This is a genomic window from Enterovibrio sp. QJM3NY_24 (assembly GCF_057786035.1).
Genome location: NZ_CM173520.1, coordinates 1,094,377 through 1,152,047 on the forward strand (window position 1 = coordinate 1,094,377; position 57,671 = coordinate 1,152,047).

At 47.3% G+C, this 57,671-nt stretch carries 42 protein-coding genes and 1 pseudogene (1 of these 43 running past the window's edge); 27 read left to right on the forward strand and 16 right to left on the reverse strand.

What is annotated here, in order from left to right:
- Positions 1-103 precede the first annotated feature (103 nt).
- On the reverse strand, positions 104-559 hold the full coding sequence (locus AC3CIC_RS21075; protein ID WP_488516110.1) for a hypothetical protein: 456 nt from the start codon (positions 557-559) through the stop codon (positions 104-106).
- A 266-nt stretch (positions 560-825) separates the two neighbouring features.
- Here AC3CIC_RS21075 and AC3CIC_RS21080 point away from each other — a divergent pair, with 266 nt between their 5' ends.
- From AC3CIC_RS21080 to AC3CIC_RS21090, 3 genes are all read left to right on the forward strand, one after another.
- Positions 826-1,155, forward strand: a complete 330-nt coding sequence (locus AC3CIC_RS21080; protein ID WP_488516111.1) for a hypothetical protein — start codon at positions 826-828, stop codon at positions 1,153-1,155.
- A 213-nt stretch (positions 1,156-1,368) separates the two neighbouring features.
- On the forward strand, positions 1,369-1,878 hold the full coding sequence (locus AC3CIC_RS21085) for a CreA family protein (protein WP_016959898.1): 510 nt from the start codon (positions 1,369-1,371) through the stop codon (positions 1,876-1,878).
- 101 nt (positions 1,879-1,979) lie between these two features.
- Positions 1,980-2,555 carry a DUF1415 domain-containing protein gene (locus tag AC3CIC_RS21090; protein WP_488516112.1) on the forward strand — a complete coding sequence of 192 codons (576 nt, stop codon included), beginning with the start codon at positions 1,980-1,982 and terminating at the stop codon, positions 2,553-2,555.
- Between the two features lie 12 nt (positions 2,556-2,567).
- On the opposite strand, the gene AC3CIC_RS21095 is transcribed toward AC3CIC_RS21090, so the two are convergent.
- Positions 2,568-3,233: a fumarylacetoacetate hydrolase family protein gene (locus AC3CIC_RS21095; RefSeq protein WP_488516113.1), complete on the reverse strand. Its 666-nt coding sequence runs from the start codon at positions 3,231-3,233 to the stop codon at positions 2,568-2,570.
- A 304-nt stretch (positions 3,234-3,537) separates the two neighbouring features.
- On the opposite strand from AC3CIC_RS21095, the gene AC3CIC_RS21100 reads away from it, so the two are divergent.
- From AC3CIC_RS21100 to yieH, 3 genes are all read left to right on the forward strand, one after another.
- Positions 3,538-3,906, forward strand: a complete 369-nt coding sequence (locus AC3CIC_RS21100) for a DUF3302 domain-containing protein (RefSeq protein WP_016959901.1) — start codon at positions 3,538-3,540, stop codon at positions 3,904-3,906.
- On the forward strand, positions 3,906-5,036 hold the full coding sequence (locus AC3CIC_RS21105) for an HlyD family secretion protein (RefSeq protein WP_488516114.1): 1,131 nt from the start codon (positions 3,906-3,908) through the stop codon (positions 5,034-5,036). Before AC3CIC_RS21100 ends, AC3CIC_RS21105 begins: the two co-directional genes overlap by 1 nt.
- A 253-nt stretch (positions 5,037-5,289) precedes the next feature.
- Positions 5,290-5,982, forward strand: a complete 693-nt coding sequence (gene yieH, locus AC3CIC_RS21110; RefSeq protein WP_488516115.1) for a 6-phosphogluconate phosphatase — start codon at positions 5,290-5,292, stop codon at positions 5,980-5,982.
- A 15-nt stretch (positions 5,983-5,997) separates the two neighbouring features.
- Here yieH and AC3CIC_RS21115 read toward each other — a convergent pair whose 3' ends face one another.
- The 5 genes from AC3CIC_RS21115 to AC3CIC_RS21135 all read right to left on the reverse strand — a co-directional run bounded on the left by AC3CIC_RS21115 (position 5,998) and on the right by AC3CIC_RS21135 (position 17,266).
- Positions 5,998-10,623 carry a hypothetical protein gene (locus AC3CIC_RS21115; RefSeq protein WP_488516116.1) on the reverse strand — a complete coding sequence of 1,542 codons (4,626 nt, stop codon included), beginning with the start codon at positions 10,621-10,623 and terminating at the stop codon, positions 5,998-6,000.
- A 273-nt stretch (positions 10,624-10,896) separates the two neighbouring features.
- Positions 10,897-12,393 (reverse strand): sodium/proline symporter PutP, encoded by a 1,497-nt coding sequence (gene putP, locus AC3CIC_RS21120; RefSeq protein ID WP_488516117.1) that lies wholly within the window; start codon positions 12,391-12,393, stop codon positions 10,897-10,899.
- Positions 12,394-12,447: 54 nt separating this feature from the next.
- Positions 12,448-13,158 carry a delta 1-pyrroline-5-carboxylate dehydrogenase gene (locus AC3CIC_RS21125; RefSeq protein WP_488516118.1) on the reverse strand — a complete coding sequence of 237 codons (711 nt, stop codon included), beginning with the start codon at positions 13,156-13,158 and terminating at the stop codon, positions 12,448-12,450.
- A gap of 23 nt (positions 13,159-13,181) precedes the next feature.
- Positions 13,182-16,289: a bifunctional proline dehydrogenase/L-glutamate gamma-semialdehyde dehydrogenase PutA gene (putA, locus tag AC3CIC_RS21130; protein ID WP_488516119.1), complete on the reverse strand. Its 3,108-nt coding sequence runs from the start codon at positions 16,287-16,289 to the stop codon at positions 13,182-13,184.
- 203 nt (positions 16,290-16,492) lie between these two features.
- Positions 16,493-17,266: an AraC family transcriptional regulator gene (locus AC3CIC_RS21135; protein WP_016959908.1), complete on the reverse strand. Its 774-nt coding sequence runs from the start codon at positions 17,264-17,266 to the stop codon at positions 16,493-16,495.
- Positions 17,267-17,927: 661 nt separating this feature from the next.
- Between AC3CIC_RS21135 and AC3CIC_RS21140 the strand changes: the two genes are divergently transcribed.
- Complete coding sequence (locus tag AC3CIC_RS21140; protein WP_488516120.1) at positions 17,928-19,766, forward strand: SUMF1/EgtB/PvdO family nonheme iron enzyme; 1,839 nt, start codon at positions 17,928-17,930, stop codon at positions 19,764-19,766.
- A 485-nt stretch (positions 19,767-20,251) separates the two neighbouring features.
- The gene (locus tag AC3CIC_RS21145) at positions 20,252-20,959 is read left to right on the forward strand and encodes a helix-turn-helix transcriptional regulator (protein WP_488516121.1); all 708 of its coding nucleotides are present in this window, start codon (positions 20,252-20,254) and stop codon (positions 20,957-20,959) included.
- A 102-nt stretch (positions 20,960-21,061) separates the two neighbouring features.
- Here AC3CIC_RS21145 and pdxH read toward each other — a convergent pair whose 3' ends face one another.
- Complete coding sequence (gene pdxH, locus AC3CIC_RS21150) at positions 21,062-21,700, reverse strand: pyridoxamine 5'-phosphate oxidase (RefSeq protein WP_488516122.1); 639 nt, start codon at positions 21,698-21,700, stop codon at positions 21,062-21,064.
- 155 nt (positions 21,701-21,855) lie between these two features.
- Here pdxH and AC3CIC_RS21155 point away from each other — a divergent pair, with 155 nt between their 5' ends.
- The 8 genes from AC3CIC_RS21155 (at position 21,856) to AC3CIC_RS21190 (ending at position 33,255) form a co-directional block, all read left to right on the forward strand.
- Positions 21,856-23,664, forward strand: coding sequence for a sensor histidine kinase (locus AC3CIC_RS21155; protein WP_488516123.1), 1,809 nt, complete (start codon positions 21,856-21,858; stop codon positions 23,662-23,664).
- On the forward strand, positions 23,661-24,968 hold the full coding sequence (locus tag AC3CIC_RS21160; RefSeq protein ID WP_488516124.1) for a sigma-54-dependent transcriptional regulator: 1,308 nt from the start codon (positions 23,661-23,663) through the stop codon (positions 24,966-24,968). The genes AC3CIC_RS21155 and AC3CIC_RS21160 overlap by 4 nt, the downstream gene beginning before the upstream one ends.
- A 182-nt stretch (positions 24,969-25,150) precedes the next feature.
- Entirely contained in the window at positions 25,151-26,551 is a 1,401-nt protein-coding gene (locus tag AC3CIC_RS21165; protein WP_488516125.1) for an HlyD family type I secretion periplasmic adaptor subunit, read from the forward strand.
- Positions 26,552-26,605: 54 nt separating this feature from the next.
- Positions 26,606-27,925: a TolC family outer membrane protein gene (locus AC3CIC_RS21170; RefSeq protein WP_017003069.1), complete on the forward strand. Its 1,320-nt coding sequence runs from the start codon at positions 26,606-26,608 to the stop codon at positions 27,923-27,925.
- Between the two features lie 3 nt (positions 27,926-27,928).
- Positions 27,929-28,522: an OmpA family protein gene (locus AC3CIC_RS21175; RefSeq protein WP_488516126.1), complete on the forward strand. Its 594-nt coding sequence runs from the start codon at positions 27,929-27,931 to the stop codon at positions 28,520-28,522.
- 16 nt (positions 28,523-28,538) lie between these two features.
- Positions 28,539-29,207, forward strand: a complete 669-nt coding sequence (locus tag AC3CIC_RS21180; protein WP_017003071.1) for a transglutaminase-like cysteine peptidase — start codon at positions 28,539-28,541, stop codon at positions 29,205-29,207.
- Between the two features lie 6 nt (positions 29,208-29,213).
- Positions 29,214-31,145, forward strand: a complete 1,932-nt coding sequence (locus AC3CIC_RS21185; protein WP_017006805.1) for a bifunctional diguanylate cyclase/phosphodiesterase — start codon at positions 29,214-29,216, stop codon at positions 31,143-31,145.
- Positions 31,138-33,255, forward strand: a complete 2,118-nt coding sequence (locus AC3CIC_RS21190; protein WP_488516127.1) for a type I secretion system permease/ATPase — start codon at positions 31,138-31,140, stop codon at positions 33,253-33,255. Before AC3CIC_RS21185 ends, AC3CIC_RS21190 begins: the two co-directional genes overlap by 8 nt.
- A 113-nt stretch (positions 33,256-33,368) precedes the next feature.
- Here AC3CIC_RS21190 and AC3CIC_RS21195 read toward each other — a convergent pair whose 3' ends face one another.
- The 6 genes from AC3CIC_RS21195 to AC3CIC_RS21220 form a co-directional block, all read right to left on the reverse strand.
- Positions 33,369-35,027 (reverse strand): flagellar assembly protein A, encoded by a 1,659-nt coding sequence (locus AC3CIC_RS21195; protein WP_488516128.1) that lies wholly within the window; start codon positions 35,025-35,027, stop codon positions 33,369-33,371.
- A 299-nt stretch (positions 35,028-35,326) separates the two neighbouring features.
- The gene (locus tag AC3CIC_RS21200) at positions 35,327-35,716 is read right to left on the reverse strand and encodes a PilZ domain-containing protein (RefSeq protein WP_488516129.1); all 390 of its coding nucleotides are present in this window, start codon (positions 35,714-35,716) and stop codon (positions 35,327-35,329) included.
- Between the two features lie 144 nt (positions 35,717-35,860).
- Complete coding sequence (locus tag AC3CIC_RS21205; protein WP_488516130.1) at positions 35,861-36,610, reverse strand: PHP domain-containing protein; 750 nt, start codon at positions 36,608-36,610, stop codon at positions 35,861-35,863.
- 15 nt (positions 36,611-36,625) lie between these two features.
- Positions 36,626-38,725 carry a tRNA(Met) cytidine acetyltransferase TmcA gene (locus AC3CIC_RS21210; RefSeq protein ID WP_488516131.1) on the reverse strand — a complete coding sequence of 700 codons (2,100 nt, stop codon included), beginning with the start codon at positions 38,723-38,725 and terminating at the stop codon, positions 36,626-36,628.
- A gap of 71 nt (positions 38,726-38,796) precedes the next feature.
- Positions 38,797-39,765: a ParB/RepB/Spo0J family partition protein gene (locus AC3CIC_RS21215; RefSeq protein WP_016959924.1), complete on the reverse strand. Its 969-nt coding sequence runs from the start codon at positions 39,763-39,765 to the stop codon at positions 38,797-38,799.
- Positions 39,766-39,769: 4 nt separating this feature from the next.
- Positions 39,770-40,978, reverse strand: coding sequence for an AAA family ATPase (locus AC3CIC_RS21220; RefSeq protein WP_016959925.1), 1,209 nt, complete (start codon positions 40,976-40,978; stop codon positions 39,770-39,772).
- A 1,375-nt stretch (positions 40,979-42,353) separates the two neighbouring features.
- Here AC3CIC_RS21220 and AC3CIC_RS21225 point away from each other — a divergent pair.
- The 7 genes from AC3CIC_RS21225 to AC3CIC_RS21255 all read left to right on the forward strand — a co-directional run bounded on the left by AC3CIC_RS21225 (position 42,354) and on the right by AC3CIC_RS21255 (position 51,007).
- Positions 42,354-44,336 (forward strand): replication initiator protein RctB domain-containing protein, encoded by a 1,983-nt coding sequence (locus AC3CIC_RS21225; protein WP_016959926.1) that lies wholly within the window; start codon positions 42,354-42,356, stop codon positions 44,334-44,336.
- Between the two features lie 413 nt (positions 44,337-44,749).
- Complete coding sequence (locus AC3CIC_RS21230; RefSeq protein WP_488516132.1) at positions 44,750-45,118, forward strand: hypothetical protein; 369 nt, start codon at positions 44,750-44,752, stop codon at positions 45,116-45,118.
- A 29-nt stretch (positions 45,119-45,147) separates the two neighbouring features.
- Positions 45,148-46,410: an ABC transporter substrate-binding protein gene (locus tag AC3CIC_RS21235; RefSeq protein WP_488516133.1), complete on the forward strand. Its 1,263-nt coding sequence runs from the start codon at positions 45,148-45,150 to the stop codon at positions 46,408-46,410.
- Positions 46,411-46,471: 61 nt separating this feature from the next.
- Positions 46,472-47,392 (forward strand): carbohydrate ABC transporter permease, encoded by a 921-nt coding sequence (locus AC3CIC_RS21240; protein ID WP_488516134.1) that lies wholly within the window; start codon positions 46,472-46,474, stop codon positions 47,390-47,392.
- 1 nt (position 47,393) lies between these two features.
- Positions 47,394-48,224 carry a carbohydrate ABC transporter permease gene (locus AC3CIC_RS21245; RefSeq protein ID WP_488516135.1) on the forward strand — a complete coding sequence of 277 codons (831 nt, stop codon included), beginning with the start codon at positions 47,394-47,396 and terminating at the stop codon, positions 48,222-48,224.
- A gap of 8 nt (positions 48,225-48,232) precedes the next feature.
- A complete protein-coding gene (locus AC3CIC_RS21250; protein WP_488516136.1) occupies positions 48,233-49,864 on the forward strand; it encodes an alpha-glucosidase in 1,632 nt (543 codons plus the stop codon).
- A 9-nt stretch (positions 49,865-49,873) separates the two neighbouring features.
- Positions 49,874-51,007: an ABC transporter ATP-binding protein gene (locus AC3CIC_RS21255; RefSeq protein WP_016959933.1), complete on the forward strand. Its 1,134-nt coding sequence runs from the start codon at positions 49,874-49,876 to the stop codon at positions 51,005-51,007.
- A gap of 90 nt (positions 51,008-51,097) precedes the next feature.
- On the opposite strand, the gene AC3CIC_RS21260 is transcribed toward AC3CIC_RS21255, so the two are convergent.
- A complete protein-coding gene (locus tag AC3CIC_RS21260) occupies positions 51,098-52,639 on the reverse strand; it encodes a glutamate synthase-related protein (RefSeq protein ID WP_488516137.1) in 1,542 nt (513 codons plus the stop codon).
- A gap of 144 nt (positions 52,640-52,783) precedes the next feature.
- A pseudogene (locus AC3CIC_RS21265) lies at positions 52,784-54,325 on the reverse strand (alpha-amylase family glycosyl hydrolase); the annotation flags it as partial.
- Between the two features lie 88 nt (positions 54,326-54,413).
- Between AC3CIC_RS21265 and AC3CIC_RS21270 the strand changes: the two are divergent.
- From AC3CIC_RS21270 to torA, 4 genes are all read left to right on the forward strand, one after another.
- Positions 54,414-55,331, forward strand: coding sequence for an IS5 family transposase (locus AC3CIC_RS21270; RefSeq protein ID WP_488515890.1), 918 nt, complete (start codon positions 54,414-54,416; stop codon positions 55,329-55,331).
- A gap of 653 nt (positions 55,332-55,984) precedes the next feature.
- Positions 55,985-56,164 carry a trimethylamine N-oxide reductase system protein TorE gene (gene torE, locus AC3CIC_RS21275; RefSeq protein WP_017003078.1) on the forward strand — a complete coding sequence of 60 codons (180 nt, stop codon included), beginning with the start codon at positions 55,985-55,987 and terminating at the stop codon, positions 56,162-56,164.
- A gap of 108 nt (positions 56,165-56,272) precedes the next feature.
- A complete protein-coding gene (gene torC / locus AC3CIC_RS21280; protein WP_016959937.1) occupies positions 56,273-57,451 on the forward strand; it encodes a pentaheme c-type cytochrome TorC in 1,179 nt (392 codons plus the stop codon).
- A gap of 13 nt (positions 57,452-57,464) precedes the next feature.
- Positions 57,465-57,671, forward strand: partial view of a trimethylamine-N-oxide reductase TorA gene (gene torA / locus AC3CIC_RS21285; protein WP_488516138.1) — the 5' portion only. The gene runs 2,271 nt beyond the window's last position; the window shows 207 of its 2,478 coding nt (coding positions 1-207); it begins with the start codon at positions 57,465-57,467; its stop codon lies off the right edge, out of view.

Consider the following 57,671-nt stretch of genomic DNA (forward strand, 5'->3'; position numbering starts at 1 on the left):
AATCCTTTCAATGATGGACTTTTCTTAATGATAAAACGCAAAAGGCCAGCATGTGCTGGCCTTCAAATTGGATCAGGTTCGGCTTAATTTCAGGTAATGAGGACTAGGCGCCTTTCGCCACGGGCATAACCTGTGCAAGCTTGAGGTAGGAATGTAACTCGTTGTTTTTATATTCGATGGCTGAGTGAATATTCACTGATTTATTCGCAATCACACGGCTACGATACTTATTGCTGCCTTTGGTGATTTCTATATCAAGTACACCTTGTTCTAGCTTCCAACAACCCGTGGTCGGGAGTCTATTGAAAAGCGTATGTTCTTCCAATGAACCATCAGCATGTAATAACAGCTCGGTGATGTAACCGGCACTACACGATTTTATCCAACGCTGACCGCGCACTTCGGAGGTAGAAAATGAACGCTTACTGGCCATCCAATCAAAAAGGGCAATCGCATCAACGTCTGACACATCTGGCAGTTGCTCTGTATCCAGCATGGCTGCGGTGCCTGACTCACGCATAAAGAGTTGTAGATATGAACTGTTCACTTGTTTTTGCATCTGCTACGCCGCTGTCGTTCCTTGAAAAAGAAGAAGATACCGCCAAACCTCTGTTTGCTTCATCTCCCTTTTTGCAGGAATGTTAACCCACACCGATATCAGCGCACATTTTCTTCAACCTGACGGCAAATATCGCGGAAACCGCTTAGTAACCATTCAACGCACACAACCTTGTTCTGTATCAATAATCAATCACTCGTCCCACTGGAGAGGCAGCCCAGTGTGAACTATCTTTAATCATGACATCACCTCAAGAGGCAACACGGATGCGCTATCTCTTTGTAAAAGCATTAGTTATTGGACTGTTAGCCACACCCACCGTTTTCGCCGAAGAGCAAGAATCTTTCGGGGAAGTGGTCACAGAAAAAAACGAGTCGATCTGCAAAAAAAAATTCACCCAAGAATTATTTACCCAGCAGCGAATTTTTAGCTCTACGCGCAATGGCGCTGACAACCGTCGTATCGCAGAACGAAAAATCGAAGCCGGGCGTGAGAAGTACAACCTCACCGCCAGCTATTGTGATGCCTACAACGAGCTAAAATCGTTCAACCCTGAAAACTTAGATCGTAAGCCTGGTGATGCTCAGTTCAACTGATCGCCTGTATTATTGAGTGATCTTCGCGTAAAACAACAGTGCCGCTTTTTAACGCTCAAAGTACACGTGTGAATGCACCGTAACTTCGCAGCCAAGACCAGCGTAATATGTGACCAATAGATGGCATGGCAAGTCGTTGTTAGACAAACGAGGCTTGCCACTGTTAGAGTGAGTCAGCGTCTTTTTTAACAACGATTAGCAGGTTACCTCGCAATGCGACCCAACTTTTTCTCTCTAGCTTCACTTTCAACTTATTCGCGCCCTCTTGTTGCCGCTTCTCTGCTTGCACTGACCGTCACAGGTTGTTCCGACAATGAGGTGGGAGACGTGAGCTTGGGTTTGTTCACCACCAAAGACATCAAAATTCAAATATTCAGTGACCCTGAAGTCTCCGGTGTCACTTGCCATATCAGTCACGTGAAAGCCGACCTGGATTTTTCAGACCCGTCAGACATGGGCATTTCTTGTCGTCAAACAGGTGAAATCACCGAAGAGATGATTGAAAACGTCGATAGATCAAAGTCAGGCGAGGTTGTCTTTACCGCATCGAAAAGCATTCTGTTTAAATCGATGAAGATTCGTCGAATTTTTGATTCTGATAATCAAACTCTGATGTACCTCTCTTATTCCACCAAAGAGACACAAGGCAGCCACAAGCACAGCCTGTCTACCGTGCCACTTTGGGGCACCAAGGCGTGGAAAGCCCCTGTTACGACTAATTAATCAGCAAACAAGGGTGATTTGCACTGTAAATTACCCTTGTTCGTAGGCATTTCACCAGACCCTCGCTACTATACTCCCTCGCATTCAAAGGGGGATTTCCCATGACGACGCAATGGTCTGTTCTAGACATCGAACAACAAACCACAGAATGGTTAGAGAAGGTCGTCATTGGCCTCAATCTTTGCCCTTTTGCCGCTAAACCACAGCGTAACAAGCAAATAAAAATTGAAGTGTGTGAAGGCACAGATGATCAAACAGTGATGGATTGTCTGCTGGCGGAATTATCGTTGTTAGACAGCAGTGAAGTGGCGGACTTGGAAACAACCTTGGTCGTCACACCCCATCTCTTTCAAAACTTTGATGACTACAACCAGTTCTTGGATGTGGCAGACATGCTGATTGATCAATTTGGCTGGCGTGGCATCTATCAAATCGCCAGTTTTCACCCTGACTATTGCTTTGCTGATGTCGAGCCTGAAGACGACAGCAACTTGACCAATCGGTCGCCATTCCCTGTGTTTCATCTGATCCGCGAAGCGAGTATCGAGAAGGCATTCAAGTATTACGGTGGAAATGCGGAAGACATTCCACAAATCAACATCGACCGCGTTTGCGGGCTTTCCGACTCAGAGAAAAAAGCCCTGTTTCCGTATTTGTTCAGGGCTCCATCGGTTTAGCGCACGAGCTATTTAAGGCGCCGCCACACAGCGAAAATTCGCGAGAGTGTCACCCGACAATGACAACGCCAGCTCGTCGCCCGCATGCAGTTGGCCAACACCTTTTGGCGTCCCTGTCAGCACAATGTCCCCCGGCAATAGGGTGAAGTATTGAGTAAGGTGACAAATCAAAGCGATCACAGGCGTTATCATTAATTGTGTATCGCCTCGCTGACGCGCCTCGCCATTAATATCCAACCCATACTTGGTCGACGCTAGATCCATTTGGTGATTCGCCACAAACGGGGATTGCACGCAACTGCCATCAAACGCTTTCGCAATCTCCCACGGCAACCCTTTTTCTTTTAGCGCGCTTTGCGCTTCTCGTCGCGTCAGGTCGAGTGCAACACCTAAACCCATAATCGCTTCTCGCACCTCGGCTTCCGTTGCATGAGTTAACGGCTGTCCAATCAGCACGGACAGCTCTGCTTCGTAATGTATAGGGGCTAGGGTCTCTTTGAGCACCAGAGAAGAAGACGAGCCTACCAGCGCTGTGGAGGGTTTGATAAACAACACGGGCTCATCAGGGATTGGGTTGTTCAGCTCTTGGGCATGTTCAACGTAATTCCGGCCAATACAAACCACTTTTCCGGCCGGTAACGCAATGCCTTTGCCGTCTATCCATGTGTGCGAATACATCCCTTCTCCTTTTATTGAAAACATACACCTAAGCCACCTCAAGATGCTTTGATACAACACCTAGCATTGAAGTCTCAGTGTACTCGATTCCACACACAAGCAAACAATCCCACGCCTTCAAACAAAAATGGCGAATGACTGTCATCGCTGCTTGTCGGTTCAAATTATTGGACATACAAACAATGAGACGGAATGAAAATTCTTATACACTGACAATGCCTTATCCGTGCCCACATCTATTCATGTATTCAAATGTAGGCAAACAGGTAGGTTTATATCAATATCAAAATTTTAAGGATGAAAAATGAACCTTGATTACATCGCGCTGGCGCTGCTGATTTTTGTCGCGCTGGTCATCTTCTATGGCGTGATAGTGATTCATGACATTCCCTATGAAATCGCTAAAAAGCGCAATCACCCTCATCAGGACGCGATTCATCATGCCGGATGGGTCAGCTTGTTCACCTTACACGTCCTCTGGCCTTTTTTGTGGATATGGGCAACGCTGTGGCAACACGACAGAGGTTGGGGCATGAGTACGCTTGAGCACAATCAAGAGTCGATACAGGAGGAGTTAAACGCACTCAAGAAAAGAGTGCAAGAGTTGGAAAAACAACCTTCATCAACGCCTCCATCACAAGACGACCTAGCGCCGAAAAAGGGAGAAATCTAATGGATTTACTGCTTATTCTCACCTATACCGCGCTATGTATCGCTATTTTCAAAATATTTCGTATTCCTTTAAACAAGTGGACAGTGCCTACCGCTGTATTAGGTGGCGTGGTGCTCATTGGCTCATTGATTTTGCTAATGAACTATAACCACCCTCACACATCGCTAGGTGGCAATGTGTATGTCACTACCCCTATCATTCCCAATGTACGCGGACAAGTGGTGGAAGTACCGGTACAACCCAACCAGCCTTTAAAGCAAGGTGACGTGCTATTCAAGATTGATCCAACGCGATTTAACTCACGCGTGATTGACGCTCAAGCAGCACTCACCGCAGCTAAACAATCTGCTCTGGGTTTGGAAGCCTCATATCAAACGGCTAAAGCCAATACCTTGCGAGCAGTCGCAGAACGCGATCGCACCAAATTGGAATTTGAGCGTTACCAAAAAGGGGCAAAAAAAGGCGCATTCACCAAGTCTGACGTTGACAACAAACGACAATTTTATCTTGCTGCACAAGCCTTGTTAGCCGCTGCTGAAGCAGAAGAAAGTCGCCAGCTTATTGCGTTAGAATCTGTTATTGATGGTGTGAACACGCAGGTTGCACAAGCGCTGGCGAGCTTGGAACAAGCTCAATTTGATCTCGACAGCACTGTGGTTCGCGCGCCAACTGACGGCTTAGTGACCCAAGTGACGTTGCGCCCTGGCATGATGGCAGTACCTATGCCTTTGCGTCCTGTTATGACGTTCGTGAATGAAGAAAAAGAACGCTTTGTGGGTGCATTTAGACAAAACAGTTTGCTCCGTTTGAAGACAGGCTTTGAGGCGGAATTTATTTTCCGTGCTTTGCCGGGCAAAACATTCAGCGGAGAAGTCGTTGAAGTCATACCCGCTATTGGAGAAGGACAAGTTCAAGCGCAGGGTGCACTGCTTGGTGATGCCATGTTCAATAAGCAGGGCAGAGCTTTGGTGGTACTTCAAATCAACGATGATATGAGCGAGTACAACCTTCCGTTTGGCACCAACGTTGAAATTGCCGTTTATTCTGACAGCTTCCACCATGTCTCCATCATGCGTAAAATTCTTATCCGCATGAAGAGCTGGCAGAACTACCTATACCTCGACCACTAACACTCACGACACACATTTTCCTTGTTAGATCCTCGGCTTCCTGAGCCGAGGATCGCCTTTTCCCGTCCCACTTCCAACACATTGACTCACTTACAATAAAACCCGATCTGGCGTTGATTTTTCCCTCGATTGACGACCAATGACAAGACCTAGTTGGCAATTTACTAAATAGCACTTGTCGAATTTCTTAGTCAGGTCAAGGCTTACGGTATGCCCGATTGTTCAACCCAGTAAACAGGTTAACTAAAATCGAATGAATCTTTTTGACTACGATACCCCTTTGTCTTGCGTTATTTTCGACTGTGACGGTACGCTGGTAGACAGTGAAGTCCTCAGTCAAATGGCCATGGTCGATGTATTCGCTCACTACGATATCGTGCTTGATTTACAAGAATGTTTAGATAATTTCCAAGGTGGGAAACTCGCTGATATTTTGCTGCAGACCTGTGAGCGATATGGGCTATTAATCTCTTTAGACGAGCTAGAGCCGTTGTATCGGGAAAAGTGCGAATCTTTGTTTAAAACACACCTCACTCCAATTGATGGCGTGCCTGATTTACTCAACATGCTTGAAGAAGCCGGAGTCGATATGTGCGTGGCATCCAATGGCCCCGTAGAAAAAATGGAAATGTCGCTCGGCATGACAGGGCTACTGTCGCACTTTACAGGTCGGCTATTCAGCGCTTTTGATGCTAACAGCTGGAAACCTGCACCCGATTTACTTCACTATGCAGCGATGAATATGGCGGCTCCCACTGACCAATGTTTATTTGTGGATGATACAATTTTGGGGGTACAAGCAGGGGTAAATGCAGGTATGCGAACGGTGTATCTGAATGAGGGTAAGAAGATGCAAATTGATCACCCGTTAGTAACATGTGTAAGCTCTATCAAAGAGCTCAAATCTCTCATGGCGAATCTTCCCCTGTCTAATAGCTGGGCTTAGCTGGCGTATCTGAAACTATTGATGCGTGATCAGCAGTCCATCTTCTAACATTCGACCCAAGATTTCTGAACCCGATCCTGACGCAATACCCAGTACATCCTGGCTCAACTCTGTGAGCGATTTGTCATTAAACACAATAACTTGATCGGTGTTCTCACCGTCGCTCGCCACTGATAGTGTCGCTTTACCATTTTCGTCACTTAGAGATACCAAGTAATCATCAATGTTATCTGCATTTGCACCTTCGAGGAGATCAGACAAATCCAATTTATCAAACGCAACATCAAAGTCGGCAATCACGTCTGTCGTAAACGTGTCGGCATCGCCTTTAAGAAACGCAAATACATCTGCGCCCGTCCCGCCTGTTAGTGAATCGCTGCCCTTGCCACCCACAATCAGATCATCACCTAAGCCAGCATCAATGACATCAATACCCGCGCCACCGTAAATATGATCAGCACCCGCGTCGCCGCTGATGGTATCGTCCCCTTGATGACCCGCTAACAAATTCGCGTTGTTGTCACCCGTCAACTCAGTGGTATTGACAAGGTCGCTCAAATCTTCATTGGTGTTGTCTGCAAGGCGGATATCCAGCGTGCTTTCAAAATGCAGACCGCTGCTATCATTCACTAATTCATAGCTAAACGATTCCAGTACGTCGTTTTCAGTGACATCTGTCATCAATTGATAGCTGAAGTCTCCTTTTTTATGAGTGCCTTCATCTTCACCATAAATGGTCAGCGATCCATAGGGTGTTTCAATCAGCATGATGCCTTCTGTAGCGTTATAGATCGCTCCGTCAAAACTGACCGCAGACAGAGACCAATCGCCTGTAAGCTGATCATTATTAACCAGATTTCCTTCGGCAATATGCGCACCACTGACTTCACCACTGAGCCCAGCGGTCTGAACGGTTGCAACCAAACTGGTGGCGTCGTCAAAGCTTATCGTCAGCGTGGCTTGATCTAGGTTTGAATCGCTATCAACAACCGTGTAAATGAAAGCTTCATCCGTAAGGGACAGGGTTTCTAACGATCCATAAAGCGCTTCCACTAGCACATCGGTATTGTCTATCACTAAGTAGCGAAACGAGGTATTTTCTGTCGCCTCGATAGTCACATCGCTTCCGGTGTAGGTTGAAGACCCCTTACCCACTTGCTCGCCATCAGCGCCATACAAGTAGTAATCGAAGGTGTCGTCGGTATTGAGTCCACTCAGGGTCAAGATAGTCTGGTCAATTTCATCACGAAACCCATACACTAATGCGGCGTAATCTCCACCAGCAACAGCACCTTCAAAGGTAAAGTTGTCGGTATCCAAATCATCTATATCGATGTCTTTTAAAATCAGTTTGCCAGTGTCGAGCGTGATATGGGTATCATCACCGACTTGCTCCATCACGAGTTCATCGAATGTGTCGATTGAGGTGGCATTCTTGATGATGATGCTGTCGTTACTGGTTTTGAAACCATTCACAGTGTCAGTGCCGGATTCAAACACCACCACATCAGGTCCATTGCCCAATGTTAGCGTGTCGTCACCTTCGCCACCGACAAGACGGTCTCCACCTCTGCCGCCGTCCAGAGTATCGTTCCCCGCATCACCATAAAGCACATCTTTGCCATTGCCACCGGAGAGAGTGTCGTTACCTTCTCCGCCATGCAACTCATCAACCCCGTTACCGCCTTCGATGTTATCGTTGCCACCATATCCGTAGAGAACGTCATCACCATTACCGCCATCAATCACATCGTCGCTGGTGTTGGCTGGAGCAGGATTGTCATCATGGATTTCTTGGTTTAAGAGGGTGTCCAAATCTAGCCCTGCAGCGGCATTGCCATCAAGGAAGATGTTTTGGTCTAAGCCGGAGCCATAGAAAGTCACGCCATTTGAGCTATCAAATGCCGCGGTAAGCTCGCTCGCATAGAATTGAGTTTGAATGGATGAGATATAGGTGTAGTTGCCGTCGTCCGTCATGGTGAAAGAACCAGACTCAGTCGCAATTGTCACACTGCCTTCCGACAGCACGTAATCATCACCCAGATAGCTTACCTGCGTCACGGTAACACCATCGTGCACAGTATCGCTGCCATCGCCATTTAGCCCTGAGATCACATTGCCAGTAACAGTACCTAGTGCTGTAATCTCATCTTGGTCATCTGCCGCCACAATATCTTCAATACGTGTCACGGACACAGTGGCAGACGCTTCTGTGGTCGTTGTACCATCGTTTGCTGTCACAGAGAAAGACATTGATGTAAGTAAGGGGTCTGCACTGTCGCTGTTAATCGCAGCAACGCCTGTCGCAGTAAGCAACACTTGCGTGCCACTCAACACAAAGTAATTGCTATCGTTGTTAATGAGCGTAATCGATAGCTCATCTTCATCCGCATCAGAGACGGTGAAGGCCGCCACCACATCGTTTTTTGACACGGACTCTTCGGTCAGATCGTTCACCGTGAGGCTAATCACAGGGGCATTGTCGTTGACGCGATTCACTGTTACATCGGCGTCCACGCTGGTTTGACGGTCACCATCATCTGCCGTCACACTGAAACTGATGCTGTTCAACTCTGCCACATCATCATTGATGGCGGCGACGCCATCAGCAGTCAATCGAACTTCATCCCCAACGATTTCCAGCCAATCAGCATTGGCAGTCGTCAGGCTGTATTCCAGCGAATCTGAATCTAGATCTGATGCAACAATCGTTGCCAGCACTTGGCCTTCACTGACAGATTCTTCCATCGCGTCGGAGACATTCAACGTGATGGTTGGGTCGTTGTCGTTGACCCGATCAATGCTCACTGATTCTGTCGCTACCACGGAATAAGTGCCGTCAGACGCTTGTACTGATAACGACATCGCCGTGAGAGGATCTACGCCATCTTGATTGATAGCAGCAACGCCTGTCTCAGTTAAATACACTTCGTTGCCGGTTAGAACGAAGTAGTCACTTTCGTTATTTGCCAACGTAAGGGTTATTGGGTCATTATCTGCATCGGTCGCTGTCACCGTGGCGACTAACGTCGATTCCGACACGTCTTCTTCCAGCAGTGAATTCACCGATATTGATACATTAGGTAAGTTGTCATTGGCGCGACCAACCAAAATCGTATCTGCGGCGGTGGTCTGATTTTCACCATCCGAAGCGGTGACAGATATCGACAAGCTGCGAATATCCAGCTCATCATCTTGAATCGCGTTTACACCTGCTTCTGTCAGCTGAACATTGCTACCGGAAATGACAAAGTAGCCGCTGTCATTATTCAACAGTGAGAACGTCAAATCGCCGCCATCGGCATCTGATGCCGTAAACGTCGCGATCGTTTGACCGACTGATACACTATCTTCCGTCACATCGCTCGCAATCACAGATATGTCAGGAGAGCTGTCGTTCACGCGCGTTACCACCACAAGATCGGAAGCACTGGTCTGAAAGTCTCCGTCACTCACCGTAATATTGACGGCAATCGCCTCGATAGACAAAGCGTCGTTATTAATGGCAGCAACACCTTCCGCAGTCAGCGTCACGTTACCGTCCTGTATTGACAGATAGCCGTTATCATTGTCAGTGAGGGTAAAGGTGAGAGTATTTCCATCTGCGTCATTGGCCGTGTAGGTTGCCAATACCATGCCTTCGGTGACCGCTTCTTCCGTCACATTGACTGCGTCCACAGTGAGAGTAGGCACGTTATCGTTCACTTTATTCACGGTAATCGTACCGCTTATTTGTTCAACCAAATCACCATCGCTGGCTTCAACGACGATTTCCAACGCATCAAGTCCGAGCGCATCATCATTGATGGCGTCCACCCCGATTTGCGTTAGAACGACCTGCCCGTCTTCAATGCGGAAATAACCGGCTTCATTGTTAAGCAAGTTAACCGTAACAGCATCATTATTGGCATCCGTCGCCGTGATTGTTGCAACTGACTGCCCTTCAGATACCGACTCTTCAGTGACGTTATTCAATTCGAGCGTCACTGCGGGTGCATTATTTCCAGAGTCAGAATCTGAAGGATCAGTGGGTTCTGATGACGGAGATGGCTCTGGGTTTGTGGGCACAGGCGTTGGGGACGCAGAGGTGGTAATGTCTGGCGTTGTAGTGGAAGCAGTAGACTCTTCGTTTGCCTCGCTTTGATTCAGACGATCAAGAAAAAATCGTTGTAAGGTAGACAAAGAGCCTAGTTGCTGCGTCGTGAAGTTGTTAATAGACAGGGGCTCGACGCTTTGGTTCTCCTCCCCTTTAGCCTCTTGCAATAGCTCTCCCAAACCAGGGCGGCCACTGCCTGCAGCTTGCACGATCACATTGCCAGCGCCAAAAAACACGGACGAACTGCTTTGCTCTCCCGCTGCAGGATCCGCGCCTTCTGTTGGGTCATCACCTTCTTCGACACCACGCTTCAGGGCATTTACATCGTTGTCAGACTCTGGGGGTGGTTCGAAAAGAAAGCCGCTATTTGGGCCAAGTCGTATCTCACGGTCGCCGTTTTCTTTTATCACGGCACCGCCATTTTCGGTCACAAGCACTTCATCGGGCTTCAACTCTGCATATTGCTCTGCCGCCCTCACACTTCCATCTGCGGCAAAGATCAGTGCATTGCCTTCAAGTTGTGTAATGATTAATTTGCTTGCCATATCAACGCCCTCAGCCTTTTCTTAACTCACGGGTTAAACGGTGCAACAAAAAAATAGGTCGCTAGACGCATTTGCCCATTAGTAACTGTAGCCCATGAATCTCGCTTTTGAGTTATCTGTTAATAATTCAATACTCATGCTAGGCATGAGAAAAGTATGAGTAAATCAATCCACTCACACTAACCCTATGATTGAAATAAAAAAGGGGATGCTTTCGCATCCCCCCTTTTCTGCTTCATGAATTCTTTTTGAAGAATTCAATTCAATGTTGAGTTATGGCAGTGTCTTTAAGCTCTGTTCATAATCATCAAATGTTTGCATGACTGTATCCGCTGCACCGCCTGTCATTTTGCTTATCGAGATAATGGCAACAGAAGCAAAAATAAATCCAGGTACGATTTCGTAGATATCGAAAATTCCGCCCGAGATTTGTTTCCAAACAACCACAGTCACGCCACCGACGATAACTCCAGCGAGTGCGCCGTTGCGGTTCATATCTTTCCAGAACAAGCTCAACAGCAGCGCAGGACCAAAGGCTGCACCAAATCCTGCCCACGCGTATGACACTAAGCCAAGCACCGAACTTTCTGGGTTCATCGCCAGCGCCAATGCCACAACAGAAAGACCAATCACGGCGAAACGACCCACCATGACGACTTCTTTCGTGGATGCTTGCGGACGGAATACTTGTTTGTAGAAGTCTTCTGCCAATGCCGAAGAGGAAACTAACAATTGTGAATCTGCCGTACTCATCACCGCAGCCAAGATAGCCGCTAAAAGAATACCGGCGATCACAGGGTGGAATGCCGCATTCACCAGATACATGAAAATGGTTTCGCCGTCAGCCAGTTCACCGCCTAGGTGTTGGTCAACATACAAGATTCCCACAAGACCGATCAGCACAGCACCCACCATAGAGATGGCACTCCAAACCACTGCGATATGACGCGCTGTCGTGATGTCTTTGTTGGTACGGGTAGCCTGAAAACGCGCCAAAATATGTGGTTGTCCGAAGTAACCCAGCCCCCACGCAACCAAAGAGATGATTGCAATCGCAGACAGCGGCTCACCGTTAATGTCATTCCAAAGCGTTAGCAATTCTGGATTTTTCGCTTCCAATGCCCCAGGCAGGTCAGTAAACGCACCGTCCATGGTCGCAATTGGCACAATCATCAGGGCCGCAGCCATCAACAAGCCCTGAACCAGATCGGTCCACGATACCGCCAAGAAACCACCGAACAAGGTGTAAGACACCACGCACACGGTGCCAACAACAACTGCGGTACTGTAATCAAGGCCGAACACGGTTTCAAACAGCTTGCCACCAGCAACCAGACCAGAGCTGGTATAGAAAAGGAAGAACAGCAAAATGAAGAACGCGGAAATGGTTTGCAGTAACTTGGATTTGTCTTCAAAGCGGCGCGACAAAAACTCTGGAATGGTCAGCGCATTATCAACTTCAATACTGTAGGTGCGAAGTCGCTTGGCGCATATCAGCCAGTTTAAGTAAGTGCCTGCTAACAAACCCGCCGCCAGCCACAAGGATTCGATGCCAGCGGCATAAGCATAACCCGGTAAACCAAGCAGCAACCAACCACTCATGTCAGATGCGCCGGCAGAAATAGCCGCAGGCCAAGGGCCCAGCGATCGACCACCAAGGAAGTAATCTTCCGAGCTGGATGTACGTTTGTAGGCATAAATGCCAATGCCAAGCATAAGAACCAAGTACACGATAAACGTGGCGCTGATTGCAACGCTGTTTTCAATCATTCTATTTCCCTCAATGCGCGGGCGCCAAAATGAGACGCCCAATTTTTGTTGGTTTTAATGTTCACCACTGCCGAGTTCTAACAAGGTGGCATTGCCCCCTACAGCAGTGATATTTATGGTTCGCGTTCGCTCTGTAATAAAGCGAAGCAAATAGGTTGGCGAGGCCACGATAGGCAGCAGGTCGGCATTGTTCTCAGCGACAAATTGGACCAACACACCGTCTCGGGCAGCCAAGGTTCGGTTCATTTCAATCAAAAGTGCATCACTGGCCACGGCGGCCACCCCACAAAGAGGTGCGTCCGCTAAGGCGCTGTCAACGTGATTGAAATCGATCGTGGGCACGAGTCGGTCAGATACGCTTGTTTTGACCAAGTCAGCCAGCAGGGCGTCTGTGTCGTGACGCAATGCAGCAGGTACAGCCACCAACGCACAGTTTCCTGCAACCAAGGTTGCCGTCAGCTGTCCGGCAAGTGCAGTCAGTGACAAGCTGTCGTCACCCGTGATCAGGAATAAGCCTCGACCTGCGGTATACAGTTCATTGGTTTCCCCTGTCGGGCCTGGCATATCGTGTACTGGCTCTAACAAAGCTTCGGCGTGTTGCAAATGAAAACGAATCATTTGTGCGGCGGTTTCAAAAACATCTCCACGCTGTTCTACATTGTCAGCCCAAGCAGTCAGTAACACTCGACGAGCTGCCACACCCATGCCATTCCACTCTTCCCAGACCGCTAGACTCTGTGCCGCCAAGCGCGTTGTTTCTGTCATATTCTGTATTCCTTGAACCTTGCTCATGCCACAACCTCCTCTTTGGTGAAGCGGTAGAGATAGTGCGGACCACCCGCTTTCGGACCCGTGCCTGATAGGCCTTGTCCACCAAAGGGTTGCACGCCAACCACCGCGCCAACTTGATCACGGTTGATGTAGCAGTTACCCACTTTTGCGCGTGATTCAATATGCCGATAGGTGTTTTCGTTGCGGCTGTGAACACCCAGCGTCAACCCAAATCCTGCATGATTAATGTCATCAATCACACGATCAAGATGATCAGCGTGATAACGCACCACATGGAGAATCGGGCCAAAGTGCTCTTGAGTCAGCTGCGTAATACTGTTGATTTCAAAGGCCACGGGAGCAATGTAAGTGCCTATTCGCGTTTCACTGCCCATCGGCGCTTTAGCGATGAAGTTGCTGGTTTTAAATAGCTCATTAACGTGATTTTGCAGCTTTTGCTGCGCTAATTCGTCAATCACTGGACCGACATCGGTGGAATGCAGATAAGGTAAACCTACCCGCATTTCTGCCATCGCGCCCTTAATCAAACCAATCACGCGATCAGCGACGTCTTGTTGGACATACAACACACGAAGGGCGGAACAACGCTGCCCTGCAGAAGCAAATGCTGAACGAATCACATCTCGTGTCACCTGCTCTGGCAATGCAGTGCTGTCCACGATCATGGCATTTTGCCCGCCCGTCTCTGCGATAAATGGCACCGGAAGCGCGTGACGAGAAGCCAGTGTTTGGTTAATGCGCTGCGCGGTTGGCGTTGAGCCCGTGAAAGCAACCCCCGCAATACGATCATCACCCGTCAATGCACTACCTACCACAGCGCCACTGCCCGGAAGCAGGTGGATCACGCCTTTCGGTATGCCCGTTTCCAGCAGTAATTCAATGGTGCGGAACGCAGTCAACGACGTTTGCTCTGCGGGCTTAGCCACGACGGTATTCCCCGTTACCAAGGCCGCTGAAATTTGACCGATAAATATGGCTAGCGGAAAGTTCCAAGGGCTAATGCAGGTAAAAACACCTCGGCCTTCACGACGAAGTATCGCCGTCTTGCCATCAAAGCGCGTAAAGGTTTGCAGATCGCTTATCACTTGCTCGGCTTGCACTGGGTAGTAACGGAGAAAATCGACCGCTTCGCGCACTTCATCAATGCTGTCATGAATGGTTTTACCCGCTTCACGGTGACAAAGCGCGACCAACTCGCCCAAGTTCTCTTCCAGCTTGTCCGCAAGCAGAAGTAGGTACTTGCCTCTTTCTGCCGTCGGCAAGGTACGCCAAGCTTCTGTGTTGTCAGCAGCAACAGAAAGTGCAGTATCAACATCATGGGCATTCGCCCAACGAATAACGCCGACGTCAATGCGATGATCATAAGGCGCGACCACGTGGTGCTCACCGCCTAACAAGCGTTCGCCGTTGATAATAGGGCCTGCCTGCCATTGCGTGGCCATGAAGCGTTGAACACTGGCATCAAACGTTTGCCATTCGCTTTCAATGTCGATGGCTACGCCTTGTGAATTTTTTCGCGATTCACCGAAAATCTCATTTGGCATAGGAATACGTGGGTTATGAAGCGTTGGGCGTGATGCCAGCATGTCGACAGGATGCGACGTCAAGTCACTGACTGGGCAACGTGCATCGACCAAACGGTGAACAAACGAACTGTTAGCGCCATTTTCGAGCAAGCGACGAACGAGATACGGCAGAAGGTCTTTGTGACTGCCTACAGGTGCGTAGATACGGACAGATTGGCCAAACATGGCGTGTGCATGGGCATAAAGCGCATCGCCCATGCCATGAAGACGCTGGAATTCATAATCATCATGGCAAGCCATGGCATGAATCGCTGCAACGGTTTGGGCGTTATGGCTAGCAAATTGCGGGAAAATTAGGCCACTAACGTGCTTAGACAGGAGAAAACGAGCACAAGCAAGATACGCAACATCCGTACCCTCTTTGCGTGTGTAGACCGGATAGCCCGGTAAGCCGTTTTGCTGTGACAGCTTAATTTCGCTGTCCCAATACGCCCCTTTGACCAAGCGCATCGGGATCTTGGTGTTGTTTTCGCGAGCTAGAGCGGCAAGCCAAACGATGACAGGGAGAGCACGTTTTGAGTACGCCTGAACAACCAGGCCAAACTGCCCCCACCCTTTGATGTCTTCATGGGTGAACAGCTTTTCGAACAGTTTTAGCGACAGCTCAAGGCGATCCGCTTCTTCTGCATCAATCGTGATCGCAACATTTAGTTCACGTGCTCGTTTGAGCAACCCCAGCACAGTGTCAAACATCTCGCTCAGAACGCGATCTTCATTGGCCACTTCATAACGCGGGTGGAGCGCAGAGAGTTTAATCGAAACCGATGGCGTCGGTGCGCCACCCACTTGAAGATGCTTTGCGACTGTTTCAATCGCCTGCATGTAGTCATTCAGATATTTCTGCGCATCTTGCGTGGTCAGCGCAGCTTCGCCCAACATGTCAAAAGAGTATGAGAAGCCCTTTTGACGCAGTGGCTTGCCATTATCCAGCGCTTCATTGATGTTACGACCCAGCACAAACTGGTGTCCCATCACTTTCATTGCTTGATGCATAGCCTGGCGGATCACAGGCTCAGACATCTTGTTCACAAAGCGGTTTATCACCTTACTGGGACCGCCTTCCTCGCGTTCATCCAAATTGACGACTTTCCCCGTCAACATCAGACCCCACGTTGAGGCATTAACAAATAACGAGTCAGAGCCTTTAAGGTGAGCCTTCCAATCCGCCACGCCTAACTTGTCACGGATCAATGCATCTGCGGTTTTCTTATCCGGTACTCGCATCAAGGCTTCGGCCAAACACATCAGCAAAATGCCTTCTCGAGTGTCCAGACTGTATTCTAGGAGCAGCGCATCAATCATCTGCACCGCTTTTTTATCTGCACGCACCCGCTCAATAAGCTCAGTGGCACGTGCTTCTGCTTCACTGCGTTCCTGCGCCGATGGCGTTGCCAACGGAATCAATGATTCAAGTAGCGTACTTTCGTCCACGCAGTAGTGGGCAGAAATAGCCGGCCACAGATCTTTCGATGGTTGCTCAAGATAGCTTGGCACCAACACATCGGTCGCTTTCAACATAAGCAGATTCCTCTCTCCTTGAAACCACGAGGCAGTGGTAAATGTTACTAATATGTTAGATTATCGACCGATTCTAGGGGTGATATGACGAGGAGTCTTTCAAAATTCTGCGGCATTATTGCAAAAAACTCCGATGATTAACAAACAGAGAACCACTGCCTTTATCAAGGCATAACAATTTATTTCATATCAAATGATTTAGATCAGTGTTGTTGGCGGAAGCGAGATGGCGACATGCCAAAGTATCGGGAGAATGCAGAGGTAAAGCCGCTCTGGGAGGAGAACCCACAGCTGTCTGATATCTGGGTAAGATTGAGTTCGCTGGTACAAAGCAGTTCTTGTGCAAGGTCAAAGCGTTTTTTCAGCACGTACTGATGCGGTGTCACGCCCACTTGGGCTTTAAATAGCTGATGGAACTGACTTTCTGCCAGAAATACCGAGCCAGCCATTTGCGCCACACTGATCTTACGGCTGATATGTTGACGGATATAAAGGTCGATAATATCCATGTTAAGCCGATGACCCTGACGGCGCGGTGCAAGCTGGTCACGAAAGTGTCGCTCCATGACGCAAAGTAAGGTATCCGCGCAGGCTCTACCCAATATAAGGTCATCGGGATTGGCGACCATTTCCGCTGTCAACGCTTTCACTAATACCTGCGCTTGGCTATCCAGTTGAAAATACGCGTCGCGCTGAAACAAGGTATCGACCTTCTGTTTCATGCTCAGCTCACCCATCAGCACCGCATCTGGCAAGTTGATCACCAAAATCTCGTTGTGGCCACGCCCAGAAAATGCATGAAGCTCGGACTCAGACACCAGGCAACCTTGACCCGGCCCGACAAGACTGCCGCGCCCCGAAAGCTCAAACTCTGTTTGGCCTTGCAACCCAATCACTACCTGACGGTAGTCGTGCGCATGCAACGACGGATGGTTGGGTAATGCCATGACTTGCGAGTGCTTCAATTCAGATGCCATAGGATAATGATAGATGACTTAACAGCTTCTATTCTGCCACGCTATCCCTGAAAACAAGAAGTAAAATCGCCACGGAAAGATGATCAAGAGATGGTCAAACTACGGGCAATGTCATTTGGATTGTGATTTTGTGCATGATCTCAACAAAATTTGGCTGTAGATCTCAGTGGTATTCAAGTTCACGAATCAAAGATCAAAGAGGGGGGAACCATAAATAAGCTTGAAAACAACAACTTAAATGAATTTAAATTGAATTCAGGGGTAAATACATCACTTGATCATGCTTTCGATACTTTCTTGTCATGATCAAGCCATGATCATCGTTCCGATGAAAAAGATCCTTCGTTTTTCATATTCACGTTAAGCATCCCGCGGAATTAACATTATTTTCCGAAACGTCAAAATTATGACGCCAAATAATAATTATGCGTCAATAATTACCTTATTCTATTCATCATTAAGTGAGCACCACCCTCTATTTATGGCTTAATCTAAATAAGGGTAAAAATTACTGAGCTATTAATCAAAAGATAGAGATTGATTAATAACGATAAGCATCAAATAATGAGTAACATGGACGAGCTAAATAGCACATACGTGTTAATCTAGCTATTTGGGACAAAGCTTTTCTATTGAAATTCTGAGAATAAGCAAGGGACATATGAAAAGTAATCGCATCACCGCGTTGGTATTCGCGTTATCGCCGATACTTCTTAGTGGTCAATCGCTTGCCAATGACACCAATGTAGCAACCAATGATCCGGTCGTTGCTCTGGAGCAGAAGCTAGCTGATAAAAGAAGTGAAATAGGCTTACACGCTGAAAACCTCCAGACGCAAAGAGATAAACTGGATGCTTTGCTCGCAGAGCGAGAGTCATTAGCAAGTAAAGCGATTGAACTAGAGAAGAGACGGACAATGGCGCAAGAGCGTCTTGATGAACAATTCCGTCGCCTAATCGAAAATCCGGATACTGACCTCACGCAGTATAAAAATGATTATCAATCAGCATGGAAAGCTGTAAAAGAAAATCAAACATCGACGCTTCAAAATGATCAAGTTGTCGCTGAACAAACACGTATTGTTGAAGGTGAAAACCGCCAGAAACAACTGTTGGTAAGCGCACTCGACAATTTGCAAGAATCGAAAAAAGAAGCGCGCGTGAAACGTCTTCGTCAAGAATTGACGTTTGCCGATACTATCGAAGTCGTGCATACCATTACGTGTAGCGAGTCGATGACGCTGGCAGCATGTTCGAATCAGGGCAAAACCCTGACGATGCAAAAAGCGGTCAACACTTTCCAATCACACGTCTTAGATAAAGTAACAGAATCTTCTACCGCCAAGCTCAATGCCAACCGTGTCTCGTTCAACATTCATGTGATGAACAGTAACGTGGTAGATAGCGGCTTTAGTGGAAACAACCGTTATATCACCCGTATGCAAGCTGAAATGCGTAGCCAGCCTGACGAGAATGCTTCCTGTAAGCTACTCGATTTTGCTGAGCGCTATTGTGTTGAGAAATCATTCACTTCTGCCAAGGCTTCGCCAAAGCAGCAAGCTAAACGCTGGGTGAACGTAAAAATCCGCTCAAATCGCTTTGAAGATAACGTTACGATCAATGGCGTCACTTATGGTTCTACTCCGGTAGAAATCATGCTTCCAGCAGGCCAGCACCAGCTGACTGTCGAAAAGCCAGGGTTCGAAGCGTATAGCCGTCAAATGTACATGAACAAAGATTCTGTCGTTTGGGCGAGCTTAAGAGAGCAGGAGAACCGTCCTAAACCGGGAAAGCAATTCGCTGACAAACTCTCGAACAATCGTCAAGCACCCAAAATGGTCGTTATTGGTGCAGACCAATACAACGTAGGTTTTGAAGCGAAACAACCTGTGCTTGTCGACCAACCTTTCTCCATTGCTGCTACGCCGGTAACAGTGAAACAATTTGGTGAGTTTGTCGCTACAACCGGTTATGTGACAGAAGCTGAAGAAGGGCAGGGTTGTACGTCCCTTGTGAACGGCGAACCGAAACAACTACTGAACCATAACTGGCGCAAGCCAGGCTTTGAACAAGCTGATAACGCGCCTGTGGTATGCATTACCCGAGACGATGCATTGGCTTATTCAAAATGGTTAAGCAAGCAAACAGGCTTCGACTATACATTGCCTTCAGAAGTTCAGTGGGAAGTCGCTGCTCGTGCAGGTAGTGCGTCAGACTTTTGGTGGGGTAACGACATCGGTGTTGGTAATGCCAATACAGGCTGGAGCGGAACCAGCTGGTCAAACAAAAGTACGTCACCAGTAGCCAGTTTTCCTGCCAATCCTTTCGGTATTTACGATACCGCAGGTAACGTTTGGGAATGGGCGGAAAGTCAGGCTCCCGTTGCTCGTGGAGGTGCTTGGAGCTTTTCACCAAGCAGTGCTCGTGTTGCTGAACGCTTAGAGCTGAAATCTGATTTAAGTGCCAACTATTTAGGGTTCCGTGTGGTAAGAAACATCTAGTTTAACCACCGTTTTCCTACTCAGTCCCTTTAAAGCCCGTCACATCACGTGACGGGCTTTTTCTTTGGTAAATAAAAATCACAAGAAATGCATAGAACACAAGACATACAAACCGGGATCTACATCCCCAATAAAAAACAATCTCATCAATAAATCGAAAACTAGTACATTCCCCCCCTGCCCGACTTTCTAGCATCTGCGTATAGTAATAACTGAACAGCACATATTGCAGTATGATGCTGTTTCATCACTGAATTTACCTCGGTGACCCATTTATTCTCGATACATTTACCCAGATACTCGAGAGTAGGTGGTCTCTTCTACACGTCGAACAGGACGATGCTCGTATGAGCAAAACTCTTGTCTTTACCGGCTCCCTACGAGCCGGTTTTTTTTCGCCTAAATCGCCCAAAATATGATACAGTCTCAAAAAATTGTAAACACTTACAATACACTGCAAGTTAAGGTATCCACCTAATCGTGTTATGAAAATATCTCATCTCCCTCCTCTTAATGCCATCTTCGAACAAATGCCTGGCTGCTGGGGATGTAAAAACACCGACTCTACGTTTGTGCACGTTAACAAAGAATTTTCCGAGCTTGTCGGCGCGATATCACCGGATGCACTCGTCGGAAAAACAGATTTCGATATGTCTCAGCCGTTATCTGCTTATGCAAAGATCTTCCAACAACAAGACATACAGGTAATGAAATCAGGGCGCTGCATGCGTGTCCTTAACGTTCATCCTTATCCGGACGGTCAATGGCGAGCCCATATCTTTACCAAAGTGCCGTGGTATTGCGATAACGGACAGATCAAAGGCATTCTATTTCATGGACAAGCAGTGAATAACAGCGCGATGTTGGAAGTTGGGCAATGGATATGTAAAGCGATAGGGCATGAGCCACCCTGCCCACCGACGAAGGAGAGTGAACATTGTCATCAACCTCCGCTCACGCCCCGAGAATCAGAGGTGCTTTTTCTTCACCTTTATGGCAAGAAACCGCAGTCCATTGCCAAGATATTGGGCGTATCCGTAAAAACCGTCGAAAATCACTTTGCCAATCTCAGGATCAAACTGGGCGCTTCGAGTAAAACCGAGTTAGTCGATAAAGCCCTTGAATTAGGCATTGGGTCCTGTATTCCTGACACCTTGCTGAGGCAGCAAATGGCATTGGTGATATCAGAATGAACCACTTCTGAATAGGAGAGCATAAAAGGGAAAGTAGAGAGACAGTGACAAAAAAGCAGCTTACGCTGCTTTTTCAAAATAGGTTTCTAAACGGCAAGGCACTTACGGAGCAAGACGCTCTATCTCCCAATCACCCTCACTTTCTTCTTGGTAAATAAACCTGTCATGCAGGCGGTGCTCACCGCCTTGCCAAAATTCAACCGAAGAAGGCTTAACGCGAAAACCGCCCCAAAAAGTGGGTACCGGTACTTCACCCTTCTCGAACTGCTGTTTCAGCTCCATGTATTTGCTTTCAAGTGCGGTACGCGCAGTAATGCGTTCACTCTGACGGCTCGCCCATGCAGCAAGCTGGCTCTCTTTTGGGCGAGCAAGAAAGTACTTCATCACCTCAAGCTTGCTCAACTTTTCTGCCGTTCCGGTAATGTGTACCTGACGCTCCAACGGGTGCCATGGAAAATGTAAGCTGATACGCGCGTTATCCGCCAACTGCTTGGCTTTACGGCTACCAAGATTGGTATAAAACACAAAGCCGCCATCATCCACATGCTTTAGCAGCACAATACGTTGAAAAGGCTGACCGTTTTCATCAACCGTGGCAACCGTCATTGCTGTAGGGTCAGGAAGCTTCGCTTCAATGGCTTGTTTGAGCCAATGTTCAAAGAATTGAACAGGGTTTTCAGGCAGGTCTTTGCGTCTCAATCCGCCTTGGTTATATTCTCTTCGAATATCATACAAATCCATTGTGGTGCTCCGAGTTCTGTTTTCGTCATTTTGAGGTGGCTGGACGCTTTTCTCAAGCGAATTTCATGGCTTTAAGTCTTGGTCGCGTTTGTAAGTTCCATAAACGCCACGCTGGTCCACTCGCCCATTTATAACCGTCATTTATCAGGGATGCTATGCGCCGACGTTTCTTTATTTCAATAGTGACTGTCATTGGTGTGCTTTTGACTTCTCTCGTCGCTGCTCTCACTTACTATTCCGTCGAAAAGCGTTTTGACAGCGGCATCAAAACAGATGTGTATCAGTTGCAAGAGAAACTCGCAGCGGAATTGGCTAGATACAGTGAAATTCCCGTTGTTCTCTCTGCCGATCCACGGTTGATACGCATGTTGCGAGTCCCGAAAAGCAAACGTCTTCTCACCAACACGAACCAATTACTGGCTGATTGGAATGCACGCTTAAATAGCGATGTCATCTATGTGATGGATCGTAACGGGCTAACCATCGCCTCAAGTAATCATCAAGAAGAAGGAAGCTTTGTCGGTCACAACTACAACTATCGTCCTTACTATCAGCAAGCTATTGAAGGTAATAAAGGGCGATACTACGCTTTGGGCGTAGTATCAGATAAGCGTGGCTATTACTTTTCATACCCAATATGGGATGGCGTCACAATCACTGGCGTACTGACGCTCAAAGTCGATCTCTCAATCATTGATCGTATCTGGGATCAACAAAAGTTTGATTACCTGATCGCGGACCCTCTAGGTGTTGTGTTTTATAGCTCTCGTGACGAATGGCTCTATCAATCCTTGTCGATACTCACTGAGAATCAAAAAAAAGCAATTCGCGCATCGCGTCGCTACGGCGACTCGGCGCTCAGTAACCTAACTGACTATCAAGACATAGAAGAAACCAAGCCTTTGTCAGACCTGTCTTTAGGCATTATGGCCCAAGACAGAGAAAGTGTTTTGCTCTCAAGCACCGACCTGGGAAGCGCAGGATGGCGGATCTATGGTTTTATTCCTACTAGCAATATTTGGCCGGTGGTCATTCAAGCAACGCTGCTTTTTGCGACTTTCTATGCGCTGCTGATATTGGTGATCACCGCTTGGCTGCAAACGCTTAAAACGCAAAGAAAACTCGCTATTCTCAATGATGAACTAGAGCAAAAAGTGGCTTCTCGCACAGCAACTCTCGAAGAAACCAACTCTGCGCTTCGTCTGAGTATTCAACAATACGAGGAGACACAACAAGCGTTGCGCCAGACCGAGTCAGAACTCATTCAAGCCGCTAAGCTTGCCATGCTGGGCGAAATGTCCGCCAGCATTAATCACGAAATCAACCAACCACTGGCAGCCATGCGTACTTACACAGAAAACAGCCTCAAGTTGATGCAAAAAGAACGCTATGACGCCGTCAATGGTAATTTAACCACGTTAAATGAGCTGATAGGGCTCGTTGCGGAGATTGTGGCGCGATTTAAAATCTTTGCCCGCAAACAAAACGAAAGCAGCAAATCTCGAGCCTCTATTGACGATGTGGTGATGGCATCTATCCAACTTTCAGAAGCGAGCTTCAATAAAAATGGTATTCACATCGAATGCAATGTGCCAGAAGAAGGTCTTCGAGTGAATGCCGATACCGTCCAGCTTGAACAAGTGGTTCTTAACCTACTAAGCAATGCGTCCCAATCGGTCGCCAGCACAGCTTCTGCGCAGATTGGCATTACCGTCGAAACTCACCTCGATCGCGTGTCACTGCACGTTTGGGACAATGGCCCGGGGATGGATAACAACACGAAGAAGCAGATATTTGCGCCCTTCTATACCACCAAAAAAGAAGGACTGGGCTTAGGTCTCACCATTTGTCGTCGAATCGTCGAAGGATTTGGCGGCAGTTTACAAGTGCGAGACCATACTTCTGGCGGCGCTGAGTTTATTGTCAACCTGCAACGGCTTTACGATGGGGACACGCCAATATGACGCACGAAATATGGATTATCGATGACGAACGATCTATCCGAGAAGCATTGAGTCAAACCTTGGAAATTGAAGGGTTCCAATCGCGCACCTTTTCCTCTGCCACCGAGGCATTGAGCCAACTCAACAATTCCTTCGAAGGCGTCATAGTGTCTGACATCAACATGCCTATCATGGATGGCATGAGCTTTCTAACTAAAGCGCAGTCCGTCGATCCAGAACTGTCGGTTGTCATGTTAACGGGGCATGGTGATATCTCTACTGCCGTTTCCGCCATGCGAAAGGGTGCTTATGACTTCCTCGAAAAGCCTTTTTCAACGGATCACCTGCTAGATGTGCTGCGCCGTGGTATCGAAAAACGCCGCCTGGTGATGGAAAACCGCGAGTTAAAACGAGAACTCGAAACTCAAAGCGCACCCGGTCCGCGTATTCTTGGTAACTGCGAGTTGATAAAACAACTTCGGCGTTCAATATTCCATTTAAAAGACCAATCAGGGGATGCGTTGTTACAAGGCGAAAGAGGCACCGGAAAAGAGCTTGCTGCGCGTTTTATTCACGACCATGGCAATCGACAAGATGAACCTTTCATCTCGTTCAAATGCCGACAAATACCCGAAGCCTTGATGGAAATCGAATTGTTTGGCACAGAGCAGAGCGCATTCACTACTTTACCCACCTACAAAAACAGTAAAATTGCCGCGGCAGGAAAAGGCACCTTGTTTATCGATGGTATCGAAGCACTAACGCCAAGCGTGCAAGACAAAATAAGCGCCTTACTATCTTCGTCATCTCGACCTCGAATTATCGCATCAACAAGGGTTGATCTGCTTAATAGCACAAAGCAAAACATGTTTTCTCCCCCTCTATTCGATTCTATATCCATGACCACTTTGCACTTCCCACCATTGAGAGAGCGAGGAGATGATATTATTACGCTCTGCCAGAATTTTTTCCGTACCACCGCATCGCGTTTCGGTATTGCCCCACCGAATTTAGATCTAGAACACAAAACCATGATCATGAACCACCGTTGGAATGGCAATGTACGCGAACTCAGAACCTTTGCAGAGCGTTGGGTATTGATGGGTGAGCAATCACTAGAAAACGATAGCCGCAGCGAACATGAAAAAGAACACGACTCACTGGGCGAGAGAATGCAAAAATTTGAAAGGGCGATACTTTTTGATTCTCTCAATCGACACAACGGCATGCTCAAAGAAGTGCAAACAGAGCTTGGACTTGCGCGAAAAACGCTGTACGAAAAACTCAAAAAACATCATCTAGACAAAGAAAACTTTAAGGGTTGAGTTCAACCCTTCAATTCCTCTACATCCCGCATTTTTACTGTGATCAACATTGATTCCAATATTCTCATTCATAAGAGTATTGAGACGAGTCACAGTCGGTAGACTGATTCAAATTAGTGAGAATCTAATAGATAAACTACTCTTACATAGTAAGTTTCGTTGATTTTATAGTTGGTAAAACAATGACAAAACGCGATCAGTCTGGGTCTAGACTGCCAGCCAGTGAACACCTTGATTACATTGACGACAAAACAGCCGCACTTTTGCTCTCTACACCAAGAAGCGCAAGAGTTCTGCTGTGGGTGATCGTGCTATTTCTTTCCATCAGTGTCTTTTGGGCGTCATTCGCTGAATTAGACAAGGTCACTGTCGGCCAGGGTAAGGTGATCCCTTCATCTCAACTGCAAGTGGTTCAAAACCTCGAAGGGGGTTTAGTCAAAGAGTTACTGATCCGAGAAGGTGATGTCGTCACCAAAGGGCAACAGCTGCTGTTGATTGATGACACTATGTTCCGCTCAGATTTTCGTGAGCGTGTCCAAGAGTTAACCAGTTTGCGAGGCGATTCAGTGACACTGCGAGCACTGGTTGATTCGGTAGTTGTCGATCCCAATACTGATATTGGCAACTGGCTACAAGCCGTTACCCTTCCCCGGACGCCGCTCGAATTTGATCCAGTTTTTATCGAAGAACACCGCTCAGTGGTGTCTCGGCAACGCGCTGAATACAGAGATAAACTCAATAATTTGCAGAATCAGCTGTCAGTGACGTCTCAACAAATACGACAAAAAGAACAAGAACTGATTGAAGTAAAAGCGCGGGTTCAAAACCTCAAACAAAGCTATGGCTACGCCCGAGAGGAATACAACATAACCAAACCGCTTGCCGATGAAGGGGTAGTTCCTCAAATCGATTTATTAAAACTACAACGACAAGTGAATGACACCAAAAGAGAGCTTTCATCTGCAGAGCTTTCCGTGCCCTCTTTATCATCTTCATTGCAGGAAATGGTATTCAAGCACATTGACGTCGCGTTGAAATTCCGTGGTGAGCAGCAAGATCGCTTGAACGACGTAGAAGACAAGTTACTCGCGATGACCGAAACCCGTGTCACGCTGGCTGACAGAGTGGAACGTACCGTGGTGTTGAGTCCTGTTGATGGCACGATTAAAAAGCTCCACGTCAATACCGTTGGCGGCGTTATTCAACCTGGCATGGATTTAGTGGAAATCGTCCCCAGCGAAGACAATCTTTTGATTGAAGCCAAAATTGCCCCGCAAGATATTGCTTTTCTGCGTCCGGGGTTAGAAGCCATCGTAAAATTCAGTGCTTATGACTTCACGGTATATGGTGGCCTCACAGGCATCCTTGAAACCATCAGTGCAGACACGATTCAGGATGAAGAAGGCAACAGCTTTTATCTGGTAAAAATTCGCACCGAATCAAACAACATCGGAGATGGGAAAGAACTGCCTATCATCCCCGGAATGACGGCATCAACAGACATCATTACAGGAAAGCGCAGCGTTCTTGACTACCTACTAAAACCAATATTACAAGCTCAGAAATCAGCACTTCGAGAATAAGCTGATCAGAAAACTGTTGGACTGATATTTCGGTCATTTATAGGGGAATGTGTTTTGAATTGGAAAAAGTTACTTATCGCTTCAGCCATCAGTGCGCTGTGTACACCTGCATGGTCAATGTCTGTCGAACAAGCCGTAGCGACGACCATTGCCACCGATCCGGAATTGAAAAGTGCCTTCAATGACTTTATGAGTAATCGTGAAGACATTGACTCCGCTCAAGGAGAATACTTACCCGATATCAATGTCAATGCGGGTTATGGTTTCGAACACATCGACAACAGCTCCACCCAAGCATCGGGAGAGAAAGACTTCAACCGTAAAGATGCAAATATCAGCCTGACGCAGCTCATTTGGGATAGTAAAACGCTCAATAATATAGAGCGCACAGAGTTTGAAGCTGAAGCGCAGCGCTATCAACTTCTCTCCGATGCCCAAGATAAGTCATTGAGAGTCACCGAAGCCTATGTCGCCGTATTGCTTGCTAAACAACTATTGTCGCTGTCTAAAGCTAACGTCGTAGTGCATGAGAAGATGCTGTCGGATATCGAACGACGTGCAGAATCAGGCATTGGCTCTACCGCCGATCTCTCTCAGGTACAGGCCCGTGTTGCTCGTTCAATTACCAACATGCTGGCGGCGAAAAGTAATCTTGATGATGCACATACTGAATTTTTCCGCCTCGTTGGTGTTTCGTTAGAATCGCCCGTCGATCCGGAAGTCGATACCCTATTTATGCCTTCTAGCCAAGCTGAAGCCCTAGAGATTGCGTATGCAACAAATCCGGTGATCAGACTAGCAACCTACGATATCGATGCAGCAAGAGCACAGTACCGACAAAACAAAGGTAACCTTTATCCAACACTCTCCTTTGAAGCTAGCCAAAATTGGAGTAACGATGCCAACGGCGTAGAAGAGGATGTCAATGAATTCAGCGCAATGTTGCGTTTACGTTTTAATATTTACAATGGCGGTAGCGACCTTTCAAATGTTCGTCGCAGCGCTTACCAACTTAACAAGTCCAAAGACGTATTCGACAATGCGTCTCGCCTTTTAGGCGAAAGTACCCGTCTCGCGTGGAGCGCCTATGAGCTTACCGAGCAACAGAAGAAGTATCTAGCACAACATGTTGATGCGGCATCTGAAACCGTGATCGCTTATGAAAAGCAGTTTCGGATTGGCCGAAGAACATTGCTCGATCTGTTGAACACCGAGAACGAACTGTTCGAGGCTCGTCGCTCATACCTAGACGCTCACTACGCGTATATCACTGCCAAGTACCGCGTACTCAACAGCACGGGCAGTTTACTCGACGCCCTACGCATTGATGTACCCGAGGAATGGCTTGAACCTGTCATAGATAAAGAAGGTTGATTCATGAAACACGTTTTGCTTTTCAGCAGCATTCTTTTGGCCATCAGCGGTTGTTCTTTATCCGCTGACGCGCCTCCCCTCGCTGAGCAACGTTCAGATTTACTTGATGCCGATAACGATGGCGTCATCAATGCTCGCGACTTATGCGATGACACACCAAACATTGCTGTTATCGACAATGACGGCTGTCCAACATACTTTTTACATGAAAGTGACAATTCGCTAAGAATTCAGTTTGCTAACGATGCTGCAATTGTCGAAACTGCTTACCTAGAAGCACTGGACAAAATGACGGAATTCCTTAAGCTTTATCCTGAAACCTCTCTTGAACTTCAAGGACATACCAGCTCGATTGGGTCGGATGACTACAATTCAGCCTTATCTGTCCGGCGTGCCGAAGCTGTACAAGCACAACTTATTGAAAGAGGCGTAGACGCCAAACGCATCACCATTCTTGGTCTTGGTGAAGGCGACTTAATGCTCGCTGACAATACGGAAACAACGCAACTCGTTAATCGCCGTGTCGTTGGCCGGGTTAAAGGATTGAAAGGAGATATTAAAGAAGCATGGACCATCTTTACCCGACGGGAACAATAGTTTTTGAGGTCGCCTAATGCGTAAGCGGGCGACGCTATTTTTATTGTTCCTTCTACCGTCGATCATGACATTTGCGCTGAGTGATTCCGATTCTCAATGGATCGAGAAAGTGGCAAATTTTTATGGCGATAGAGCTGGAAAACGTGTGACAGCGTGGCGAAATGTTGTTGCTAACTCAGCAAACCTCTCAGAAAAAGAGAAGCTCGCTGCTGTTAACAACTTTTTCAACCAACTCTATTTTGTCAACGATATCGACCTCTGGGGAAAGAAGGACTATTGGGCTACGCCACTCGAGTTTTTGGGTAGCGCGGCGGGTGATTGTGAAGACTTTAGCATCGCTAAATACTTTACATTGAGAGAGCTTGGGATAGATGACAAAAAGCTCAGGCTTGTTTACGTAAAAGCCATTAAGCTCAACCAATTTCACATGGTTGTTGCTTATTACCCGACAGCCTCATCAGAGCCGGTTTTGCTCGATAATATTGATCCTGAAATTAAAATGGCGTCGAAACGACGAGATCTGCTCCCGGTTTACAGTTTCAACGGTAGCAGGCTATGGCTTATGAAAGAACGCGGTAAAGGTGAGCTTGCAGGTAAATCATCACGCTTGGGATTGTGGAACGATCTAAGAGCTCGAATGGGTACTGTAAAGCTGAATAAACCGATAAAAAACTATGATGGATAAACGTCTATGACTTTGTACCGGCAATTGTTTACATGGATGTTGGCAATCTTCTTCCTGCTTATTTTAGCGGTGACGGGCATTGAACTAAACACCACTCGTAACTTCCTGCTGACCCAGCAATCAGCTGAGGTAAACAACACAATCAATTCGATGGGGCTCGCGCTCGCACCGTACCTAGAAGACGATGACAAAGTTGCCACTGAGTCCGTCATTAATGCCTTGTTTGATGGGGGTTTCTATCAAGAAGTTCGCCTCAAAATGCTCTCTGACGGCAGCGAAATTATTCGTAACTATCCAGTGACTGTTGAAGGGGTACCTAATTGGTATATCGCTCTCGACCTCTTCCCCGTGATAACTGAAGAACGGACATTTACTAGCGGTTGGCTGCAGCTTGCCGAGGTAAAAGTCGTGTCCCACCCTGGCTATGCCTATCGTGAGATGTGGCATTCAACTATCCAGCTTGGTGTATGGATTGGTGCATTGTTTGTCGCAGCGATGCTGATCATTGCTGTCCAGCTCAGTCGTTCATTGCGGCCTCTCGCTACGATCACTGACCGCGCCAAAGAAATTGCTCGCAATAAGTTCGGAGAACCAATACCACTGCCTCCAACCACTGAACTTAGAACCGTAGTGAAAGCCATCAACCAAATGAGCAGTCAGTTGGAAGCCTATTTTGACCAACAGGCAAAAGAAGCGGACAGGCTGCGTGAGCATGCTTATCGAGATACCGTCTCAGGACTAGGCAACCGAAGCTTCTTCGTGGGCCAGTTGAAATCGTGGTTGACGGAATCGGCAGTGGGCGGCTTAGTCATGGCCAAAGTCGATTTAATCAGTGACACCTATCAAAACCAAGGATTTGAGCAAGGTGATATGATCGTGACTCAGTTTTCTAAAAAGCTGAATACGACGATTAGCGATGCAGATGTCACTGCATCACGCATATCAAAAGACGAATTTGTTATTCTCGCACCCAATTGCAGCAGTGAAGAATTGATGATCATTGGTGAAAGTCTGTTGGCCATCGTCAATGACATGCAACACGACCCAATGGGTATCAGCCCTCCTAAGGTGGCGATAGGTCTTGCGGTAAATAACTCCGTCAACCGCGATCCAAGTGTCCTGCTTGCACAAGTAGATAACGCCCTTACACAAGCGCGAAATTCCCCGAATCATCCAATTTCGATGATAGATCAAACTGCAAACGATTCATCCATGGGTAAACAGCAATGGAAATCCCTCATTTTGGATGCCATCGCACACGAGTGGTTTGTATTCAAATTTCAATCCGCTTCGACAAGCGACCAAAATGTTATCCATCAGGAAGTCTTCTCTGCGATAGAAAAAGGGCAAGATTACTATGGTGCAGCGCACTTCTTGGGGGCCGTCGAGCAATTAGAATTGGGTGAATCATTTGACCGCTATGTTGTGAATCACATGATTGAGCGCCTAATTGATGACCCAGCGCTTGGCCCGATCGCCATCAACTTAACCCAAAACAGTGTCACCAATGCCTCATTTATTCGTTGGATGAGCACGGCAATGCAAAAGCACCGTAATTTAGCGGGTCGTCTGTTTTTTGAAATTCCTGAAAGCGTATTCGTCCGCTTCCCTGATCACGTCAGCTTGCTAACGGAGCAAGCGCATCGCTTCAATTTTGGATTTGGTGTCGATAACTACGGCCGGAATTTCCAGTCACTCGATTACCTTAACAAGTTCAAGCCTTCTTACGTAAAGATAGACTTTGCCTATACCAGCAATCTTGACGATGAAGCACAAAGCCATGTACTAGCATCAATTTGCAGGACTGCGCATAACTTGAACATAACCACCATTGCAACTCGTGTGGAAACAGAAGCGCAGCTCAACAAGCTTTCAGAGCTGTTTGTTAGCGGTTTCCAAGGGTTCATCTTCGAGAAGAAAGTAGAGAATCATGGTTAAAGACCCGCTCTTGCAATCTTTGGTTTACGTCAGCCGTTACTTCGGTCAGTCCAACTCGCCTGATGCCTTAGTTTCAGGCTTGCCGATTTCAGATGGTTATCTGTCGCCATTTCTGTTTCCACGTGCGGCAGAGCGCGCGGGAATCGATGCCAAAGAAACGAGAATGGGACTTGCCGACCTATCATCACTTCTTTGCCCTTGCGTTATATTGCTCAAAGGCAACGAAGCTTGCGTGTTACTCGGCATTGACCAAGAAAAAGGGGAAGCAGAAATTGTCGCCCCTCATACTGAAACCACATCTAATGTCGTTCAAATTTCAGATCTCGAGGAAGAATACCTTGGCCGAGTATTCTTACTCAAAAAGCGATTTAGATATGACGAACGCTCTCCTGAAATATTAAAAGAACGCACTGGGCACTGGTTTTGGAGTACACTTTGGGAATCAAAATCGATATACAGAGACGTTCTTATCGCGTCGGTTTTCATTAACACCTTTGCCATTGCGACACCGCTTTTCTCTCGTATCGTCTATGACAAAATTGTCCCTAATCTCGCATTTGAATCCCTCTGGGTTTTAGCCAGCGGTGTGTTCGTCATATTCATCTTCGATTTAGTACTCAAGATGCTACGTAGTTACTTCATCGATATCTCTGGTAAGAAATCGGATCTGCTCATTTCTGCACGCATTTTCCAAAAAGTGATGGGGATTCGCATGGAGGCGCGTCCGCCTTCCGTTGGTGCATTTGCCCGACACATGCAGGAGTTTGAATCGATACGGGATTTCTTCACCTCAGCGTCCGTGTCGGCGTTAATCGACCTACCCTTTGCATTCTTCTTTCTATTTATTATCTGGATAGTGGCAGGACCATTGGTTGCTGTACCTATCTTCGCAGTACTGGTGTTGATGGTGCATGCCATGATCATTCAAAAACCACTGCGTCATACCATTGAAGAAGGGTCTCGTCTTTCGTCGCAAAAAAACGCAAATTTGATTGAGAGCCTTGCTGGTCTCGAAACCATCAAATTGTTCGGTGCTGAAAGCCAGTTTCAATACCGCTGGGAGGAAGCGGTTGCACACATGGCTAACTGGGGTATCAAAACCCGCAGACTGACAGACTCCATACAGAATGCGGCAGGCTTTATTCAACAGTTTGTCAGCGTTGCCATGATTGTTTTTGGTGTATATCTGATTGCCAATGGCGACCTCACCATGGGTGGTTTGATTGCGGCGACTATGCTGAGCTCACGCGCTGTAGGCCCCTTGGTGCAGCTGTCCTTGCTATCAACCCGTTACAACCAAGCAAGATCCGCAATGGCGATCATCAGTCAGTTGATGGAAATGCCCTCAGAGCAAGAAGAGGGGAAACGTTATATTCACCGTCCGATTATCAGAGGCAAGATTGAATTTGATCGTGTGAATTTCAATTATCCCAATTCAGAGGTTGCTGCACTGCGGGATATCTCAATAAGCATATTACCTGGTGAGAAAGTCGCAATCATCGGTCGTATCGGCTCAGGTAAGACAACGCTAAGCCGCTTGTTAATGGGTCTGTATCTTCCCACAGAGGGTTCTGTAAGGATAGATGACACTGACATCAGCCAAATCCACAATATCGACATACGACGCAATATAGGCTGCGTTCCTCAAGACCCAGTTCTGTTCTTTGGTTCCATTCGTGACAACATCACCCTTGGGCGCCCTTTAGCCGATGACAGAGACATTTTGGATGCAGCAAATCGTGCCGGTGTGACCACCTTTACTCAACGGGATCCTGCTGGCTTAGAACGTCAGGTTGGTGAAGGCGGCAATCAATTGTCTGGCGGCCAGCGTCAAGCTATCGCATTAGCAAGAGCAATGCTCGGTCGGCCACCTGTATTAATGATGGATGAGCCCACTAGTGCGATGGATAACCGTTCAGAACAATACATCAAACAGCAATTGGGCTCGTTACGTAGAGACGAAACGTTAATCATCAATACCCACAAAACAGGTATGCTCGACATCGTTGACCGTATTATCGTTATTGAACAAGGTAGCATTGTGGCTGATGGCTCCAAGACCGCCGTTCTTCAAGCACTCAAAGAAGGCAAAGTTCAGAAAACGGGATAACGCTATCCCTTACAAAGACACGCGATCAAAAAAAGCACCTTTCGGTGCTTTTTTTATCTCTATTATAAATTCATTTACTGTTTACAGTGTAAATGACGGTATAAGAAGATTTTCTATAGCGGTTCAAGTTTGATTTCTTTTCCGTTAGTCACCATCTTGCAAGCACCATATTCATTGGTTAGATCAATAGAGGTATCGCCAATTTGGCAATGTGCGCCCGGGAAACTGTTTTTAAACACCTCAATAGAGTAGCGGCGATAGAGTGTGTTTAACTCTGACGCACTGCTATCCATGAGTGCTTTGATTTCAGCGATGCGTTCAAAGTGATGAGTTTTAGTCCAAGAAAGACGCTCAATCAATTCATCCGGTCTTTTGTGTGCTGGCTGCTGAAGTAACTTCATTTCAGCGTCTTTCACTTTCATCAACTGTTCATGTTCATGATCGAGCTCTTTTGACAGGTTGAGTGTTCCCTGCATGAGCTCTCCCAACCCCGTAAACGCATGAACGTAAGTATGGACACCGGAAGCTGCGCCTAACGTAACGACTTGTACACCGCCCAACGCCACGTGCTTGCCGCCTGTCAGTGTGCCCGTGCGCTTCATCTGATCACAAATGATAAGGTTGCCCTCGGTGATCGTGGTGCAATGCATCGCATGCTGACTAATGGTGATATCTTCTTTGGCTTCAATTTTTGTGTACTGAGCAAATTTCGCTACGACTGACCCTTTAGCCTTAATAACGGTTGTGATTTCTTGATCTGACTGTACTTGCCTTCCCAGAATGCCATTGTGAATGACAATGTCACCGCCCGCTTCAAGTATGGCCGATTCTACAACACCACCCACAGTGATAGAGCCAGTGGCTTGAACTTTCATTCCTGAGTTAACGTCGCCATTGATAACAACGCTACCTTCAAAATTGACGTGACCTGTTGCAACCGTTACCGACTTCATGCAAAGCGCGTTGTCCACTTCTACACCATCAGGATGCAATATTGGCATTCCGGCGGTATCAGAAACAATCACATTTTCATCGTTTGGGCTGTAATTACTACCAGGGTAGAGCTTAAGGGGGATGTTTTTACCTGGCGTCGTAGCCAAAATTTCTCCCGTGACACGGAACCCTTCAATACCTTTGGTTGAAGGAATACGCTTCGCAAGAGGTTGACCTTCTTGTACCGTGACCATCTTACCGAGATCACGCATATCAACAGTGCCATCCTCGCGCTGCTGCGGACGCAATACGCGAGCTTTACTGTCCTGCACGAGGTAAGCAAGCTTCGAATCCTCGCCTGGCGTTGGCCATTTACCTGCTGCAATGGGGACTTCTAAGAATTCGCCTGGTTTGAGGCGTGATGACGCTGTCAGCAATTTCTGCAGCGTTTGTTTTTTGACACCGCGAACGATCTGCTCTTTCTTCAGAGAAGTCAGCAAATCATTCCCTTTAATTGGGTTACCACCGCAGGCACCACTGACACGCAAAAAGGCTGTCATTTTCTGATCGTCAAAGCGCGCACTCACCGACGCATCGCGACGCTCAGCCACAACGACATCATCAGGCTCCCCTTTCCATTCCTCATTAGACGCATTCATCTTATCGAGAACAGAATCTATTGTTTCGTCAAAACGAAAAAAGCTGGCCACACTATTCTCTTTGAGCCAGTCAACAATATGTTTCTTCTCTATGCGGGGCGCATCTTCCTCTGCCTTTGGCACTACGGTCATATATACCCTGCGACCATCATTCGATAGCCGCAAAAGCTGCTGCAGCATGTAATCCCCTAAATTAGAACATTAAAAATACGAACTAACATCACATTCCCATTGTACCAAGATGAAACACCTAGAAAGAATCACCTCTAAAGGCAAGTTAGAATTAGATCGCATTAAAAAGATAACAGACAACTCGTTTAAGATACGTATGTCATATAAATGAATTATAGAGAGTTTTAGTCATTGTGGTGCAACAGAATACGCATTAATCGCCGCAATTCAGACATAAAAAAAGCACACTCTTCAAGTGTGCCATTTAAATCAGTAAGTTACTTATTATTAACGACTTCGTTTTATTGCTAAGGTGACAAGGTATGATGGGTCTCATCCGATAACCACTCATCTAAGCTAAACCCGTAACGGTATTTTCCATCTTCATGACTTTTACGATAAACGAGACTACCTTTCAGTTGCGGCTCATCGGCGACTTTGAGAAAACATACCGCATCTAAATCAATGTCATCATCTGCGACCAAGCCTAAACCACTTCGGCTAACGTCTCGAATGATGACACGATGTCCAAACTCACTTTCTTCATGCTCGATATCTATATGATGTGGGGCGACATGCAAGCGCGCATGAATACCGCCATTTCCCAACTCAACACGTTCTTGGAATCGCTTGCATTCACTTTCACCGCCAGACTTTTCTATTAATACATCACACAGTTTTTCATATTCTTTTGTCATACTGGCCTCTACCCTGCTACCCAACAAGTCGTATAGTAGCAATCTTGTAGTATATTCGCGTTTCGTTACACCGTTTGTATTGAAAGTTAGACGTATCTATTCTTAAAATCGTCCCCCTAATTTCAGCTTTACAGTGTAAATCGCTTAGCGATTCATGTTTTCCAATACACGCTTTCTTCGGATCGATTGACGCTTGGCAATGTACTCTTCAAACAAGGTAACGTCGCTAGTGATAATCTGATCTTTGGACAGACCTACTGTTTTTATCATCTCTGCCACGCTAGAAAGCTCGCCAACGTTGTTAGCAAAATGGGCATCAGAACCGGTTGTTATCCAAGCGCCATATTCTTTTGCCAACGCAGCGATAATTAAACAATTTGGTTCGCTGCCCTTTCTAGAACCATTCAATGACGAATTATTTAATTCAATCGCGACACCCGAATTGGCGGCTTCTCGGACCACAGCCTCAACATCAATGGGATAAGACGGATTTCCCGAATGCGCGATCGCATCAACACGCTCTGTTCTTATCGCATTAATGATAGCTTGAGTATGGGATTTCAAATCTGTAGCGCGGAACACCGCCTCATGCAAACTGGCATTTACCCACTCTAGTTCGCCATAGACATAGATTGGCATGTCGAGCTCACCATCAACATTAAGAATGTTAGCTTCAACGCCACGTAACAGTCGCACACCACTTAACGTATCTGGTAACACGCGTTGATTGACAAAGTGCCAATGATGCGGGGCGCCGGGCATTTTGCTCGCATGATCGGTGACACACATATAGAGCAAACCTGCCTCAGCCGCAGCCTGCGCATTTTCTATCACCGTACTATAGGCGTGTCCACTTGCCAGCGTATGTGTGTGGGTATCGGCGATAAATTTCATTCGATTTCCTTTTCGTTAGTTGGTGAGTTGTGTTGCGACCCAATGACGAATGGACGCTTCAGTGTCTTTCCGTCCTTGGTAGCCGAAAACTTCAGCCACTTCTTTCCAGGAGCGGCGTTGTAAGACACGCATAATGAGTGCGCAACATTGCATTTGATCAGTTGCGGGTTCATTTCGAGTAGCCAACCAATGAACAAACCACACCCACAGGCTCCCAGTGACGAGATCATAACCTAGTGCACCATTGGCAAAAAGGGCAACCTGCTTTAGCATCTGCTCACTGGCCGGCTTAATATCTATAGAAGAAAACAAAAGTTGTGCGACAAGCGTAGGTTCGATATTGGAAAACTGCTCGTTAAGTTGGTGCGGGAAATTAGTGCTGAACAAAGAGTGCAGGTCCCCAATCCATTCAGCCGAGCAAGCCAATGGTTTAATCAATTGCAGCGAGTATGTGCCACTGGCAGCATCCCTCTGCACACCCAAGCGAGCAGGCAGATACCCCATTGACGACCAAAACTGCCAAAGTTCACTATTCGCCCCAAAACTGGTGCCAACTATAGTAATGTCACTTCTTTTTGCAATCTGCTCTACTGAAGCAATTAGCGCGTGTCCGATCCCTTGCTGACGGCAGGAAGGAAGCACAGCGACGCGGGTAATACGAAGCAGTGAATCGGTAAGAACATCGAGTGTTCCCGTATGTGTCGCCAAACTTTGCGCCAAAAGATGGCCACGAAGACGGCGCTTACCGCTCACGACCTGTTGCGCCAACGCTTCATCAAAGCCGCCTTCTCGTTGCGCTAATGCCACACCAACTGCAACATCTACTCGGAATGCGACCAACACAGATTGGTTCTCACCATCCAGTAATTGAACCAGGTCATTCGGTGATGTTTGGTAATGCGCACTCACTAACAATGAAAACACTTGCTTCAACAGCCCTTCATCAGCAGAGAGTTCACTGTGAGAGATTTCGCGAATGACTACGCCAGTATTCACAAGAGGCAAATACGGCTCGGCATCGAAAAGAAAAGTAGCAAATAACCACGCTTCAAGCGGATCATTTTCCGCCCAACGCACTGGTGCTTCGAGCCTGATTTCTTTCCATCCTTTCGCTTTGGCATCCAGCATCGATCTAAAACGGGTGCTGAACGCCCGTCCTGTTCCCTCATAGCCGTGTTCTGTCGACGAAAATACAATTCGGCTATAACATTTGAGTATTTGTCCAAGCATCGGTAAGGGAATAGCAGCCGCTTCATCAATCATCAACAGATCGCATTCTGGCGTTTCTTGAAGTAGGGCGTCTGGCGCAACGAACAGCAGCTCACTGCCATTTTCAGCTACATAGCCATATTTGTTTTTGCGTTGCAGCGGCGTATTTTGCAATGAAGATTGACGCTCTGCGTGTTGAAACAAAGTATCGACGTTAGCCACAGACGGAGAGGTCACCACGATGCGTTTTTTACTGCAATGCATGATAGAGGCAGCCGCCATCCCCATTGTAGAGGACTTACCTCTCCCCCTATCAGCAACCAAAAGCGCGGGACGACGCCGATGTCCTGACAACACACGTTCGATTGCATCAATTGCCTTAACCTGATCAGGCGTTGTGACGCCGTCCAATCGCGGTAAGATCTCTCGAGTGTCTGAGAGAGTTAACGTAGGCATAGAGATAAAGCCAGATTGGCAGATCGTCGCTGCATTTGCATGAGAAGCAAATGACAGAAAGCGATCGCGGAAAAGTGATTCATATTTTTGTGGTTCTTCACCATCACCCACAAGAAAAAGGAGTAGTTCCCCACCTTTGATGCAACCACTAATCGCACATATCTTTTCGACATCAATGTGCTGGCGAACATCAAGCGCGAGCGTGTGGGTTTCTTGCCCTAATAGTTGCTTAGCTTGTCGCCAAAGAAGGCGATCAGGAAAATCCCAATCATCGCTAACCAATGTGATATTTGGCAACGCGTTAAGCAACAAAGACAAAAAATCTTGATCGCCACTTACAAAGACAGGAATGCGCACGTAATCGCGTTGAGCCATTGCATGTAGGGAAAGTAGAGTAGAGATAGGATCAGAAGCCACAGTGTCGCCATTCATCATCGATAACGGTTTCATGATACCGGAACACTGCTGGATTCAAAAAAAAACGTGCCAAAAGGCACGTTTTTGTCAAAACGTATAAGATGTTACGCGAGTCGAGATTGAATAAAGTCGAGTATCGCCGAAGCGTCTTCTTCACTCATCTTTTTGAGATTAATGGCCAGAGAATCACCTTTACGGCGGTAACTCGCTCGGCCTTTGACGAGCTCTGTAGATGGCGCTTCTGGCTTAGCGGCTTTAGGCTTCAATGCATCAGACCATTGTTCCAGAATCAGCGTCACTTCGCGCGTAATACGACTAACACCTGCTGCATCGACAGTCTGCCAAACAGGCGACTCAGCAAGTTTCGCTAGGAACGCTGCTTGTTCTTCATCTGTTAGCGAGAAAAACAGACGGTGAAGTTTCACAATGGTTGGTCGACCTAGCTCACCAACACTCGGGTAGGCCTGCAAAAGCGGAAGAGGCAATGCCGCCGCTTTCAATGCACCACTCACCAAAGCCTCACTACATTGACAGACCTTAGCGAGTTCTTTTTGATCCAGCACTTCGCCTCGGTCAAGCATGGTTTGCATTTCTTTACCACGTTCGAAAAGAGACAACGGTTTATGTGCATTCGCAACATCAGACAAGAACTTCGCATGCTTGCTGTTGATGCCTTTGGCGACATAAACAAGAAAATCTTGGTTCGCCAAAATACAAGACATACGACGGCGACTACCGTCGAGGACTTCAATCTTGTTACCTTCAAGCCAGCGACCAACAGCAGGGTATTGCTGCCCACGATCTTTCAGCGTCACCAAAATGTCTGACAGGGCAAGTTCGTTCAAAAACGATTGTTCGCGTGCATTTTCTGCAAACACTGATGTACGTGATACCACGTCAGCCGATGCAACACGCACCAATTCAAATTCTACGGTCGCTTCACCCGCCACAGACAATTCAATAACAGTCGCTTTTTCTGACGCTGCTTTTTGAGCTTCTTGCGCAGTGGTTGCGCGTCGCTTGTCAGCCTTGCCAAACAAACGAGCATTTAGTTCAGAGGTTTTAATGGCCATTTAATCACTCCTGATTGCGTTGCGACCAGTGACTGTGAAGCACACGCTCAAGCTCCAGTCCTGCACGATGAACCGCTTCTTGCGCGGTAGACAGCGTTTTTTTACCACCTTCAAAATCTTGTGAAGTTAGATCAAACACCGTGCTGTAGGTGTCTGCACAGGTTTCAAATGCACGGCTACGCGGAATCGTTGCCATCATCACTTGATCACCCAACAGATAATTCATTTCTGTTAATACCGATACCTGTTTCTTATTGTCGTCTTCAAACATGGTTGGTACCAATCGAACAAACTCCAATCCAGGCCAGTCTTCTGGGAACATCTCGTAAACGGTCGGCAAATGCTGGAAGAAATTCACTGTCGATGCCCAGTCAAGGCGCTTCGCGGCGCAAGGAATAAGCAATGCATTTGAAGCATACATTGCATTCCATACTAGAGGATCAATGTGTGGTCCGGTATCTACCATGATCACATCAAATTCATCTGCAATCTTATCAATCACTTTCTCTTGCAGAAGTCTGACAATGTCCAAAGAACCATTGGTTGCCAGATTTTGCCAAGCTTCTGCATTGAACATGGCATCTTCAGGAAAAGCAGCGATCGTTTTCAAGTTCGGGTACTGTGTCGATAACAGTACGTTCTTCATCATGAACTCTTTATCGGCTTCTTGTGGTGTGTTCTCCAACATGACATCGACAGCAGAATAGATACCCTCCTGCTCTGTCACGCTGATCTGCGGATTAAGGAAAAGACGTAGCGACCCCTGTGGGTCAAGGTCAATCAAGCAAATACGGTATCGCTTTTCCAGATTCAACGCCAGACACGCTGCCAAATGCACCGCACTCATTGATTTACCGGTGCCGCCTTTTTGGTTCTGAATATTGATCACCCAAGGCTTGTGGTTTGCACCTTTACCTTGATAGAAAGCCGGCATCTTTGCCGATTCCATGATCTGGTGTGCTTCATCTAAAGTAATAGAATAATGATTGGCGTTGTTCTTGGTAAACTGATGCCCCGCCTCTTCCATTCGAGTGATCGCTTCATCAAGTTTACGACGCGTCAATCCTGATCGAGTTTCCATTAAGGCTTTTGACATTGGAGGGAACAATTGGTCGTGACGCTCTTCCATCACGATTTCAATTCTGTCCGCCTGCACTTGCTTAGTTTGCTCTGCAATCGACTGCAGGTTTTCTATCGTCTTTTCCCTATTCATTTTTCTTTTCGCCATAAAAGAGAATTGAAATAAATTGTACAGCAAATTACAGCACTTACAATAAAAAGCTGAACGGACTGCTAAATAATTAAGATCATGGTCACTCTATGGAAAATCAATGAAAAACTGCGCAAAAAAATGTGACTAATCAACGGTAGAATATTCGCACTTTAAAAGTGTTACGGCGTCACCTTTTTACATTGTAAACCATTAGCTAAAACGGCTAGTACAAAGCATCTTCCGGAACGGTGTAAAAGGGTGGCTAGATTACGGCAAGCGCATTTTGAATATCAAAGCCTGTAATTTCATCCATAAATATCCTAAAACACTGCGCCTCATGCCAAAAATCATCCGAAACCCGTTATCTTGATCATCTTTTCGGAACGATGATCAAGATAGAGGACAATACATGCCATTTTAGGGATGAATGACTTCGGTATCCTTGATCATCATTCCAGAGCCATAATCACGGTGAAGGAACGATGATCAAGGTGTGTTTAAGGGCAACAAAACAACATATTTACGTGTCGATGGATCTTTGCTTCACGAAAAAATGATCAAGTAAAAGTGAAGCGATAGATCATGTTAATGAACACTCGGAACGATGGTGGATAGCGTCTAAATTACGGCTGATGCCTTTTCAACACTGAATCGAACGTAAAATCAGGCACTAAACACACTCGTCTTGAGTATTATAGCCTTGATAGCATGATTCAATTGAAATACAGGCTACTCAGCTTGATCATTGTTTCGGGCGTCGGACACATATGCATGGCTGACTAAAATACGCTTGTTGCCATTTCAATTCCGATAATGAACCTACGAAAGAGAGGATATATCGAACTGGAAAGCAGAGTAGGGGTCGGAAAGCATGATAAAACGACTCAAAAGCGCACATTCATGATCATCTTTCCGGATGTATTTTGATGACGATTCATGACGAATACTTCAAACGACGTCTTTATACACACATTTGATAAAAACGTCTGTGGATAAGCTGTGACAATACCATGATCATTCTTTTTCTCTATTGATGATCACGTTTTCGATATCACGATGATCATCGTTTCATGTCATTAATGATCATGCTTTCAAGTAAGTAATGATCATTGTTCCGGCTTCCCCATGATCATCGTTACGATCTGTTGGTATTTTTTACCTTTACATATCAAATGATTACGGGGATATTCTCGCCCTGATCATAAGATCATATAATCAATAAGATCAGTATTAATCAATAAGATCAGTTAAAAAGCCTCTTCAAAAAAAGATCTTTCTTTCTTGTTTTTTTTCTATTAATCTTTTCGGAAAGATGGCTTAATTACGGTCATCTGTATTCTGATAACGAATTGGCTTAACAAGGAGCTGTGGCGAAATGGCCTCAAGTCCCCCGGAAAAAATACTGATCACAGCGCCACGATCCCACAAAGATGGGCACCTTTTTCAAGTTCATGGCCAATTGATTGATTGGTTACCGCAGTATGAACATTTCAAAGGCGTGACGAAAAGCATTCTTGAGCTGCTGAACTTAATTTCATTGCGAGGGTTCGCATCAAAAGATGGGTACGTTTCAACCACAGAATTGATTGAAGCCACAGATGGTCACCTTACACGTGCTGCTATCCAACAACGTTTACGTGCTGCGGTACAAATTGGATTATTTACCCAGCAAGGCGTTCGTTTCGAGGAAGGTCTTGCAGGAAAGACCATGCTGCATCGCTTTGTTAATCCAAGCCAATTGATTTCGGTACTGGGAGCGTCAGGACTTCAGTCAGAAAGAACCAAAGTCATGGAGAAGCAAAAACGCTCCAAAGCCTTGGCTCAAAACCATGTAAACAAACAACTGTTGAGCGAGCATGGTTTAGGCACGCCGCCGTTGATGCCTGATGAGAAAGATCAAATCCTAATATCACCCACCAGCTGGGCAGGTATTATTGATCAAGCGTTGGCACCACCTCGGACCAAGAAAAGCTATCAAAAATCGATGGTTGCGATCAGTGGCAGTAAGGCGATCATTGAAACTCGATCCTCGAAGTCGATCATGACCGTTGACGATCTGATGACGTTGTTTGCGTTATTTACGCTGACTGTTCAATATCATGATCATCATTTGCCGAGTTATGAACTGCAAACACAGAAGGTGGGTAATAAAACCCCTGTATACATCACTGATATTCTCTCGCTACGCGGTAAGAAAGACAGTGGCCCTGCACGGGATTCAATTCGCGAAAGCATTGATCGCATTGAATTTACAGACTTCCAATTGCACGAACTCACTGGTCGATGGTTGAGTGAAAACATGCCAGAAGGCTTCAAAAGTGATCGTTTCCGATTTATTGCTCGAACGATCACGGCCTCAGAAGAAGCGCCGCGAGAAGGTGAAGATGGCGAAATTCGTATCAAACCGAACCTGTACATTTTGGTGTGGGAGCCTTCATTTTTTGAAGAGCTAATGACTCGTGACTACTTTTTCTTGTTCCCACCAGAGATCTTACGTCAACATACTTTGGTATTTCAGCTCTATAGCCTCTTCAGAAGCCGTATGTCGCGTCGACTGGAAGATTCTATGTCCCTGAGTGACCTTAACCAGAAAATCGCTAGAAACATCGAATGGCGGCGTTTTTCGAGTGATCTGATCCGAGAGCTTCGGAAAATGGCAAAAAAGGAAACGCAAACGGAAGATGTGTTTGCGCTTAACTTGTATGGCTATCATCTGACCGTGTCTCGTATGGATGATGATAAGAAGCATTCGGATTTTAGGATCGACATCAAGTGCAACGTGGATGAGGTGATCCGTTATTCACGTGCGAAAACGTACAACGAAGGTAAACGATCACTTGCGCCTACCATGCCCAACCCCCTTCGTAACGAGATCTTGCCGAAGCAAGACCTTGATCAGCTTTCCGGGATCATTGATGGTGAATTTGAACCGATCCAACGTAAGGAAAAGCGAGGAGGCCGTTTAGGTCGTCGTGTTAAACAGCGTAAACATTTGGTTGAGATCAATGCTGATGAGTTAACCATTACCTTGTCAAAATACACCTCAGCGGAAGCGCTCCAGCGGAGTATCACTGCTTTGTCTGCCATGACAGGTCACCCTGCCACCACGATTGCTGAAGAGTGCCAGGCCTTTATGGAGAAGCTCGATTGGCTGCGTGTTGATGGCGAAATCATGCCTTATGCAACCTTAAGTCGTACGATAGAGTTCTATAACGAGCAACAGGATGTTAAACACCTGTCCATTGAACGCCTTATCTCGGGTCTTGCTGTTCGACGTAAAGTCTGTCGCCAAGTCTATGACGGTCATTTAGACAGCGCCGTACTGAGTGTTTTAGATGAGGTAGCAGCAGGTGGTTAACAGAAATTACGATGTTTTGACACAACGCTGACATTGGAAACCTCTGTAGCTACTAGGATTAAAGACGAATAGATACCTTTGTCCTATTGGCATTCGGGTTCGCCCGATGCATTGATTTGCTAACCCTTTAACGAGCCTGACGGCTCGTTTTTTTTGCCTAATATTTCGGCATCTTCTATAGGATGTATCGTGGTGGCCTTCTTATCACGTTCCAGATATTGCAAAAATGTAAACACAATGATAGCGTTTAGTGAGTGCCGCAGATATCGGCCTGCCGCCCACGAAGGCAAAGCAAGCGCAATATCCACCCTCTAATAACCTCTTAGAATTTGGTTGTCACCCGGAAGGGATGCATGCCGTGAGTGGGCCACTGTGCGCGTATTTTCACCGGTCAATGATCCATAGGGAACACTGTGACATCCAAGATCCTGAACGCCTCAGATCTCAAAGCCTTTAAACGGCAAGCCAAACAACAAAAGCGCCTATTGCAATGTAGTCACATGCAAGCGCTGGAGGCGATTGCGCGTTTAGAAGGTTTCGACAGTTGGCATCAGGTGCTGAAAGTTGCTGAGCTTTGCGCAAAAGCACGCTCGCAAGATGAAGCATCAAACACGCAACGTGTTCTTTTGGATAATGCACTCTACACCTCTGTCCCCATAGGCTGGCTGATCGGTCGAAAATCCTACCCTGATTTATCTGTACACCGCGATGATCCCATTTGCTCAGCATCTTCTGAGCTTGAGGTTCCATCATCATTGTGGAACACAGAGAATAAGGCGTAATACCGGGATGACGCGACAGGGAGTTCTTCATGAAACGTTCAATTTTCGCAGCCGTCGTTGCTTCAGCTTTATTAAGCGTTAGCGCTTATGCTGAGACCCTTTCTATTTCATGTGGTGCAGTAGGCCAAGAGCTGGAGCTTTGTCAGCAGGGTGTGGCAGCATGGGAACAAGAGACCGGCCATACGGTAAAAATCATCACGACCCCCAACTCGACCACAGAGCGCCTTGCTCTGTATCAACAGCTATTGGCTGCGGGTGCAGACGACATTGATGTGTTTCAGATTGATGTTATTTGGCCAGGTATACTTGGCAATCATTTTATAGATTTGAAACCGTACTCAAACGGTGAAGAATCAAGCCATTTCCCCTCCATTGTTTCCAACAACACCGTAAAAGATCGCTTGGTTGCCATGCCATGGTTTACCGATGCTGGCGTGCTTTATTATCGCTCTGACCTGCTTGAAAAGTATGGAGAGAAAGCCCCCGAAACGTGGGAAGCGCTCACCGCGACTGCTGAAAAGATCATGAAAGCTGAGCGTGAAGCAGGCAATGACAAAATGTGGGGCTTTGTTTGGCAGGGGCGTGCTTATGAAGGCTTAACTTGTGATGCGTTAGAGTGGGTTGCCTCTTATAACGGGGGCACCATTGTTGATGGAGATGGCAAGATCACCATCAACAATGACAATGCGAAACAAGCGCTGACGACCGCAGCAGGGTGGGTCGATACCATTTCTCCTCCTGGCGTTCTGAACTATGGCGAAGAAGAAGCGCGCGGTGTTTTCCAAACCGGTAACGCGGTGTTTATGCGTAACTGGCCGTACGCGTGGTCACTGGGTAACAGCGAAGATTCACCAGTCAAAGGCAAAATCGGTGTCGTTGCACTGCCCAAAGGTGGCGAAGATGGCAGCCATTCCGGCACGCTTGGTGGCTGGCAATTAGCCGTCTCTAAATACTCGAAAAACCCTGAGCTTGCTGCAAGCCTCGTGATGTATCTCACTTCACTGGAAGAGCAGAAACGTCGCGCCATTGTAGGCTCGTACAATCCCACCATTGAATCCCTCTATTCAGATGAAGAAGTGCTGACGGCGGTGCCGTTCTTCGGCAGCCTTTATGACACTTTCGCCAATGGTACGCCGCGCCCGTCAACCGCGACAGGTGCGAAGTACAACCAAGTATCTAACGCGTTTTGGAATGCCACACACAGCGTGCTGTCTGGCAGTCAAAATGCCGATGTGGCATTGGCGAAATTACAAAAAGATCTCAAGCGCATTAGCCGCGGTGGTCGTTGGTAAGCTGTCACTATCACTGTCAGACGCGCTCAGCGCCTGACAGTTGCATTCAAAAGGAAATCTTATGGAACAGACCAGCGCTTTAACGCGAAAACGCGTACGCGCCGCTTGGTGGTTTCTCGCGCCCATGATCATCACTCTCATCATGGTGGCAGGTTGGCCATTGCTAAGAACCCTCTGGTTCAGCATGACCAACGCCACCCTGGATGGCAGTGGGGTCACTGAATTCATTGGGTTCGATAACTACGTTGTCTACGAAGACGGTGAATACTACGGGATATTATTTGATCCCACCTGGTGGCAATCCGTTTGGAATACCCTGTATTTCGCGGTGGTGTCCGTGAGCCTAGAAACCGTGTTTGGCATCATTGTGGCTTTGGTTCTCAATACCAAATTTAAAGGGCAGGGCTTGGTGCGTGCTGCCGTTTTAGTCCCTTGGGCTATCCCTACTATTGTGTCGGCAAAAATGTGGGGCTGGATGCTTCATGATCAATTCGGGATTGTGAATGATTTTTTGATGACGATAGGGGTGATCGCTGCGCCACTGGCATGGACAGCAGACAGCGATATGTCACTCAATGTGGTTATTGCGGTTGATGTGTGGAAAACCACGCCCTTTATGGCGCTATTGGTGCTTGCTGCTTTGCAAATGCTGCCATCCGATTGCTATGAAGCGGCGAGAATCGACGGTATCCACCATGTCAGGGTATTTTTTAAAGTCACCTTGCCCTTGATCATGCCTGCGGTAATGGTCGCCGTGGTATTCCGAGCGCTCGATGCGTTGCGGGTCTTCGATCTTATCTATGTGCTTACCCCATCTAATGAAGCCACCATGTCGATGTCGATCTATGCGCGACAAAATCTGGTGGACTTCCAAGATGTTGGCTACGGCTCAGCGGCATCGACTTTGTTGTTCTTGATCGTTGCTCTGTGCACCATTTTCTACCTCTATATCGGGCGTAGAAACATGAATGGGGGAACCTAATATGTCTAAAAAATGGTATTGGCGAGTCGGGTTTTTTCTCTTGGTTTCAGTGATCGTGGTGTTCTCGGTCTTCCCGTTCTATTACGCCATCGTCACCTCATTCAAATCTGGCTCTGCCCTGTTTGAAGTGGAATATTTCCCAAGAGTATTTGATTGGAGTAACTACGCCTCCGTGTTCTCTGGCGGAACGTTTGGCCGAAACTTGCTCAACTCTGTGGGCGTGTCAACCGTGGTGGTGGCAATCTCGTTATTGCTCGGTGTGACCGCTTCCTACGCACTTGGGCGTATCCGCTTTCGTGGTCGCAATCTCGTGCTGCTCACCATTCTTGGGGTCTCTATGTTCCCGCAGGTGGCTGTGCTTTCAGGTCTGTTTGAGCTTATCCGTGCGGTTGGGCTTTACAACTCCATGCCCGGCCTGGCATTGGCATACATGATCTTCACACTGCCGTTCACGGTGTGGGTATTGACGACCTTTATGCAGCAATTGCCATTAGAGCTTGAGGAAGCGGCCATTGTTGATGGCGCGACGCCGTGGCAAATCATTACCAAGGTGCTGATGCCTTTGCTTTTGCCCGCACTTGTCACCACGGGATTGCTTGCGTTCATTGCAGCATGGAATGAATTCTTGTTCGCCTTGACCTTCACCCTCACCAACGAAGAGCGCACGGTCCCTGTGGCCATTGCTTTGATCTCGGGAGCGGGTCAATACGAATTGCCGTGGGGCACCATCATGGCCGCCTCGGTCATCGTTACCGTGCCGCTTATCGTTATGGTTCTGGTCTTCCAGCGCCGCATTGTTTCGGGCCTCACCGCAGGCGCAGTTAAGGGATAACACACGAAATGAATCAACAACAATTGCCTTGGTGGCGCGGTGCGGTGATTTACCAAATTTACCCTCGTAGCTTTTATGATGCTAACCAAGACGGTATCGGTGATTTACCCGGTATCACCCAACAGCTTCCTTATGTCGCCGCGTTAGGGGTCGATGCTATTTGGTTGTCGCCTTTCTTTAAATCACCCATGAAAGACTTCGGTTATGACGTATCGGATTACTGCGATGTCGACCCATTGTTTGGCTCATTGGATAATTTCAAAAAGTTGGTCATGACCGCGCACGATCTGGGGCTCAAAGTGATGATCGATCAGGTGCTTAGTCATACCTCTGACGAGCATGCGTGGTTTGAGGAAAGTCGCGTCAACCGTGACAACCCTAAAGCCGATTGGTATGTCTGGGCGGATCCCAAACCCGATGGCACGCCACCGAATAACTGGCTATCCATTTTTGGTGGCTGCGCATGGCAATGGGAAAGCCGTCGTCAACAATATTACCTTCATAACTTCCTTGTTAGTCAACCGGATCTCAACTTCCACAACCCTGACGTCGTGACGCATCTTCTGGATACGGTGAAGTTTTGGCTCGATTTGGGCGTAGATGGTTTCCGCCTTGATACCGTCAATTTCTACACCCATGATCGTCAACTGCGTGACAATCCCCCGTTGTCTTCCGGAGACAGTAAATCATTGGGCGTGCCAGGCACGAATCCGTATTCCATGCAAAAGCACAAATACGATATCTCACAGCCTGAGAACATTGGCTTTCTCGAGCAATTGCGGGTGTTACTGGATCAATACGAAGACATTACCACTGTAGGGGAGATCGGCGACGATGACCCCTTGGCTTTGATGGCGCAATACACCAGTGGTAACGACAAACTGCACATGGCCTATACCTTCGACTTGCTCAATGTTCATCGTTCCCCAGCTTATTTAGCGTCGGTGATCGAGAACATTGAATCTGCGATTGGTGACGGCTGGGCGTGCTGGGCACTGTCCAACCATGACGTGGTGCGATGTGTGTCACGCTGGGGATCGGAAGAATCGGATCCGTGGGCGTATGGCAAGGTGTTGTTGGCGCTGCTCACGTCCCTGCGAGGCAGCGTGTGTTTGTACCAAGGTGAAGAATTGGGCTTGCCTGAAGCCGACATTCCTTTCGATAAAATCCAAGATCCCTATGGCATCCCATTCTGGCCTGAATACAAAGGGCGAGATGGCTGCCGAACACCGATGCCTTGGATTGCGAACGAGCAGAATGCGGGATTTAGCCAAGCTGAGCCTTGGTTGCCCGTTGATCGCCGCCACAGTGCATTAGCCGTGAACACACAGGAATCCGACACAAACAGCATGCTTGCTCATTATCGTGGATATCTGCGTTGGCGTAAGCAATTCCCTGCATTGGTGAGTGGTGATCTCACCGATTTGGCATCAACCCTTCAAGGCTTGCGTTTCGTGCGATCCGATGCCAATCAACGTGTGCTGGTGGTGTTTAATCTCACCGATTCTTCGATGACCATGACGCTGCCAGCCGGAAGTTGGCAAGCATTGGAAGGCCATGGTTTCACCTTTGAAATCGAGAATGGGTCGGTCACCCTACCGCCCTATCAGGCGGCCTTTGCAACAGAATCAAACGGGTAAGGATGCATTATGGCTGAGGTCATTTTAAAGAAAGTTAATAAGAAGTTTGGCAAAGTCCATGTCACTAAAGATGTTGATCTGAATATTCAATCCGGTGACTTTGTGGTTTTCGTTGGGCCGTCAGGATGCGGTAAATCCACGTTACTGCGTTTGATCGCGGGCCTTGAAGATATTACCAGTGGTGAACTGCTGATCGAAGGGGAGGTTTGTAATGATCTGCCACCGCCTGAGCGTGGGATCGGCATGGTGTTCCAATCCTACGCTCTGTATCCGCACATGACTGTTTACGACAACATGGCATTTGGCCTGCAATTGGCAAAAACAGCGCCTAAGACTGTGGACGAGAAAGTGCGTGAAGTTGCGGCCGCGTTGCAATTAGATCCCCTACTGGAACGGAAACCGAAGGAGCTCTCTGGTGGCCAACGCCAGCGTGTTGCTATCGGCCGCGCCATCGTTCGTGAACCTAAAGTCTTTTTGTTCGATGAGCCATTGTCGAACTTGGATGCGTCGTTGCGTGTTCAAATGCGCATGGAAATTGCCAGATTGCACGATCGCCTAGGCGCGACAATGATCTACGTGACCCATGATCAGGTTGAAGCGATGACATTGGCGACCAAGATCGTGGTATTGGATGCTGGGCGAGTGGAGCAAGTGGGATCTCCGCTAGAGCTTTATAATCATCCCGCCAATACCTTTGTCGCGGGCTTTATTGGTTCGCCGAAGATGAACTTTCTGACCGCAGACATTGTGGAAGTGGGTGAGTTCACCACGCAGGTTCAAATTCACCGAGGGCAGGAAATCTCTGTGGCGGCGAATTCGATTGGCGCCAGTGTTGGTGACCCTTGTGTGGTGGGGATCCGCCCAGAACACATTCGCTTTGGCGAGAAAGACGCAATTCAAGAAGGCGGGGTAGAACTGAGCGTGGTTGAGCAATTGGGTAATGAATGCTTGATGTATTTCAATACGCCGCAAAGCGCTGACCCTGTTGTTATCCGAATAGAAGGACAAACAACGATTCGGGCGGGCGACAAGCGCTGTATCGAGTTCCCAGAAGACTATTGTCACTTGTTCGATCGAGACGGAAAGGCGTTCAAACGCTCTGTGGTGGGTGAAACTACGCCATTGCTGGTGGTCACACCATGACGTAGCGTTTTACCGCGATACCTTAAAACGACAAAGAGGCAGGAATACCCTGCCTCTTTTTTGTGGAGCGCATTCAGTATTTAGACAAGATTAATGTCCAGCTGGGCCTGCGCCTGAGTAGTGAATACCAGCAAGCTCTGCCATCTCTTTGTGGAAAGTGGCGATATCGTTGATATTAAATTTACTCAGATCATCATGTCCACATGCTCTCGCCATCACTTGCATCAGGTGTGTTGAAGCCGTGAAAAAGTTATAGAGCTGCTCTGCGGACTTTTCAACATTGAGGCGTTTTCGCAGCGCTGGATCTTGGGTCGCAATACCCGCGGGACACATATTGGAATTACACATTCTCGCACCAATACAGCCAATGGCTTGCATCGCACTGTTAGAAATAGCAATGCCGTCAGCCCCCAACGCCAGCGCTTTAACAAAATCACTCGGCAAACGAAGGCCACCTGTAATGATCAAGGTGACATCGCTAGCGCCTTGTGAATCCAAGAAGCGTCGAGCACGCGCCAAAGCGGGAATGGTGGGAACACTGATGTGATCGCGAAACAGGGTAGGCGCAGCGCCAGTACCGCCGCCACGACCATCGAGGATGATGTAATCTGCACCTGCATCAAGTGCAAAGCCAATATCCGCTTCCACATGGTTGGCACTGAGCTTAAACCCAATAGGAATACCGCCTGTCACCGCGCGCACTTCATCGGCAAAGCGTCCAAAATCAGCCGCGGTGTGCAAATCGACAAAGGTTGATGGGGAAATAGCGTCGGTGCCTTCGGGAATGCCGCGAACTTCAGAGATTTTACCGTGATTTTTGATCCCTGGTAGATGCCCGCCAGTCCCTGTTTTTGCCCCTTGGCCGCCTTTAAAATGGAACGCTTGAACGCCTTTGAGTAGATCTTGCTTGTAACCGAATTTGGCGCTCGCCAACTCGTAGAAATAGCGACTGTTCGCCGCATGCTCTTCCGGCAACATGCCGCCTTCACCTGAACAAATGCCCGTCCCCGCTTTTTCAGCGCCCATTGCCAGCGCCACTTTGGCTTCTTCCGACAAAGCGCCGAAGCTCATGTCAGACACAAACAGTGGGGTAGAGAGCGTTAGCGGCTTTTTCGCCCGAGGACCAATCACCAACTCTGTCGAGACGGAAACATCATCAAGCAGCGGCTTGGTTGCCATTTGTGCCACCATGACTTGGATTTGATCCCATTCAGGTAACTTGTAACGAGGCACGCCCATCGATGTCATTGGACCATGATGCCCAAATTTGCTCAGGCCATCTTTCGCCAACTGGTGAATAAGCTCAACAAACGGCTCTTCTGGTGTTGCTTTAGCGGCAGGCGCGGCATCTGTGTGTTGTACTTCAGGCATTTCTTTGCCTACATCGTCTGCTGTATAGCGCGTATGTGTACCATCGCAAAACGGGGAATTCCCCGTGTGTTTGCAGGCACAAAACCATGCATCACCGTCTTTGTCTGCCTTGTAGGCGATCGGGGTAAACGACGTACCCGCATGGGCACCATCACAAAAAGGTTGATTCTTCGAACGTCCACACTGGCAGTAGTAATACTCCTTGTCTTTCTCGAGGGTGACTTTGATCGGCTGATTACCTGACACGACGGGATCTGACATTACTTGCTCCTTATTCGACATGGCTGTTTTTGCTATTTTCTTTTTTGCTTCCCTAATAGAACGCGACCATCGTCCGTTCATTGTTTCAACAGTATGGGCGGTTAACGTCTTGAATTCTTTTTCATATATGAGCATTTGCTAAAATTAGCGATTTAGTTCGCCAACCCATGCTTGCCAAGGTTTGAGGTTCAATACACCGTTAGCTTCTGCAGAGACATTGTTCATATGAGGCAGATCAATCGTCGCCGCTGTATTCGGTAAATTTAACCGAATGGTGGCGTCTTGGGCTGAACCGTTTAATGCAATGATGAGGGTTTGGGATTCGTGGTGGCGTTCCAACACCATCAGAGAATCATTGAATGCCAACACACGACAGCTCCCTTCAACGAGTGCTGGTTGGTTTTTTCGCCATTTCAACAAGGCATGGGTGAAATGGAGCGCCGAATCAGTGTTTGCCATTTGAGCGTCTATTGCTAGAGGGGCATGTTCTTGCGCTGCCGGAAGCCACGGGGTGTGATCGCTAAAACCTAGATGGGCATGTGTTTGAGACCATGGCAGCGGCGTTCGGCAGCCATCGCGGCCAACATAATTGGCGATGACTTGTTGACCAAAGAAATCTTTCCGTGCCGCAGGCGGCACATTGGCTTCCGCTAAACCCAACTCTTCACCTTGGTAAATGCTGATCACACCTTGCAAGCTGCACAACATGGTCAGCAAGAGCTTGGCGGACTCAGGTTGGTTTTTTGCGTCTTGCCAGCGCGACACCGTGCGGGCGATATCGTGATTGCCCGTGCTCCAGCACCCCATCCCTGGATGCACAGCATTGAAAAAAGCATTGAGTTGCTCACCAACCTGCTGAAAGTTATGACACATGCTAAGTGATTCGAATACATTGGCGGCATCCAGCGCATCGCCTTCGCTGGTGTAACGGTCAATCACGGCATAAGGAGACGGGTCGCTCAATGACCCTAGAAGCCACTTCCTTTCATCGTAGCTATCAGCAATCACGCGAAGCTGTTTCAGCAGATGGATATTCTCAGGCCGACTGATGTTATAGCGTTGACTCTGGTAGCGATATGGGTCGGCCCTTGCTTCGTCTTGCCACCCCAAATGTCGTGAAGGATTGCTGCGCAATTTGTCGTCGTGCAGGAACAGATTCACCGAATCGAAGCGCAACCCGTCAATGTCCAAGTCGAGCCAAAACCGGACATTACCCATTAATTGTCGAACCACCTCGGTATTTCGGTAATTCAGGTCGGGTTGATTGCTCAGGGTGTTGTGTAAATAGTACTCGCCGCGGGTAGGGTGCCAGCGCCATGCGGACTCCCCGAAAATGGTGAGCCAATTGTTGGGTGGGGTGCCATCTTTTCGTGCTGGTGCCCACACATACCAATCTGCCTTGGGGGTATTGTTGCCGGAACTGCTTTCTAAAAACCAGGGGTGCTTACTAGACGTATGGTTAGCCACAAAATCAAGGAAGACCAGAAGATTGCGTGCTCTTGCTTCTTTCACCAGTCGTGTGAATGTTTCGATATCCCCATATTCCCCATTCAGACAGCGAAGATTAGTGATGTCGTAACCAAAATCACTCAGTGGCGATTCAAAAATAGGGGATAGCAAGATGCCGTCAACGCCTAACCACACAAAATAGTCTAGTTTTTCTCGCACCCCATCGAGATCGCCGACGCCATCGCCATGGCGTTGTTTCCTAAATCATTGAACTAATCCCAATAGCCGCGATCAGATCATCAGGACCTCAAACAGGTAGATGATGATGGGCAAATCCAAGCACAAGATCAGCAACTGGAAAGAATACAACCAAGCCCTGAAAAATCGTGGCTCGGTCACCTTTTGGATTGATGCTGCTGCCATCAAATCTTGGCGCTGCAATAAACACCATGGGAAGCGCGGTCGGGGTTTTCAATTCAGTGATGCATCGATCGAGACGGCATTGATGATCAAAGGAGTTTTCAAGCTCCCTTTGCGAGCACTCGAAGGATTCATTAACTCGCTGTTTGTGCTCATGGATGTTCCACTGACGTCTCCTTCTTATAGCTGTATTAGCAAGCGAGCAAAGACCGTCGAAGTTCACTATCGTTCTCCAAGCCGTGGGCCTATCGCTCATGTCGTCATCGATGCCACTGGTCTAAAAGTGTATGGGGAAGGTGAATGGAAAATGCGTAAGCATGGTAAAGAAAAACGCCGAGTATGGCGTAAGTTGCACCTCGCTATTGATGCCGCTACGCACGAGACCATTGCTGCTGAAGTGAGCTTGGATAGTGTTGGTGATAATGAAGTCTTACCGACGTTGTTGAATCCGCTTCGTCGAAAGGTTCAACAAGTGAGCGCTGACGGTGCTTATGATACTAAAGCGTGCCATCGTGTATTGAAAAATAAGGGGATAACACCCACCATTCCTCCGAGAAGTAACGCAGGTTTTTGGGAGGAAGGGCATCCTCGAAACATAGCTGTAAGCGCCTTAAAATCGGGTGATCTCGCCACGTGGAAACAAGAAAGTGGTTATCACAAACGGTCATTGTCAGAAACGGCGATGTACCGCTATAAGCAGTTACTCAGTCCAAAATTGACGTTAAGAGATTACAACGCACAAGTCGGAGAAGCGTTAGCGAACGTCAAGGCAATGAACAAAGTCATAAGACTCGGTATGCCTGTTAGAAAACCAACTGGTTAGGCCGTTAAAATCAAATAGGATCAATTCGTTAGCTTAACGATTTGATCAACAAGGCCCATCGCCATTGCTGTCAAAGAAGCTGCGAACATACACATGGTAGAGAATCGGAGATGCAATTGGTTTCATTGTTTTTCTTAGACTAAATAAAGAGTTACATGAAAAAATAATAGACCAATTTACCGCCAGTACAGTGAATCATTAATGAGCAGAAAGTTTACAGTGTAAATGCGTGACGGCATTGGCAGAACCTAGATGTTGTTGACTACTAGCCATGCGAAAAAACGAACATCTCACTAAATAAACATCATTTTTCAACACCTTAAGGTTAATGCCGAGAAATTCGATTGTGGATGGTTTGTAAGGGTATCTGATTGACAAAGCAGGGGCTAAATAGCCTAGCTTAAGGCTCAAAGCGACAGTCCATTAAAAAAATGGCGTATAGCGGACAGAATTTATGTGTTCTCAGTTTTTCCCTCCTCCGAATATTCCTTTCAGATTTATCTGCTTGCGTACTGTAATCAACGACTTCGCATTGATATTTGCATCAATAAAGAGACACATAATCGAAATGGTTCTCCTAGACTAGTTGGATAAATATTAATAAACCTTGATGGCGACGGGTGATCACGTCATCTGATGAGCGAGGCATCGTTATGGAACACAGTGAAAACAATATTGTTCAGGAACCGGAGAAAAGAAGCTTTGAGTGGCGGGCGTTCTGTTTTATCGCCATTTTTTTGTTTCCGATCCTAAGTGTCGTATTGATTGGCGGTTATGGCTTTCTTATCTGGATGAGTCAGATATTTCTTTTTGGTCCTCCGGGACACGGTTAAATCCCCCCCAAACGTTGCATTCAATTGACGCGTGAAAGTGCGCAAGAAAATCACCCAGATCGTCGCACCAACGCTACTCGGTGACCTGATGAGCAAGAGCAGATATCGATGAAAGAATTTATTAGAAAACTTTGGGCAACCATGCGGCGCCCAGCAACAAAAATCAGTTTAGGTGCCCTGACACTAGGTGGGTTTATTGCAGGTGTGATTTTCTGGGGCGGCTTTAACACCGCACTGGAAATGACGAATACGGAAAAATTCTGTATTTCCTGCCACACCATGCGTGAAAACGTGTATCCCGAATTGCAGCACACCGTGCATTGGTCTAACACATCGGGGGTGCGTGCGACTTGTCCGGACTGTCATGTTCCTCACAATTGGACGGATAAAATCGCCCGTAAAATGCAGGCAAGTAAAGAAGTGTTCGCACAAGTATTTGGCGTGATAGGCACGCGTGAAAAATTCCTCGATAAGCGACTAGAACTTGCTCAGCATGAGTGGGCACGATTTTCAGCCAACGGCTCGGCTGAATGTAAAACATGTCATAAGTACGAGAGTATGCAGATAGAAAATATGCGTCCCGCAGCGCGTCTGCAAATGACACAAGCAGCCGAACGGGATCAAAGTTGTATTGATTGTCATAAAGGGATTGCCCACGAACTTCCTGCTGAAATGGATTCAACAGGTGGCATGCTCGGCAAGCTTATTTCTATGTCCCACAGCACCAGTTTCGATAAAGACAAGCCCGTTTATAGCGTCAATTTCTTAGAAATGTATGTCGATGAAGGCCTGACCCAAGATGGTGGTGTGCTTGAGCCTGCGAGTAAAGTGATTGTGCTTGACGATAGCAAAGACGCCATCAAAATTTCCGTTACAGGTTGGCGCAAAATGAAAGGCTTTGGCCGCGTAATTTATGAAGACTTTGGTTTGAATATCGCTTCGGCGGCATTGTCTAAAGCCGTTGCGCAGAGCCAAACAGATATTAGAACGTTCGAAACCAAAGAAGACGATTTGACCGGCCTAACATGGCAGCGTGTAGAAGTGGATCTGTGGGCGAAAAAATCGAACTTCCTCGACAATGTTGATCCTATTTGGACGGAAGCCAAACAAGCGTATGAAACGAACTGTAGTTTGTGTCACACCCAACCTGATGTTGCGCACTTTGACGCTAACACTTGGCCGGGTATGTTTGACGGCATGATGGGCTTTGTGAATTTCGATCAGGCAACCCAGGCGCTGGTACTCAAGTACTTGCAAAAACATTCCAGCACCTTTGCTGATCACTAAGAGGGATAACGGCATGGCGATGAATCGACGTTCTTTTTTAAAACGCATGTTATCTGTCAGTGCAACGGTCGCGATTGGGCCCAGCCTTCTTGTCGCGACAGATGCGGAAGCGAACTCTGAATTGTTAGAAGGGGCATGGCGCACATCTGGCTCGCATTGGGGCGCATTCCGTGCTCGCGTTGTTGGCGGTGAAGTGGCAGAAGTGGTGGCGTTTAGCCAT

Coding starts and splice junctions, on each gene's coding strand:
- AC3CIC_RS21180 (WP_017003071.1), top strand. CDS start 28,539: ATGCGTAAGCGGGCGACGCTATTTTTATTGTTCCTTCTACCGTCGATC.
- AC3CIC_RS21250 (WP_488516136.1), top strand. CDS start 48,233: ATGAATCAACAACAATTGCCTTGGTGGCGCGGTGCGGTGATTTACCAA.
- AC3CIC_RS21215 (WP_016959924.1), bottom strand. CDS start 39,765: ATGGCCATTAAAACCTCTGAACTAAATGCTCGTTTGTTTGGCAAGGCT.
- AC3CIC_RS21240 (WP_488516134.1), top strand. CDS start 46,472: ATGGAACAGACCAGCGCTTTAACGCGAAAACGCGTACGCGCCGCTTGG.
- AC3CIC_RS21115 (WP_488516116.1), bottom strand. CDS start 10,623: ATGGCAAGCAAATTAATCATTACACAACTTGAAGGCAATGCACTGATC.
- pdxH (WP_488516122.1), bottom strand. CDS start 21,700: ATGGATTTGTATGATATTCGAAGAGAATATAACCAAGGCGGATTGAGA.
- putA (WP_488516119.1), bottom strand. CDS start 16,289: ATGTTGAAAGCGACCGATGTGTTGGTGCCAAGCTATCTTGAGCAACCA.
- AC3CIC_RS21190 (WP_488516127.1), top strand. CDS start 31,138: ATGGTTAAAGACCCGCTCTTGCAATCTTTGGTTTACGTCAGCCGTTAC.
- AC3CIC_RS21195 (WP_488516128.1), bottom strand. CDS start 35,027: ATGCTGCAGCAGCTTTTGCGGCTATCGAATGATGGTCGCAGGGTATAT.
- AC3CIC_RS21270 (WP_488515890.1), top strand. CDS start 54,414: ATGGGCAAATCCAAGCACAAGATCAGCAACTGGAAAGAATACAACCAA.
- torE (WP_017003078.1), top strand. CDS start 55,985: ATGGAACACAGTGAAAACAATATTGTTCAGGAACCGGAGAAAAGAAGC.
- AC3CIC_RS21255 (WP_016959933.1), top strand. CDS start 49,874: ATGGCTGAGGTCATTTTAAAGAAAGTTAATAAGAAGTTTGGCAAAGTC.
- putP (WP_488516117.1), bottom strand. CDS start 12,393: ATGATTGAAAACAGCGTTGCAATCAGCGCCACGTTTATCGTGTACTTG.
- AC3CIC_RS21125 (WP_488516118.1), bottom strand. CDS start 13,158: ATGACAGAAACAACGCGCTTGGCGGCACAGAGTCTAGCGGTCTGGGAA.
- AC3CIC_RS21140 (WP_488516120.1), top strand. CDS start 17,928: ATGAAAAGTAATCGCATCACCGCGTTGGTATTCGCGTTATCGCCGATA.
- AC3CIC_RS21145 (WP_488516121.1), top strand. CDS start 20,252: ATGAAAATATCTCATCTCCCTCCTCTTAATGCCATCTTCGAACAAATG.
- AC3CIC_RS21135 (WP_016959908.1), bottom strand. CDS start 17,266: ATGGCATCTGAATTGAAGCACTCGCAAGTCATGGCATTACCCAACCAT.
- AC3CIC_RS21235 (WP_488516133.1), top strand. CDS start 45,148: ATGAAACGTTCAATTTTCGCAGCCGTCGTTGCTTCAGCTTTATTAAGC.
- AC3CIC_RS21075 (WP_488516110.1), bottom strand. CDS start 559: ATGCAAAAACAAGTGAACAGTTCATATCTACAACTCTTTATGCGTGAG.
- AC3CIC_RS21155 (WP_488516123.1), top strand. CDS start 21,856: ATGCGCCGACGTTTCTTTATTTCAATAGTGACTGTCATTGGTGTGCTT.
- AC3CIC_RS21245 (WP_488516135.1), top strand. CDS start 47,394: ATGTCTAAAAAATGGTATTGGCGAGTCGGGTTTTTTCTCTTGGTTTCA.
- AC3CIC_RS21210 (WP_488516131.1), bottom strand. CDS start 38,725: ATGAAACCGTTATCGATGATGAATGGCGACACTGTGGCTTCTGATCCT.
- AC3CIC_RS21260 (WP_488516137.1), bottom strand. CDS start 52,639: ATGTCAGATCCCGTCGTGTCAGGTAATCAGCCGATCAAAGTCACCCTC.
- AC3CIC_RS21105 (WP_488516114.1), top strand. CDS start 3,906: ATGGATTTACTGCTTATTCTCACCTATACCGCGCTATGTATCGCTATT.
- AC3CIC_RS21185 (WP_017006805.1), top strand. CDS start 29,214: ATGACTTTGTACCGGCAATTGTTTACATGGATGTTGGCAATCTTCTTC.
- AC3CIC_RS21205 (WP_488516130.1), bottom strand. CDS start 36,610: ATGAAATTTATCGCCGATACCCACACACATACGCTGGCAAGTGGACAC.
- AC3CIC_RS21160 (WP_488516124.1), top strand. CDS start 23,661: ATGACGCACGAAATATGGATTATCGATGACGAACGATCTATCCGAGAA.
- AC3CIC_RS21165 (WP_488516125.1), top strand. CDS start 25,151: ATGACAAAACGCGATCAGTCTGGGTCTAGACTGCCAGCCAGTGAACAC.
- AC3CIC_RS21085 (WP_016959898.1), top strand. CDS start 1,369: ATGCGACCCAACTTTTTCTCTCTAGCTTCACTTTCAACTTATTCGCGC.
- AC3CIC_RS21200 (WP_488516129.1), bottom strand. CDS start 35,716: ATGACAAAAGAATATGAAAAACTGTGTGATGTATTAATAGAAAAGTCT.
- AC3CIC_RS21225 (WP_016959926.1), top strand. CDS start 42,354: ATGGCCTCAAGTCCCCCGGAAAAAATACTGATCACAGCGCCACGATCC.
- AC3CIC_RS21100 (WP_016959901.1), top strand. CDS start 3,538: ATGAACCTTGATTACATCGCGCTGGCGCTGCTGATTTTTGTCGCGCTG.
- torC (WP_016959937.1), top strand. CDS start 56,273: ATGAAAGAATTTATTAGAAAACTTTGGGCAACCATGCGGCGCCCAGCA.
- AC3CIC_RS21175 (WP_488516126.1), top strand. CDS start 27,929: ATGAAACACGTTTTGCTTTTCAGCAGCATTCTTTTGGCCATCAGCGGT.
- yieH (WP_488516115.1), top strand. CDS start 5,290: ATGAATCTTTTTGACTACGATACCCCTTTGTCTTGCGTTATTTTCGAC.
- AC3CIC_RS21080 (WP_488516111.1), top strand. CDS start 826: ATGCGCTATCTCTTTGTAAAAGCATTAGTTATTGGACTGTTAGCCACA.
- AC3CIC_RS21095 (WP_488516113.1), bottom strand. CDS start 3,233: ATGTATTCGCACACATGGATAGACGGCAAAGGCATTGCGTTACCGGCC.
- AC3CIC_RS21220 (WP_016959925.1), bottom strand. CDS start 40,978: ATGAATAGGGAAAAGACGATAGAAAACCTGCAGTCGATTGCAGAGCAA.
- AC3CIC_RS21090 (WP_488516112.1), top strand. CDS start 1,980: ATGACGACGCAATGGTCTGTTCTAGACATCGAACAACAAACCACAGAA.